The sequence below is a fragment of the Pseudomonas sp. NFACC14 genome, from assembly GCF_900106885.1.
Taxonomy (GTDB): domain Bacteria; phylum Pseudomonadota; class Gammaproteobacteria; order Pseudomonadales; family Pseudomonadaceae; genus Aquipseudomonas; species Aquipseudomonas fluorescens_AA.
In genome coordinates this window covers 225,688-283,210 of the sequence record NZ_FNOA01000005.1, presented here as the reverse complement: position 1 = coordinate 283,210, position 57,523 = coordinate 225,688, and the positions used below count along the sequence as shown (strand labels likewise).

At 61.5% G+C, this 57,523-nt stretch carries 48 protein-coding genes (1 of these 48 cut by a window edge); 27 read left to right on the top strand and 21 right to left on the bottom strand.

Annotation, left to right across the window (positions count from 1 at the left end):
* On the bottom strand, positions 1–675 hold the 5' portion of the coding sequence (locus BLU85_RS11385) for a siderophore-interacting protein (RefSeq protein WP_092205161.1). 111 nt of this gene lie to the left of the window's left edge; 675 of the gene's 786 nt are visible here — the first part of the coding sequence; the start codon lies at positions 673–675; the stop codon falls past the left edge of the window.
* On the bottom strand, positions 668–1,249 hold the full coding sequence (locus BLU85_RS11380; protein ID WP_092205160.1) for a PadR family transcriptional regulator: 582 nt from the start codon (positions 1,247–1,249) through the stop codon (positions 668–670). Before BLU85_RS11380 ends, BLU85_RS11385 begins: the two co-directional genes overlap by 8 nt.
* Positions 1,250–1,669: 420 nt before the next feature.
* Between BLU85_RS11380 and BLU85_RS11375 the strand changes: the two genes are divergently transcribed.
* Together BLU85_RS11375 and BLU85_RS11370 are read left to right on the top strand one after the other, a co-directional pair.
* Complete coding sequence (locus tag BLU85_RS11375) at positions 1,670–2,155, top strand: CS1 type fimbrial major subunit (protein ID WP_092205159.1); 486 nt, start codon at positions 1,670–1,672, stop codon at positions 2,153–2,155.
* Positions 2,156–2,281: 126 nt separating this feature from the next.
* Positions 2,282–4,816 carry a CS1-pili formation C-terminal domain-containing protein gene (locus BLU85_RS11370; protein WP_092205158.1) on the top strand — a complete coding sequence of 845 codons (2,535 nt, stop codon included), beginning with the start codon at positions 2,282–2,284 and terminating at the stop codon, positions 4,814–4,816.
* Between the two features lie 48 nt (positions 4,817–4,864).
* Here BLU85_RS11370 and BLU85_RS31380 read toward each other — a convergent pair whose 3' ends face one another.
* On the bottom strand, positions 4,865–5,110 hold the full coding sequence (locus BLU85_RS31380) for a hypothetical protein (protein ID WP_256572904.1): 246 nt from the start codon (positions 5,108–5,110) through the stop codon (positions 4,865–4,867).
* Between BLU85_RS31380 and BLU85_RS11365 the strand changes: the two genes are divergently transcribed.
* The 6 genes from BLU85_RS11365 (at position 5,025) to BLU85_RS11340 (ending at position 10,002) form a co-directional block, all read left to right on the top strand.
* A complete protein-coding gene (locus BLU85_RS11365) occupies positions 5,025–6,215 on the top strand; it encodes a hypothetical protein (RefSeq protein WP_256572903.1) in 1,191 nt (396 codons plus the stop codon). The two genes, BLU85_RS31380 and BLU85_RS11365, sit on opposite strands and share 86 nt — an antisense overlap.
* A gap of 45 nt (positions 6,216–6,260) precedes the next feature.
* Positions 6,261–7,508, top strand: coding sequence for a hypothetical protein (locus BLU85_RS31680; RefSeq protein WP_371914232.1), 1,248 nt, complete (start codon positions 6,261–6,263; stop codon positions 7,506–7,508).
* A 60-nt stretch (positions 7,509–7,568) separates the two neighbouring features.
* Positions 7,569–8,312 carry a molecular chaperone gene (locus BLU85_RS11355; RefSeq protein ID WP_170847664.1) on the top strand — a complete coding sequence of 248 codons (744 nt, stop codon included), beginning with the start codon at positions 7,569–7,571 and terminating at the stop codon, positions 8,310–8,312.
* Positions 8,313–8,357: 45 nt separating this feature from the next.
* Positions 8,358–8,840: a CS1 type fimbrial major subunit gene (locus tag BLU85_RS11350; RefSeq protein WP_092205154.1), complete on the top strand. Its 483-nt coding sequence runs from the start codon at positions 8,358–8,360 to the stop codon at positions 8,838–8,840.
* Between the two features lie 135 nt (positions 8,841–8,975).
* On the top strand, positions 8,976–9,470 hold the full coding sequence (locus BLU85_RS11345) for a CS1 type fimbrial major subunit (protein WP_092205153.1): 495 nt from the start codon (positions 8,976–8,978) through the stop codon (positions 9,468–9,470).
* Between the two features lie 37 nt (positions 9,471–9,507).
* Positions 9,508–10,002: a CS1 type fimbrial major subunit gene (locus BLU85_RS11340; RefSeq protein ID WP_092205152.1), complete on the top strand. Its 495-nt coding sequence runs from the start codon at positions 9,508–9,510 to the stop codon at positions 10,000–10,002.
* A gap of 214 nt (positions 10,003–10,216) precedes the next feature.
* Here the strand turns inward: BLU85_RS11340 and BLU85_RS11335 are convergent, their stop codons facing one another.
* On the bottom strand, positions 10,217–13,324 hold the full coding sequence (locus BLU85_RS11335) for a transglycosylase domain-containing protein (protein ID WP_092205151.1): 3,108 nt from the start codon (positions 13,322–13,324) through the stop codon (positions 10,217–10,219).
* Positions 13,325–13,557: 233 nt separating this feature from the next.
* On the opposite strand from BLU85_RS11335, the gene BLU85_RS11330 reads away from it, so the two are divergent.
* The 4 genes from BLU85_RS11330 (at position 13,558) to BLU85_RS11315 (ending at position 18,293) form a co-directional block, all read left to right on the top strand.
* Positions 13,558–14,016 carry an REP-associated tyrosine transposase gene (locus tag BLU85_RS11330; protein ID WP_092205150.1) on the top strand — a complete coding sequence of 153 codons (459 nt, stop codon included), beginning with the start codon at positions 13,558–13,560 and terminating at the stop codon, positions 14,014–14,016.
* A 594-nt stretch (positions 14,017–14,610) separates the two neighbouring features.
* Positions 14,611–16,032 (top strand): amino acid permease, encoded by a 1,422-nt coding sequence (locus BLU85_RS11325; protein WP_092205149.1) that lies wholly within the window; start codon positions 14,611–14,613, stop codon positions 16,030–16,032.
* 162 nt (positions 16,033–16,194) lie between these two features.
* Positions 16,195–16,569: a GtrA family protein gene (locus BLU85_RS11320; RefSeq protein WP_092205148.1), complete on the top strand. Its 375-nt coding sequence runs from the start codon at positions 16,195–16,197 to the stop codon at positions 16,567–16,569.
* 203 nt (positions 16,570–16,772) lie between these two features.
* On the top strand, positions 16,773–18,293 hold the full coding sequence (locus BLU85_RS11315; protein ID WP_371914233.1) for a glucosyltransferase domain-containing protein: 1,521 nt from the start codon (positions 16,773–16,775) through the stop codon (positions 18,291–18,293).
* Positions 18,294–18,365: 72 nt separating this feature from the next.
* Here the strand turns inward: BLU85_RS11315 and BLU85_RS11310 are convergent, their stop codons facing one another.
* From BLU85_RS11310 to BLU85_RS11285, 6 genes are all read right to left on the bottom strand, one after another.
* On the bottom strand, positions 18,366–19,985 hold the full coding sequence (locus BLU85_RS11310) for an FMN-binding glutamate synthase family protein (RefSeq protein WP_092205146.1): 1,620 nt from the start codon (positions 19,983–19,985) through the stop codon (positions 18,366–18,368).
* Between the two features lie 332 nt (positions 19,986–20,317).
* A complete protein-coding gene (locus BLU85_RS11305; RefSeq protein ID WP_092205145.1) occupies positions 20,318–21,724 on the bottom strand; it encodes an ATP-binding protein in 1,407 nt (468 codons plus the stop codon).
* The gene (locus BLU85_RS11300) at positions 21,721–23,523 is read right to left on the bottom strand and encodes a DAHL domain-containing protein (RefSeq protein ID WP_092205144.1); all 1,803 of its coding nucleotides are present in this window, start codon (positions 23,521–23,523) and stop codon (positions 21,721–21,723) included. The genes BLU85_RS11305 and BLU85_RS11300 overlap by 4 nt, the downstream gene beginning before the upstream one ends.
* Positions 23,520–24,479 (bottom strand): cytochrome-c peroxidase, encoded by a 960-nt coding sequence (locus tag BLU85_RS11295; protein ID WP_092205143.1) that lies wholly within the window; start codon positions 24,477–24,479, stop codon positions 23,520–23,522. The genes BLU85_RS11300 and BLU85_RS11295 overlap by 4 nt, the downstream gene beginning before the upstream one ends.
* Before the next feature lie 40 nt (positions 24,480–24,519).
* Complete coding sequence (locus BLU85_RS11290; RefSeq protein WP_092205142.1) at positions 24,520–26,394, bottom strand: two-component system response regulator; 1,875 nt, start codon at positions 26,392–26,394, stop codon at positions 24,520–24,522.
* Positions 26,391–28,682: a GGDEF/EAL domain-containing response regulator gene (locus tag BLU85_RS11285; RefSeq protein WP_092205141.1), complete on the bottom strand. Its 2,292-nt coding sequence runs from the start codon at positions 28,680–28,682 to the stop codon at positions 26,391–26,393. Before BLU85_RS11285 ends, BLU85_RS11290 begins: the two co-directional genes overlap by 4 nt.
* A gap of 226 nt (positions 28,683–28,908) precedes the next feature.
* Here BLU85_RS11285 and BLU85_RS11280 point away from each other — a divergent pair, with 226 nt between their 5' ends.
* From BLU85_RS11280 to BLU85_RS11265, 4 genes are all read left to right on the top strand, one after another.
* Positions 28,909–30,276 carry a response regulator c-di-GMP phosphodiesterase, NosR family gene (locus BLU85_RS11280; protein WP_092205140.1) on the top strand — a complete coding sequence of 456 codons (1,368 nt, stop codon included), beginning with the start codon at positions 28,909–28,911 and terminating at the stop codon, positions 30,274–30,276.
* A gap of 217 nt (positions 30,277–30,493) precedes the next feature.
* Positions 30,494–30,910 carry an NUDIX hydrolase gene (locus BLU85_RS11275; protein WP_092205139.1) on the top strand — a complete coding sequence of 139 codons (417 nt, stop codon included), beginning with the start codon at positions 30,494–30,496 and terminating at the stop codon, positions 30,908–30,910.
* A 24-nt stretch (positions 30,911–30,934) separates the two neighbouring features.
* Entirely contained in the window at positions 30,935–31,573 is a 639-nt protein-coding gene (locus tag BLU85_RS11270; protein ID WP_092205138.1) for a LysE family translocator, read from the top strand.
* The gene (locus BLU85_RS11265; protein WP_092205137.1) at positions 31,570–32,067 is read left to right on the top strand and encodes a GNAT family N-acetyltransferase; all 498 of its coding nucleotides are present in this window, start codon (positions 31,570–31,572) and stop codon (positions 32,065–32,067) included. Before BLU85_RS11270 ends, BLU85_RS11265 begins: the two co-directional genes overlap by 4 nt.
* A gap of 129 nt (positions 32,068–32,196) precedes the next feature.
* Here BLU85_RS11265 and metR read toward each other — a convergent pair whose 3' ends face one another.
* Positions 32,197–33,114 carry a transcriptional regulator MetR gene (metR, locus tag BLU85_RS11260; RefSeq protein ID WP_092205136.1) on the bottom strand — a complete coding sequence of 306 codons (918 nt, stop codon included), beginning with the start codon at positions 33,112–33,114 and terminating at the stop codon, positions 32,197–32,199.
* Between the two features lie 109 nt (positions 33,115–33,223).
* On the opposite strand from metR, the gene metE reads away from it, so the two are divergent.
* Positions 33,224–35,536 (top strand): 5-methyltetrahydropteroyltriglutamate--homocysteine S-methyltransferase, encoded by a 2,313-nt coding sequence (gene metE / locus BLU85_RS11255; protein WP_092205135.1) that lies wholly within the window; start codon positions 33,224–33,226, stop codon positions 35,534–35,536.
* Between the two features lie 295 nt (positions 35,537–35,831).
* On the top strand, positions 35,832–36,851 hold the full coding sequence (locus BLU85_RS11250; RefSeq protein ID WP_092205134.1) for an alpha/beta fold hydrolase: 1,020 nt from the start codon (positions 35,832–35,834) through the stop codon (positions 36,849–36,851).
* 168 nt (positions 36,852–37,019) lie between these two features.
* Here BLU85_RS11250 and BLU85_RS11245 read toward each other — a convergent pair whose 3' ends face one another.
* The gene (locus BLU85_RS11245) at positions 37,020–37,901 is read right to left on the bottom strand and encodes a LysR substrate-binding domain-containing protein (protein WP_092205163.1); all 882 of its coding nucleotides are present in this window, start codon (positions 37,899–37,901) and stop codon (positions 37,020–37,022) included.
* A 158-nt stretch (positions 37,902–38,059) separates the two neighbouring features.
* Here BLU85_RS11245 and BLU85_RS11240 point away from each other — a divergent pair, with 158 nt between their 5' ends.
* Complete coding sequence (locus BLU85_RS11240; RefSeq protein ID WP_092205133.1) at positions 38,060–39,691, top strand: 5-guanidino-2-oxopentanoate decarboxylase; 1,632 nt, start codon at positions 38,060–38,062, stop codon at positions 39,689–39,691.
* A 141-nt stretch (positions 39,692–39,832) separates the two neighbouring features.
* On the opposite strand, the gene BLU85_RS11235 is transcribed toward BLU85_RS11240, so the two are convergent.
* The gene (locus BLU85_RS11235; protein WP_092205132.1) at positions 39,833–40,762 is read right to left on the bottom strand and encodes an AraC family transcriptional regulator; all 930 of its coding nucleotides are present in this window, start codon (positions 40,760–40,762) and stop codon (positions 39,833–39,835) included.
* 327 nt (positions 40,763–41,089) lie between these two features.
* On the opposite strand from BLU85_RS11235, the gene BLU85_RS11230 reads away from it, so the two are divergent.
* Positions 41,090–41,443, top strand: coding sequence for a putative quinol monooxygenase (locus BLU85_RS11230; RefSeq protein WP_092205131.1), 354 nt, complete (start codon positions 41,090–41,092; stop codon positions 41,441–41,443).
* Positions 41,444–41,485: 42 nt separating this feature from the next.
* A complete protein-coding gene (locus BLU85_RS11225; protein ID WP_092205130.1) occupies positions 41,486–41,719 on the top strand; it encodes a hypothetical protein in 234 nt (77 codons plus the stop codon).
* A gap of 173 nt (positions 41,720–41,892) precedes the next feature.
* On the opposite strand, the gene BLU85_RS11220 is transcribed toward BLU85_RS11225, so the two are convergent.
* Positions 41,893–42,513, bottom strand: a complete 621-nt coding sequence (locus tag BLU85_RS11220; RefSeq protein WP_092205129.1) for a flavin reductase family protein — start codon at positions 42,511–42,513, stop codon at positions 41,893–41,895.
* Positions 42,514–42,681: 168 nt separating this feature from the next.
* Positions 42,682–42,957, bottom strand: a complete 276-nt coding sequence (locus BLU85_RS11215) for a hypothetical protein (RefSeq protein WP_092205128.1) — start codon at positions 42,955–42,957, stop codon at positions 42,682–42,684.
* A gap of 332 nt (positions 42,958–43,289) precedes the next feature.
* On the opposite strand from BLU85_RS11215, the gene BLU85_RS11210 reads away from it, so the two are divergent.
* Complete coding sequence (locus tag BLU85_RS11210; protein WP_092205127.1) at positions 43,290–44,045, top strand: COG4705 family protein; 756 nt, start codon at positions 43,290–43,292, stop codon at positions 44,043–44,045.
* A 122-nt stretch (positions 44,046–44,167) separates the two neighbouring features.
* Here the strand turns inward: BLU85_RS11210 and BLU85_RS11205 are convergent, their stop codons facing one another.
* From BLU85_RS11205 to BLU85_RS11190, 4 genes are all read right to left on the bottom strand, one after another.
* Positions 44,168–45,487 carry an MFS transporter gene (locus BLU85_RS11205; protein WP_060740863.1) on the bottom strand — a complete coding sequence of 440 codons (1,320 nt, stop codon included), beginning with the start codon at positions 45,485–45,487 and terminating at the stop codon, positions 44,168–44,170.
* A gap of 354 nt (positions 45,488–45,841) precedes the next feature.
* On the bottom strand, positions 45,842–47,167 hold the full coding sequence (locus BLU85_RS11200) for a sigma-54-dependent transcriptional regulator (protein WP_092201411.1): 1,326 nt from the start codon (positions 47,165–47,167) through the stop codon (positions 45,842–45,844).
* On the bottom strand, positions 47,160–48,926 hold the full coding sequence (locus tag BLU85_RS11195) for a sensor histidine kinase (RefSeq protein ID WP_092201675.1): 1,767 nt from the start codon (positions 48,924–48,926) through the stop codon (positions 47,160–47,162). Before BLU85_RS11195 ends, BLU85_RS11200 begins: the two co-directional genes overlap by 8 nt.
* A 195-nt stretch (positions 48,927–49,121) precedes the next feature.
* Positions 49,122–50,645 carry a fumarate hydratase gene (locus BLU85_RS11190; RefSeq protein ID WP_060740866.1) on the bottom strand — a complete coding sequence of 508 codons (1,524 nt, stop codon included), beginning with the start codon at positions 50,643–50,645 and terminating at the stop codon, positions 49,122–49,124.
* 482 nt (positions 50,646–51,127) lie between these two features.
* Between BLU85_RS11190 and BLU85_RS11185 the strand changes: the two genes are divergently transcribed.
* From BLU85_RS11185 to BLU85_RS11175, 3 genes are read left to right on the top strand one after another with little or no spacing between them, the layout of a single operon-like run.
* Positions 51,128–52,234, top strand: coding sequence for a GGDEF domain-containing protein (locus BLU85_RS11185; RefSeq protein WP_060743142.1), 1,107 nt, complete (start codon positions 51,128–51,130; stop codon positions 52,232–52,234).
* Positions 52,227–53,162 (top strand): iron-sulfur-binding ferredoxin reductase, encoded by a 936-nt coding sequence (locus BLU85_RS11180; protein ID WP_092201413.1) that lies wholly within the window; start codon positions 52,227–52,229, stop codon positions 53,160–53,162. Before BLU85_RS11185 ends, BLU85_RS11180 begins: the two co-directional genes overlap by 8 nt.
* A 28-nt stretch (positions 53,163–53,190) precedes the next feature.
* On the top strand, positions 53,191–53,940 hold the full coding sequence (locus BLU85_RS11175) for an enoyl-CoA hydratase-related protein (protein ID WP_092201415.1): 750 nt from the start codon (positions 53,191–53,193) through the stop codon (positions 53,938–53,940).
* Positions 53,941–54,131: 191 nt separating this feature from the next.
* On the opposite strand, the gene pyk is transcribed toward BLU85_RS11175, so the two are convergent.
* Positions 54,132–55,583 (bottom strand): pyruvate kinase, encoded by a 1,452-nt coding sequence (gene pyk / locus BLU85_RS11170; protein WP_092166364.1) that lies wholly within the window; start codon positions 55,581–55,583, stop codon positions 54,132–54,134.
* A 313-nt stretch (positions 55,584–55,896) separates the two neighbouring features.
* Here pyk and BLU85_RS11165 point away from each other — a divergent pair, with 313 nt between their 5' ends.
* A complete protein-coding gene (locus tag BLU85_RS11165) occupies positions 55,897–56,268 on the top strand; it encodes a tetratricopeptide repeat protein (RefSeq protein ID WP_092201417.1) in 372 nt (123 codons plus the stop codon).
* 285 nt (positions 56,269–56,553) lie between these two features.
* A complete protein-coding gene (locus tag BLU85_RS11160; protein WP_092201419.1) occupies positions 56,554–56,913 on the top strand; it encodes a PilZ domain-containing protein in 360 nt (119 codons plus the stop codon).
* Positions 56,914–57,071: 158 nt separating this feature from the next.
* Here BLU85_RS11160 and BLU85_RS11155 read toward each other — a convergent pair whose 3' ends face one another.
* On the bottom strand, positions 57,072–57,440 hold the full coding sequence (locus BLU85_RS11155) for a DUF6124 family protein (RefSeq protein WP_092201421.1): 369 nt from the start codon (positions 57,438–57,440) through the stop codon (positions 57,072–57,074).
* Positions 57,441–57,523 lie beyond the last annotated feature (83 nt).

The following is a 57,523-nucleotide window of genomic DNA, read 5'->3' as shown; positions in this document are numbered from 1 at the left end:
CTCGGTCGCGACCCAGGCGTACAGCTTGCCGTCGGGCATTTCCAACTGTCGCACGGTTCGCAGCAGGTTGTCCTGGCGGCCTTCGCGCAATACCCAGATCACATGGACCTGCGCCGGGCTCTGGAGGATCTGTTGTTCGGCGCCGTTTTCCACTTCCACCACCACCAGGGCCCGTCGGTCCGGCGCCAGGCCTTCGAGGCGGCGGGCGATGGCGGGCAGGGCGGTTTCGTCGCCGACCAGCAGGTAACTGTCGAAGATGTCCGGCACGATCATCGAGCCCCGGGGCCCGGCGATGTTCAGGTATTGCCCGGGGGCGGCCTGGGCCGCCCAGGTCGAGGCCGGGCCGTCGCCGTGGAGCACGAAATCGATGTCCAGCTCCAAGGTGTCCAGGTCATAGCGGCGTGGCGTGTAGTCGCGCATCTCGGGCATCGGGCCCTGGGCCTTGCCCGCGCTGGGGTTGAAGTTATCCAGGGCGGCCTGTTCCTCGGCGTTCTGCGGGAACAGCAATTTCACGTGGTCATCCGTGCCCAGGCTGGTGAACCCGGCCAGTTCCGGCCCGCCGACGGTAATGCGGCGCATGCGTGGGGTCAGGTCCACCACCCGCAACACTTGCAGGCGGCGACGCTTGATCTCGTGGCTGACGCGGTGAATGGTGTTTGGATCGTGTTCAGTCATTGCTTGACTCCGAAACAGAGGGACGGGCAGGGCCGTCGACGATGGCTTTGACGGTGTCGTTGAGCAGGCCGCGCACCCGCAGGATTTCTTCCGGGCTCCAACGGCCCTGGTGCATCTGTAGCGCATCGCGCAGGTGACCCACCGCCTCGTGGATCTCGGCAGGCCGATCCTGGTCACGCAGGGTACGCTTGCTGGTTTCGATGCGCATCCGCACGCCGTCCAGCGCTTCGGCCTGGTCTCGAAGGAATAGACGTCCGGCATCGGTCGCGCTGTAACACTTTTTTCCACCCTCGGCGTCGCCGCTGATCATCTTACCCATTTCAAGGTGGGTCAGGGTCGGGTAGATCACGCCGGGGCTGGGGCTGTAGGCACCGTCGAACATGGACTCGATCTGCCGGATCAGCTCGTAGCCGTGGCAAGGTTTCTCGGCAATCAGGGCCAGCAACAGCAATTTCAAGTCGCCGGGGGCGAAAACCCGTGGGCCGCGACTGCCGCGCTCGCGACCGGGCGGGCGTCGTTCGAAGCCATCCTGACGACCCTGTTCATGAGTGGAAGGGGGATAAAGGACTGTCATGTGTTTGCTCTCTGTTCCGCATAAATAGAACCGAGATATATCTTTGACTTCAGATATATCTTCGCTTATATAGATATATCTTGAAATGAAGATATATCTTCGTTGGGTCCTACAAGAAGTGAAGTGTGACCTTACCTGAATCCCTTAAGTTTGCGGGACGAAACCGGGTGGGTATCAGGAAGTATTAACCGTAACTAGTGGGAGTGTGGGAATGCTCTTACATTAAAAGTTACGTTTTATCGAAAATGGCGTATTTTTCCCCGCGTTGTATGTTCGCTTTACTACAAGCCTATGCGAACTTTCCTGCTTATTTTTAATTAAAGAGCGACGATCATGCACCGGCGTTGAAGGGGCACGCCAAGCTGTATTGGCCTGCAACTTCAGCCCTTCCCTCTTTATTGCTATGAACAGGTGTTAACAATGCTCATGAAAATCGTAACCGCAGCTTCCCTGACCGCCGCGGCCCTGAGTTCTTCGCTGGCGTTCGCTCTCGATGATGCGCGTTCCTCCATCCACATCACGGCGAACATTCCGACCCAGCAGTTCCACGTGCAGCCACGTGACGCGAACTGGGGTAAGGATGAAACCATGACCTACAACACCGTCAGCGGGACCCTGACGTCGCTGCGCCAGACCTACGACGTGAAGAACACCGAAGGTTCGGTCAACGCCTACATCGAAGGCGGCCCGGCTTCGCTGTACAACGGCAGCGATGCCATCGCCCTGACCACCGCCTTCAACGGCGTCACCCTGACCGCCATGTCCCAGGAAGTGGTGGACGACGCGACCTCCACCCCGGGCACCCAGGCTGAGATGACCATCACCCCGGCCAAGCCTCTGGCTACCCAGAACGGCGTATACACCGCTGACATGACCGTGATCTTCGACGCCGTGCCGCGCCCGTAATGCCCTCTGCCGCCCGGTGAGTTCCACCTCGTCCCCGGGCAGCGCGACAGGCCTGCCGGCGCTCCCCAGCCGGCAGGTCTGTACCTGGAATGCCTTGATAGCTCGCTGATAATGAGAGTCCCGTTGATGTTTTCGATGACACCCATCGCAGGTGCGCTCGCGCTATTGTTGTGCGCCAATGCATTGGCCGCGCCAACTGCACCCGGTACGACCCCTACGAGCCTGCTGTCCCAGGCCAAGGGGTTGCCGGCGGAGTTTGAAGCCCACTTCTTCGATGTGCCGCTCGCGGTTCGTATTGAACTCAATCAACAGTATCTCGGCGAGGCCATGGTGGTCTTGACGCGAGATGATCGTATTACCCTGCTCGAGTTCACCGACACCCAAGAGAGTTCGATCAAGGCTGTCGAACGCGAGCAATGGGAACAACGCCTCAAGCAGGGCATCGCACTCGGCGCCTGCGAAACCAATTGCTCGGCGGGGTTGCTGGCCGTACATTACAGCCTCGAGAATTCCTTGGTGTCGATCCTGACCCAAGACGTCGAGCGCTCGACCGAGCCTCGGCGTTTTTACGACCAGCCCAAAGAGGGCAGCCTCGGTCTTATCTTCAATAACCAACTCAATCTCAACGGTGGCCAGGAACAGGACACCGGGGGGCGCTATGGCCTCAACGCCAGTTCCAGCGTGGGCAACTGGAGCCAGTCCCTGGACCTCCAGCTCTCGCGTCTTGGTGGGCCGGATGACAAGACTTACCACGCCATCCACGAGCTCTATACCCAACGAGAGTTGGAAGGACAATTTTTCCGCCTGGGTTATTTCACGCCCAGCTCCGATGGCCTGAACCGTCAGATCCGTTCGTTCGGCGCCAACCCGGACACTGCGCTGGGGGTGATGTTCGGCAGTTCCGACAGCCTGGTCGTCGATAATCCCAAGCCCAGCGTCTATCCCATTTATGTCACCGCCAGCCGCCAGGCGTCGGTGGAGATTTATCGCAGTGGCCTGCTGATCAACACCCAGGCCGTCAGCGCCGGCTTGCAGAGCCTGGACACCCGGCCATTGCCCGGTGGTATCTACGAAGTGGAGGTCCGGCTGATCGAGGATGGACAAACCACCGCCACCAGCCAGGAACTGGTCTACAAACCCAGCAATTGGAGCAGCACGGAAGATCGCTGGCGCTACAACCTGTTCGCCGGCCGGGAAACCCGGTTGTGGAGCAACTGGGACGACCAGCCCTCGGGTTTCACCACGGCGGGCCTGGGCGTCAATTACCTGCTGCACCCGCGGGTGATCCTGGGGGGCTCCATGCGCCAGGTGCAGGATAAACTGCAAGTGGGCACTTCGGTGGACTGGACGCTGGCCAGCCATACCTCCTTGTACGCCAATGTCTACCAGACCGAACAGTACGGCACTGGCATGGATTTGCAGGGCATGTACAGTTACGGCAATGGCAGTGTCGTGGCCAGCCACAACCGCAGTTGGCTGGACACTCGCAACACCTACGAGACCCTGCCGGACGGCACCCGTATCCGCCAGCGCAACGTGTACGTCGGCCATACCAGCAACTCGTCGCTGTCGGTCAATCATCGCTTGAGCAACAAGACGTCCATCAACGGGCGGCTGGCCTACAGCGAAGGCAATGTCCAGGGCACGGGCCTGGACCTGGGCTGGACCCAGCGCGGCAAGCTGCGTGGCAGCGATGCCAACTGGCGGTTGTCGGTGTTCGACCGCCCTGGCTCTTCGAGCACCAACGACCGGCGTAATCGCGGCGTGGACCTGAGCCTCAGCGTGGCCTTGGGCGGCCCGGGCGAATACTGGTCGGGCAGCATCGGCACCCGCACCTCCCGCGAGGGCGACCGGGACAACAATGCCTCGCTGACCTATCGTCGCGACCTCGAGGACCACGTGTTGCAAAGCGTCTCCGCCACGGCGCTGGCCGATACCTATGGCGTGGGCCTGTCCGGCCTCGCCAGTTTCAGTACCGACTCGCTCTACGGCGATGGTTTCATCCAGCGCTCGTCCTACAACGACAACCTCACCGGGGGCCTGAACCTCAGCAGCACGGTCGCCGTGGGCGGCCGCAAAGCCGCCCTCACCGGCGTGCCGCAAGGTCGCGGCGCAGGGATGATCGTCGACGTGGAGACTGACCTTAACAACATCGTCCTGCGCGCCGACGACCTGACTGGCGGCAGCACCACGTTGCACCCGGGCCGTAACTTCGTGCCGATCACCGCCTACAAAAACAGCATGGTGACCTTCGACTTCGAGGGCGTCCATCCGCCGGCGGCGAGCATCGAGCCGGCACGCACCCGTTATCACTTGAACAAGGGCGGCGTGGACTACCGCAAGGTCAGCGTGATGAAAACCGTGACCGTGCTCGGCCGCCTGCTGGACGAACAGGGCCAGCCACTCAAGGGCCATCACGTGATCAACCACGCCAGCCGCGGCGTCAGCGAGGCGGACGGGTTCTTCTCCATGGAGATGAATGCCGCGTCCCCGACCCTGGAAGTGCGCTACGGCAACGAGTTGTTCTGTCGCTTCCGCCTCGACCCGGAAACCGCCAGCGAGGAAGGCGATGTATTGATGATCGGCGACCTGCGCTGCACCCCGGACAGTTTGGCTGACAGCTCGCTGGCTGCGACTGACCCGGCGAAGCAGCGCTCATGACATGAGCTGTGAGAGCAAGGCTTGCCCGCGATTAACGATAACACCAACTCACCAGGAGAGCGGGGTGCCTGCATCGCGGGCAAGCCTTGCTCCCACGGTGAAGTTTTTCCCCAACTTGCAGGGATTTGCATTGATGTATGAGGTTGTATAGATGAAACCCTTATCGGTAGCCGTGCGCAGCGTGGTTTCGCTGTTGTTGTTTGCCTGCGTGCCTGCTGCCAATGCCGTGAGCCGGGATATCAGCGCGGTGTTCAGGCCTGACGCTTCGAAACCCCAAGAAAATACTTTTCGCAATACCACTCCGGTCAGTGGCTATTGTGCGACTTATCCGCATGAGTGCGAGCTGGCCAAGATGTTCAGCATTCGGTTACCCCTAACCTCCAATTCGATCGGTCCTATTCAGGCCGATCATGGAGGCGCTCGCCAGGGGGCGATGTTCAAAGTCCCCGCAAACTGGCGTCCAGCGCAAATCACTCACACCGCAACGGGCGAAACGGAAGTCGTTGAAGTGCGCTTTTCCGGTATCGGCTCCAGATATCGAATTCCTGCGGGCGTCGTGAACGTGGTAGGTGGCGGCGTGGGTATCCTTACCGCCCACCAACGCTTATGGAGAGGTTCTTCCTGGGTAAATGCCCCTGCTCCTTGTCGATACAGCGGCGTTGGGGCCTACACCGCTACCGATTACGAGTTTTTCTGGAAGGCTCCGGTAGAAGAGGTGTGTGCCAAGACGGCTCTTTATTCGATCCCTGCCATGAGCTACACCCATGTGGACTTTGCCTACGAACTGCGCACGCCTAACCCTTTGAAAATGTCGTCCGGCCAATACACGGGGACGTTGACCTACACCGTTGGGCCGGGCCAGGACGTCGATCTGGGCGACGTCATGATCCCTAATGATTCGGTGCTCACCCTCAACTTCAAACTCGACGTCGAACACACCCTCAAGGTCGAAGTCCCCCCCGGTGGCAACCGCGTGGAACTGGTCCCCCAGGACGGTTGGCAAGCCTGGCTCAACAGCGGGCGCAAGCCGGCGCGGCTGTTCCGCGACCAGCGTTTCCATATCTCCGCCTCTTCCCGTTTCAAGATGGGGCTCGAATGCCAGCACATCAGCGGCAATACCTGCGCGATCACCGAGACCGGCACCGGCCATGCCGTGCCGGTGGACGTCAGCGTGACCCTGCCGGATGGCTTGACGGACGCCAGCGGGCAACCGGTCAACCGTCGCCGGCTGTTGCGCGACGGCAGTGGCACCGAGTTGTTCCAGCCCGGCTTATACGTCGACCGCAGGCCGGGAATGCTGCACTTCGAGGTCGTCCGTAGCAGCGTCGAAGAGATGCTGGACGGCGGCGCCACGCGCTATAGCGGCGACGTCACGGTGATCTGGGATTCGGAAGTTTAAGGGCATGGATTGTCCAGCCTGAGGCGAAAGGACGGTGAGGTATCGATGAAACATTTACCGATGGCAGTGCGTAGTGTGATTTCAGTGGCGTTGTTGGCGTGCGCCTCGACGGCCAGTGCCGCGAACAAAGATATCACCGCAGTCTACAGACCGGATCCTTCGAAGCCCAATGACAACACCTTCCTTAACACTACGCCACCCTCGGGCTATTGCCAGCTTTATGCAGCGCTCTGTGAAAGGGAGAAAATCTACAGTGTGCAATTCCTGCTCAAGGCCCACTCGAACGCACCCATCCAACCGGGACACAGCGACTCGCGACAGGGTGCGATGTTCCATATGCCTGCCACTTGGCGTCCGGCGCTGGTGACGCATACGGGGACCGGTGAAACGGAAATCGTCCAAGTACGCATAGCCGGCATAGGGTCGTACTACCAGCTCCCCGTCAGCGTAATCGACCTGGTCGGCGGCGGCGTGGATATGGGAACCGCCCATTCGAAACTTTGGGGCGGTTCTCCTTGGAGGTATGCCCCTTCGCCCTGTCAATCCTCGGGGCACTCGGGTCTGAATACCCTCGTCTACATATTCTTCTGGAAGACTCCGGTCGAAGGGGTGTGTGCCAAAAGGGCCAGTTACCTGATTCCCAGCATGACTTACCACGGCTTGGACTTTGCCTATGAACTGCGCACACCCAATCCATTGAGAATGTCGTCCGGTCAATACATCGGTTCTGTGTCCTATGGCGTTGGCCCGGGGCAGGACCTGGACATGGGCGACGTCATGATCCCCGATGACTCGGTGCTCACACTCAATTTCAAACTGGATGTGGAGCATGCCCTCAAGGTGGAAGTGCCCCCCGGCGGCAACCGCGTGGAACTGGTGCCCCAGGAGGGCTGGCAAGCCTGGTTGAGCAACGGTAGCAAGCCGACGCGGCTATTTCGCGACCAGCGTTTCCATATCTCCGCGTCCTCGCGTTTCAAGATGGCAATCGAATGCCAAACCATCAGCGGCAACACCTGCGCGATCTCCGACACCGTCACCGGCCACGCCGTGCCGGTGAACGTCAGCGTGACCCTGCCCGAGGGTTTGACGGATGCCGCCGGGCAACCGGTCTCCCGTCGCCCGTTGTTGCGTGACGGCACTGGCACCGAGTTGTTCCAGCCCACCTTCTACGTCGACCGCCGGCCCGGGATGCTGCACTTCGAAGTGGCCCAAGGCAGCGTCGAAGAGATGCTCGACAGTGGCGCCAAGGCCTACTCCGGCAACGTCACCGTGGTCTGGGATTCGGAAGTTTAAACGGCCTGTCGGCCAGGATTTTTTAGTGAGTTGCGTGAAATGCATGAGGTTGGAAAAGCGATGAAACATCTATTGGCATGGGTTGGACTCTATCTGTTTTGCGGCGTGGCCCAGGCCGGTCCGCAAATCGGCGTCGGGGTGGTCTACGACTACTTGGACGGCAACAAGACGACCTATATGAAGCGGATCTTCAACGGCGGCACGTCCACGGCGTTCGTCAAGGTCAACATCCTGGAGATTATCTATAACGAGGACGGCAGCTACCAGGAAGTGCCGCTGCAGAACCAGGCCAGTGCCCAGGCCAAGGACGGGTTGATGGCCAGCCCGGCGCGGCTGATCGTGCCGGCCAACGGGGTGCAGGGCACGCGCTTGCTGTTCATGGGCAACCGCGACAAGGAACGGTACTTCCGCGTGCGCTTCGTACCGGTGGTGCCGGAGGCCGAAGATGAGTTCGCCATCAGCAAGGAGGAGCGCGAGGAATACAAGAAGGAGCGCATCGGGGCGGGGGTCAAGGTATTGGCGGGCTACGGCACGGTGTTCTTCGTACGGCCCAAGGACACCCGCTTCGAGACCGTGATCGATGACAGCGCCAATCGCTACCAGATACGCAATAACGGCAACAGCGTGCTGGTGATCGATGAGTTCAAGGACTGCGAAGCGAAGAAAGAGAACGACTGCCGGCCCACCACCAAGCACCACATCATGGCCGGCCGGACGTTTTCGTTCGACAAGGAGGCGGGGCGCGAATATCGCTTCACGTTGATCGAAGGCAGCGAGCAGAAAAACGTCGAGATCAAAGGTTGACGGTCGCCGTCGCCGAACCGTCGTTGACGCCACAGGTAATCAAATATGTTCAAGACACTGGTACGCCCCCTCGCACTGAGCGCCCTTATGTTGCCCTGGGTCCAGGCCTGGGGCGCGGTCGAACGGGAAACCTTCGAGGTCTACGTGACCATCCCCACCGCCGACTTTCATGTGGTGCCCCTCGACCCGCAACTGGTCCAGCGCGAACAGCGCCTGCCCTTCAGCACCATCACCGGCGAGCTCAGCCCGTTGCGGGCCACCTACGAGGTGAAGAACAGCAACGGCGCCATCGGTGCCCGCCTGGGGGAAGAGGCGTATCTGTCCAACGGACGTGAGCGCATCGATCTGCGGGTGACCTTCAATGGCGTCGCACTGACCCTGGATTCCGCCCAGGTGGTCACGGCCACCGAAGCCCGGCCCGGACGCCAGGTGCCGCTGGAAATCGCCGCCATCAGGCCCGATGACGATTACAAGCCGGGGGACTACTACGGCACGGTGCACATGGTGTTCGACGCTACCGCGCCGTAGGGCGATCGATGCATGACGAGACTCAGGAAACGCCACAAAAGATCATTGAATCAATACAGACCTTGTGGCGAGGGCACCAGCAGTGCTGGTGCCGACGCCGCTTCTTTAGAAGTAATGCTGAAATAAGGTAGCAATATGTTCACGAAATTTGTATCCGCCATGGCCTTGGGGGCTGCGATCTTGAGCCCTGCGCTGGCATTTGGAGCGGATGATGCGCGTTCATCCATTCATATCGGGGCCAACATCCCGACACAGCAGTTCTACGTACAACCCCAGGATCCTGAGTTCGGCAAGCACGAGGTCATGCATTACAACCCGCTCACCAATGACTTGGGAGCTTTGCGTCAGATCTTCAATGTGAAGAATTCCGACGGCTCGATTCACGCCTACATCGAGGAAGGCCGGGCATTCCTGTCCAACGGCAACACCATGATTCCGTTGCGAGTCAAGTTCAACGGCGTTCGTCTGGACAACATACCCCGAGAGGTTGTGGATGACCTTTCCTCAACACCTGGCACGCAGGTCGAGATGACCATTCGCGTCGATGCCATGCCGGTGCAACACAGGCCAGGCTATTACACCGGTGATTTCACCGTGATCTACGACGCGGTGCCGAGGATCTCCGCTTAAACCACCCTGCTCCTTCACTGCTAAAAAGGTATTTAGCATGTTCAATAAAAATGTAACTGCAATTGCTCTGGGCGCTGTCGCCATGAGCGCCTCACTGGCGTACGCGGCCGATGATGCGCGCTCATCGATCCATATCTCTGCAAATATTCCGACCCAGCAGTTCCACGTGCAGCCACGCAATCCGGATTTTGGTAAGGACGAATACATGTATTACGACCCGGTCAAAAATGATCTGAGTGTCCTGCGCGAGACTTTCGACGTGAAAAACACCGACGGTTCGGTCCATGCCTATCTCCCGGCAGGTCAGGCTTCGCTGTCGAACGGCCGTGACGAGATTGCCCTGCTCGTCAGGTTCAACAATGTCACTTTGTTGTCTACGCCGCTGGAGGTAGTGGATGACGCAACGTCAACCCCGGGGACGCAGGCCGAGATGGTCATCAGGGCGGCGACCACGCCGCTTCCTACCCAGACAGGCCTATACAACGCCGACTTCACCGTGATCTTCGACGCGGTGCCTCGGGTCAATCCCTGACCTGAGGGCAATCCCAGATCTGAGGGCCACCCCTGATCTGAGGGCCACCCCTGATCTTTGTGGCGAGGGGATTTATCCCCGTTGGGCTGCGCAGCAGCCCTGAAAGCCGATACCACGGTGGATCAGGTTAATGGCGTGCTTTTTTAGGGGCTGCCGCGCAGCCCAGCGGGGATAAATCCCCTCGCCACAGGTACCTCCCCCAACTTGCCGTGACTCATTGCCCCGCCACCAGCGGCTTGCACTGGGTATGGCTTCCCGGTTGCAAGTAGGGCGAGAGAAACGGCGCCATGCCCTTGAGTACTTGTACTGGCAAGGCCGAGGTGAACTTGAAGTTCTGCGCCGACGCGCCCGGTACATAGGCGGTGAGGGTGCCGAAATGGCTGTCGCCGATGTAGAACACGAAGGTGGCGGTGCGGTTGATGGATTTGGAACTGAGGATCCGCCCACCGGCGCCGATGGCTTCGATGCGGTTGTCGCCGGTGCCGGTCTTGCCGCCCATGGCCAGCGGCGTGCCGTCGGCCAGCTTGAAACTGCCGGCCACGCGTTTCGCGGTGCCGGCATCCACCACCTGGGACAGCGCCCCGCGCAAGGCCTGGGCCACTTCCACGGGCATCACGCGCTTGCCATTGTCCGGGTTGCTCACCAGCCGTGTCTCGTAAGGCGTGTCGACGGCAAAGTCGAGGCTGTCCACCCGCAGCGCCGGTTGGCGGATGCCATCGTTGAGGATGGTGCCCACCAGTTCGGCCAGCGCAGCCGGGCGGTCACCGGAACTGCCGATGGCGGTGGCCAGCGATGGCACCAGGTGGTCGAACGGATAGCCCACTTGCTGCCAGCGCTGGTGGATATCCAGGAAGGCTTCGATTTCCAGCATGGTGCGGATGCGACTGTCGCGGGCGCTCTTGTGCCGGCTCTTGAACAGCCAGCTATAGACTTCCTGGCGCTCGAATTGGCTGGCCTTGACGATCTGGCTGAACTTGGCGTCGGGGTTGTTCAGCAGGTAACCCATCAACCACAGGTCCAGCGGGTGAACCTTGGCGATGAAGCCCTGGTCCGGCAGGTCATAGGCACCGGGGCCATAGCTTTGGTAGAGCCGTTCGAGGCGTTCGTCGGTGAGTTTTTCAGCGCTCTTGGCTGACTTCAAATGGGCGCGCACGAAGCGGTTGAAGCTCTCCTGGCTGTCGTTGGGAAAGAAATAGCGGTGCACGGCGGCCAGGCGGATGGCGGTAGGGCGCATGCCGTCGAGGAACGTTTCCAGGCGCTGGCCGGTGTCCTTTTTCTGGTATTTCTTCCAGAACCTGAGCAGGAACGAGGTGCCTTCGCGGTCGGCGAATTGGGCCAGGTATTCCTGGCGGCGCGGGTCCTTGTCGTCCTTGAGCAGTTCGGAACTGTTGTTGGGCCCGGCATAGGTGGCGTAGCGCACCAGGTCGCGCATCAGGCGGATGAACGGCAGGTTGATCGACTCCCGCAGGGCGTCGCGCAACGTCGGGTTGCGACCGTTGTCCTCGTTGCGGAAGTTGTGGAAGGTGTGCAGCCCGCCGCCGGTAAAAAAGGCTTCGCCCGGGCTGGCCGAGTAGGTCCGGTCCAGCGCGGCTTCGAGCATGTTCGACAGGCTGCGGTCGGTGTTCTGGATCAGGTAATCGACGGCCCAGCGCGAGAGGCGGTCCTGCTCGGCGACTTCGGTTTTCTTCAACGCCGCCGGGGTCTGCTGGGCATAACGGTCGTGCAGTTCGGCGATGATTTGCAGGTAGGTGGTGAGCACCCGCAACTTGGCGGTGGAGCCCAGTTCCAGCTTGCTGCCTTCGTTGATGTCGAAAGGCTGGTCGGTGCTGTCGGTCTGCACCCGCACACGCGAGCCATCGGGGGTCAGTTCCAGCAGGGTGAAGCTGTAGCGCACCTGGGTGGTGCTGGTGGGGGTCAGCAGGCGTTCTCCCATCAGGCCGATCTCGGTCGCGAAGGCCGGGTCGGCCAAGCGCTTGAGGTAGTCGGTGGCCTGGGCCTGCAAATCGCTTTGCAAGGTGCTGGTGGCGGACAGGTCAAGGCGATCGAGGTCGTACAGCGGACGGTTGAGCAGGGCGGCGAGGCGACTGCGGGCGGCGCTGATGCCTTTGTTGGTTTCGTTGGGCTGCACGGTCGGGTCCTGGACCCAGTCGCGATAGCTGACCTTGCTCGCCAGGGCCGCCTCCGACAACGCCGCGTCGATCACGCCGTTCTGTGCCAGCAGGCGGATGTGGCTATCGGTCAGGCGCGCCAGTTCATCGTGACCCTTGGACAGGTAATGGGACGGTCGGCGCTGGGCGATCATCAACGACAGCATTTCCCGCAGGGCCAGGCCTTTTTCCGCCAGGCTCTGGGGATCGGTCGCGGTGCTAGCCAAGCGTTCATTGGCCCGATTGAAGTCGGCGCCATACCAGACCCGCAAGCCTTCGGCCATGCCATGGACTTCACCATGCCCCGGCACGGCGGAAAGCGGGACGCTGTTGAGGTAGTCGCGGATGATCCGCTGCCGCGCCTCGAGGGTTTGCGGGCCGCCCTGGTAAGCGCGCACGCTGGCGGAAATCATCTGGCGGATTTTCTCCGCGCCGGACACGGTCAGGCCCTCAGGCGAGTGACGGTATTTCTCCAGTTGTGTGGCCAAGGTGCTGCCCCCGGCGGATTGCCCCGGCAGGCTCAACAGCTTGGCGACTTGCGACCAGGCCGCCATGGCGAAGCGCGGCCAGTCCACGGCCGGGTTGGCCAAGGGTTGCTTGGGGTCGAGCAGAAAACGGTTCTCGATGAACAACAGGCTCTGCACCACCACAGGCGGGATCGCGTCGAAGTTCGCATACAGCTGCTGCGGGTACTTGAACTGATAGACCGGTGCGGCGCGGCAGTCGGTGATGGTCAATCCAGCCTGGATCTTTTCCGCGTAGGGCACGAACAGGCCTTTTTCGACGTAGTCCATCAACGCCGGCGAAAACCGCGCCTGGGCCTGGATCACATAGTCACGCTTGAGCAGGCGCGGCAGGAACTCCCCCAGCGCGCTGTAGCCCAGGCGCCGGTCGAACGGGCCTGCGCCAGGGTAGACGATGGCATCGCTGGGTCCCGGCTGTACCGAGTAACTCAGGGACGCGGCGTACTGGCTGAGCTCCCGGGCCTGAAACCGCGACGTGCGCATTTCCTTGGTCACTGCGAGGCCGACCACCACCACGATAATCAGCAACAACAACCAGAATGCCCGCCAGCCATGTCGTGCGCGGCGTTTTTTTTGAGGTAAAGGCGCTTCTTCCATACGTTCAGTCGGGACCACAGGTTCATTTGAATCGGTTTGCCACAAAGCGCCCATAGTCGACTGATCCATTAAGCAGATTGATCGGACTTGCTTGAAGCTTAGACGGTGGTTGGCGTGGGGGGAGGGGAAATTGTGGGTACCGGTCTGTCATGACTTCCACTAGTCACAGATAAATCCCCACATCACAAGTACTACACAAGCTTCGGAGTATTCGCTCGACCTTCTCAGCGTCGATCAAACAACAGCATGGCTACGCTGCATCCAAACCCTCTCAAAGGAAGCAAGGAATGCATCCACGCCCCAATTCACATCGCTTGCGTCGAGGACGTTATTCGGAGCAAGGACGCGCCTATCTGGTGACGGCCGTTACTCATCAGCGCCGTCCTGTTTTTGCCAACTGGAAGGTTGGAAGATTGTTGGTTGCAGAATTCAAATGCGCCCATGATTCTGGCTTGGTGAACTCTTTAGCCTGGGTGGTAATGCCGGATCATTTTCACTGGTTGCTGCAACTCCACGATGGCCATCTGAGTCGTGTCATCGGTGCCACCAAAGCTCGATGCACCCATCGCGTCAATAGCATGACCGAAACCTCTGGTCCGCTTTGGCAAAGCGGCTTTCATGACCGCGCGATTCGTGACAATGAAGAGCTGCGGCCCTCCGCCGACTACATCATTGACAATCCGTTGCGGGCTGGGCTGGTGAAATGTATTGGCGATTACCCTCTCTGGGACACTGCATGGATTTGAAGTGACTCATGTTGCCTGTCTGGACCGGGGAACATGGATTCCCTGTGCTGAGGAGATGTAGCTGCGGTGGGATTCTGTGGCGAGGGGATTTATCCCCGCTGGGCTGCGAAGCAGCCCCAATACAGGCAACTCGATTGTTCAGAAATACCCGGGCTGCGGTTGAGGGGCTGCTGCGCAGCCCAACGGGGATAAATCCCCTCGCCACAAATAAATCCACTGCCACAGATAATCCCCATCATAACGGGCAGTGGTGTCCGGAAAACCTCGCGCTAGAGCCATCGCCCCCATGCCAAAACATGACGCTGCACCATCACTGTGCAATACTCGGCGACGTTTCCGAGTGCCCTGAATCCCAGACAACACCTCTCCAAAAGCCGATTCTGGCGCAGGCTTATCCCTGAATTTTCCTGGTTTTACAGTGAATCTCTCTATCCCTGGCTTTTTATACTGCACGACCCGCTGATCCTGAGGTTGTCGTTCCACAGGACGGTCTGCCCACAAGACAGACCCGGTTTCGGCAAGGCGGCAGGCTTACCGGCCTGCGGCTTTGGACACTCGGTGGCTAATCCAATAACAAGACGAGGTTGTATCCCTATGCCTGTCGGCAATCATCTGCCCCATGGCGAGACCGCTCAGGGCGGTCCGCTCAAACGTGAACTCGGCGAGCGGCATATCCGCCTGATGGCGCTTGGCGCCTGCATCGGTGTCGGGCTGTTCCTCGGTTCGGCCAAGGCCATCGAAATGGCCGGCCCGGCGATCATGCTGTCCTACATCATTGGCGGCCTGGCGATCCTGGTGATCATGCGCGCCCTCGGTGAAATGGCCGTGCACAACCCGGTGGCCGGTTCGTTCAGCCGCTATGCCCAGGATTACCTCGGCCCACTGGCAGGTTTCCTGACCGGTTGGAACTACTGGTTCCTGTGGCTGGTGACCTGTGTGGCGGAGATCACCGCCGTGGCGGTGTACATGGGCATCTGGTTCCCCGACGTGCCCCGCTGGATCTGGGCCCTGGCGGCACTGGTCAGCATGGGCGCGATCAACCTGATCGCGGTCAAGGCCTTCGGCGAATTCGAATTCTGGTTCGCCCTGATCAAGATCGTCACCATCATCGCCATGGTCATCGGTGGCATCGGCATCATCGCCTTTGGCTTCGGCAATGACGGTGTGGCCCTGGGCATTTCCAACCTCTGGGCCCACGGCGGCTTCATGCCCAACGGCGTGTCCGGCGTGTTGATGTCCCTGCAGATGGTGATGTTCGCGTACCTGGGCGTGGAGATGATCGGCCTGACCGCCGGTGAAGCGAAGAACCCACAGAAAACCATCCCCAACGCCATCGGTTCGGTGTTCTGGCGGATCCTGCTGTTCTACGTCGGCGCGCTGTTCGTGATCCTGTCGATCTACCCGTGGAACGAGATCGGCACCCAGGGCAGCCCGTTCGTGATGACCTTCGAGCGTCTGGGCATCAAGACCGCCGCCGGCATCATCAACTTCGTGGTGATCACCGCCGCACTGTCGTCCTGCAACGGCGGCATCTTCAGCACCGGGCGAATGCTCTACAGCCTGGCGCAGAACGGCCAGGCCCCGGCCGGTTTCGCCAAGACCTCGACCAACGGCGTGCCGCGTCGCGCATTGCTGCTGTCCATCGCCGCGTTGCTGCTGGGCGTGTTGCTCAATTACCTGGTGCCGGAGAAGGTCTTCGTCTGGGTGACCTCCATCGCCACCTTCGGCGCGATCTGGACCTGGGTGATGATCCTGCTGGCCCAGCTCAAATTCCGCCGAGGCCTGAGCGCTTCCGAGCGTGCGGCCCTCAAGTACCGCATGTGGCTGTACCCGGTCAGTTCCTACCTGGCCCTGGCGTTCCTGGTGCTGGTGGTGGGCCTGATGGCGTACTTCCCGGATACCCGCGTGGCGCTATATGTAGGCCCGGCGTTCCTGGTGTTGCTGACAGTGTTGTTTTACACCTTCAAGTTGCAACCGACCGGTGACGTGCAGGGGACGGTGCGTTCGGTTTCGTAAGTTGACGGCGATGTAGAAGAGAGCCTCGGTCGGATGATCGGGGCTTTTTTGTGCGTCACAGCCAGATGAACTACAGGACACCTGTTAGTTCTTACAGTAGACCGAGTATCGACAGAACCCTAGATTGAATAGCCTTAAGTACCGTCCCGGTCGGGGGCATCCATGAAAACGTTATGGAAAGGCTTTTTCAGTTACGCCCTGATTGGGCTGGCCAATACGCTGATCCATTGGCAAGTGTTTTTCGTGCTCAGGGTGGCGTTCGGCCTCAATCAAGCGTTGAGTAACTTCACTGCCTTTTGCGTGGCAGCCTCGTTCTCTTTTTATGTCAATGCGCTCTACACATTCGAGGCCAAGACCTCAGTGTTGGGCTATGTTCTTTTCTTATGTGTCATGGGGACCCTCAGTTTCATTGTGGGTTACTTGGGTGATCGCTGGCATGTCCATGGCCTGCTGACTGTCGCGGTATTTTCGCTGTTGAGCCTGGTGATCGGTTTCCTGTTGTCCCGATTTGTGGTGTTTCGTGGACATCGCGAATGAGCGTTTGGTTGATCGTTCAGCTTTGGCGGCTGTGGTAGTCCTTGCGCTCGTCCGCGACTCTGTTTCCAGGCGGGATGCAATGGGTCGGCATTGGAGTATTGGGTGAGTACGTCGGACGGATATCTGAAGACCAGGCACCGACCCTGGCATGTCATCAAGGAAATGATCCGGAAAAGCAGGCTGAAATCCCGGGATGAATCATGATGAGCGACTTTTTCTATCGCGAGCTCAATCGTCGTCAGGTCGCGCTGTTTTTTTCAACGGCGATCTTGCTTTACGTCCTGCCGTTGATCCTCGCTGATTTTCGCTATATCGACGATAACTGGCGGGCACTGGAAGCTGGAATGGCCTGGACCAACCAAGGGCGCTGGTTTTCTGATCTGTTGTATCAAGCGCTGTCCCTCACCCGCGCCGCGCCAGACATTTTTCCGCTGCCATTGTTGCTCGCCGCATTGGCCATGTCCCTGGCTTTGACTCGCCTGACTTTTCATTACTTCCCTCAGCCGACACTGGTCTGTTGTTTGGTCCCGTTGCCCCTCTGGTACAACCCCTTCCTGTTGCAGAACCTGTCGTATCAATACGACGGCCCCGCGATGGCACTGAGTCTGGTCGCGGTCATTTACGCAATGACCTTTCAGGGGACTTCGCGAATACGTCAGTGGTGGGTGCCAGCCGGTTTGTTGGTGCTGGCATTCGGGCTCTACCAGATCAGCTTCAATGTGTTCCTGGGCCTGTGTTGCCTGGAATTGCTCACAGCGGCATACAAACGGGAACCGTACCTGCAATGGCTGGAAAAGCTGGGTTGGAAGTTGGCTCAGCTTGGTTTGGCCGTTCTGATTTACTTTGCCACCGCCGTGTTGCTCATGGGGCCGGAGCGGACTGCATTGTTGAATTGGAAAGCCGATCCGTTGCTGCAAATCGGCATCAACATAGAACGAGTGGCCGAGAAAGTTGCGCTGCTGTTTCACGGTGGCTACGCCTGGTTGCTAGCCGCGCTGGTTGTGTTGGCGCTGATCGGCGCCATACGATTGGGCAGCAGGTTGCTGGAGCGTGAGGAGCAGGGTTGGAAAACTTTCGTGTTGTTTCTGGGATGTTCGATGACGCTGCCTTTGTTGATCCTGCTGGTGCCTGGTATCACGCTGGTTTTTCGTGATTTCAACGAAGGCGCGCGTACCTTGATGGGCTTCGGTGTGCTTCTGATGTTCTGCTTTTATCTTGCGTATCTGGCTCTTTCTCCAATCCATCCGCGTTTGCCGTTATTGCTCCTCCTTCCGCTTCTGGCGACGCTTTCATTGTCCTTCGCTTATGGTCGGGTGCTGACTCTGCAAAAAACCTTCGCCGACGGTGCGCTTTACAGTTTGGGGTATGACATCACTTCACACCGGGAACTGTACGAAGCCAAGCGGATTTATCTATCGATCACCTATTCCGACTACTGGTTGGTAAGCGCTTGCGGTTCGTTCCGAGAGCTTCCGGTGCTGTCTTATTTGCTAAATATCGACTACTTCATGCTCTCGGAACGCTTACCGTTAATGGGCATCACCAACGTGGCAAAGGAACGTGAGCGGCGCAATGCGACACAGGTGGGTTATTTAGTTTATGCGCCCATCGTGGACAACCAGTATTACCGGATTTATCTGCTGGGCGACTATGGTTTCATCGTTATGAAAGAGCCTACGCAAATCAGCCGCCGTGTTGCCGACTGTAGCGACTTGACTCGGTAGTCAGGGAGTGTCCTGTTCCTTCCGGTGCAAGGAAAGTTGCGCAGCGTCGAAACGGTTCGTTGCGCGATCGGTTCACGCCGCCGCCACTTCCATCGGCTCAAAGCTGTCCGCCCGCGCCATCTGCCACATCCGCGAATAAAACGCCCCATTGACCTCGCCGGTCAGCAATTCCCCCGGCTTCAGAAACACGTGCAACTCAGAGAACAACTTGACCTCGGTGGCCGACATGCGCCGCACCAGGTGCTTGGGCTGCAATTGCGACGGGTGTTCGAGCCCAGCGGCGGCGAGCATTTCGGCCAGGGCCTTGAGGGTGTTGCGGTGGAAGTTGTAGACCCGCTGGGCCTTGTCCGGGACGACCAGGGCGCGCTGGCGCAAGGTGTCCTGGGTGGCGACGCCGGTGGGGCATTTGTTGGTGTGGCAGCTTTGGGACTGGATGCAGCCGATGGCGAACATGAAGCCGCGCGCGGCGTTGGCCCAGTCGGCGCCGATGGCCAGGACGCTGGCGATGTCGAAGGCGCTGACAATCTTGCCACTGGCGCCGAGCTTGATCTTGTTCCGCAGGTTCAGGCCCACCAGGGTGTTGTGCACGAACAACAGGCCCTCGCGCAGCGGCACGCCGATGTGATCGGTGAACTCCACTGGCGCCGCGCCCGTGCCGCCTTCCTTGCCGTCCACCACGATGAAGTCAGGCAGGATCCCGGTTTCCAGCATCGCCTTGGCGATGCCCATGAATTCCCAGGGATGGCCCAGGCAGAATTTGAAGCCCACCGGTTTGCCGCCGGACAGCTCACGCAGTTGCTGGACGAACTGCATCAGTTCGATGGGGGTGGAAAACGCGCTGTGACGTGATGGGGACACGCAATCCTCGCCCATGAGGATGCCACGGGTCTCGGCGATTTCCCGGGTGACCTTGTGCTTGGGCAGGATCCCGCCGTGGCCGGGTTTGGCGCCCTGGCTCATCTTGATTTCGATCATCCGCACCTGCGGGTTCTGTGCCTGGGCGGCGAAGCGCTCGGGGTCGAAGCGCCCGTCGCTGGTGCGACAGCCAAAATAGCCGCTGCCCAGTTCCCAGGTCAGGTCGCCACCGTGTTCGCGGTGGTAGGGGCTGATACTGCCTTCGCCGGTGTCATGGGCGAAGTTGCCCAGCTTCGCGCCTTGGTTCAACGCCCGGATGGCGTTGGCGCTCAGGGAGCCGAAGCTCATGGCCGAGATGTTGAACACCGATGCGGAGTACGGCTGGGTGCACTGTGGGCCACCGACCGTCACGCGAAAACCGCTGGGGTCGCTCAGCGGGGCCGGGCGCATGGAATGGCCGATGAATTCGAAGCCGGTCTGGTACACGTCGATCAAGGTGCCGAACGGCTTGTCGGCGCTTTCGTTCTTGGCCCGGGAGTACACCAGCGAGCGTTGGGCCCGGGAGAAGGGCAGGGCATCGCTGTCGGATTCGAGCAGGTACTGGCGGATCTCCGGGCGGATGCCTTCGACCAGATAACGGATATTGCCCAGGATCGGGTAGTTGCGCCGTACGGCATGACGGCTTTGCAGCAGGTCGAACACTCCCAACAGGCTCAACAGGCCGGTCACCAGCGCAATGGGCCAGAGCCAGTCGTGTTGCAGGAATGGCAGGCTGGCGAGGGTGAAGATGACACAGCCAGCAAAGAAGGCGTAACGACTCAGCAGAGACAGGCTCATACGGTTTCCTTGGGAGTGGGCGATTGGCGAGACATTAGCTTGGAATTCAGTCTATGGCGAGGGAGCTTGCTCCCGCTGGGCTGCGAAGCGGCCCCAGCTGGATCACTGTGACGGGCAGGCAGATTGCATCAGCCGGTTTTACGACGGCTGCGCCGCCGAGCGGGAGCAAGCTCCCTCGCCACAGGGCTGTGTGTTGGCTGGAAAAACGAGCGCCAGGAAAACCTGTGGGAGCGAGCTTGCTCGCGATGGCGATCGCCCGCTCGACACCTGCATTGACTGACCTACCGCTATCGCGAGCAAGCTCGCTCCCACCGTTGACCCGCCGGGGTGGCTCAGCTTGCCTGCTTCATCTGCCGCAACGGTAATTCCACGCGGAAGGTGGTGCCCACGCCGACTTCGCTGCGTACGGTGATCTCGCCGTTGTGTTTTTTCACGATGCCGTAGGACAACGACAGCCCGAGCCCCGTGCCCTGGCCGATGGGTTTGGTGGTGAAGAACGGGTCGAAGATTTTCTGCAGGGTCTCGGGGGGAATGCCCGAGCCGTTGTCCGCCACTTCGATCCAGACGGTTTCTTCACCGACCCCGTTGCGCAGGGTGATGGTGCCGCGTTCGGGGCCTATGGCCTGGGCGGCGTTGACGATCAGGTTCATGATCACCTGGTTGATCTGCGACGGCAGGCATTCCACCTCCGGCAAGGGTGTGTATTCCTTGACCACGTCGGCCTTGTACTTGATTTCATTGGCGACGATGTTCAACGTCGAATCCATGCCCTGCTGCAAATTGGCCATCTGCCATTCCTGGCTGGAATCAACGCGGGAGAAGTCCTTCAGGTCCTTGACGATCTGCCCGACCCGGCCGATGCCATCCTTGGATTCCTTGATCAGCAGGGGGATGTCCTCGACCAGGAAATCCAGCTCCACCTGTTCGCGCAGCTTTCTCAAGTTCACCACCAGCTCCGGCGAGGCGATGGCCTCCTCGGCGCTGCCGTAAGCCGTGAGCATTTCCTGGAGTTTGCCGAAGTAGCCGTCCAGCGCCCCCAGGTTGGAAGAAATGAAGCCGATCGGGTTGTTGATCTCGTGGGCCACCCCGGCCGCCAACTGGCCCAGCGAGGCGAGCTTTTCCGATTGCACCAACTGGGTTTCCAGCATCTTGCGCTCGTCGATCTCCATCTGCAGCAGCTCGCTGGCCTGCTTGAAAGCCTGGGTGCGTTGTTCTACCAGGTCTTCGAGCTTGTTCATTTTCAATTGCGCGCGCGAGGTCATTTCCCATTTGGTGGTCAGGGTGTTGGCCATCTGCTGGACTTCGATGTTGTCGAACGGCTTCTTCAGGATGAGCAAGCGGTCGTGGCCGTTCAGGCGGTCGAGCAATTCATCCCAGGAATAATCCGAATAGGCGGTGCAAACCACCACTTGCAACTGCGGGTCGCGCTTCCAGAGTTCTTCGATGGTCTTGGCGCCGTCCCAGCCTTCGGGCATGCGCATGTCGACAAAGGCCAGGGCATAGGGACGCTCCTTGGCCATTGCCCCCAGCAATTTGTTCAGGCCTTCCTGCCCACCGTAGGCCGAGTCGAGTTCGAACACGGTCGCGGCAGGTTTCGGCGCTTCGCCAAACAGCGCGCTTTCCATGTCCTGCAAATCCGTGTTGCTGTCATCCTCCGGGGTGAGGATCTTGCGGAAATCTTCATGAATGGCGGGTGTATCGTCGATCAACAGGATGCGGCGGTTACTGAGGCTGTTCATGGTTCACCTTCTGCAAGTTTCAGGGGCACCTGCAATTGGAATGTCGCCCCTTTGCCTGGCCCCTCACTGTGGGCGGTGAGGTGGCCGTTCATTTCGATGGCCGCCAATGCGCAGCTGTGCAGGCCAAAGCCGTGGCCTTCCTTACGTGTGGTAAAACCATGGGCGAAGATCCGCGTCATGTTTTCCTCCGGGATGCCTTCGCCTTCGTCCTTGACGCTGATTTGCAGGGTCTGGCCATCGACCACCGCGGCCTTGAGGGTCAGGTTCCGCGCATCGTTGGACACCCCGGCCATGGCGTACTTGGCATTGCTGATCAGGTTGATCAGGATCAGCAGCAAGCGATGCTTGTCGCCCATGATCCGCGGCACGTCGCCGTATTCCTTGATCACCGTAACATGATGGCGGGTCAGGGCGCCGGCGTTCATGCGCAAAGCGTCTTCGAGCAGTTCGCTGACCACCAGGGGCTCGAGCAGGCTGCTGGCCCCGGCATAGGATTGCTGGGTGGAGACGATGTCCTTGATGTGGTCCACGCTCTTGCTCAACTGGGCCAGTTCATCGGTCAGGCTCTGCTGCTCCAACGCGATGGCTTCGACCAGTTGGTTGAGGTAGCCGGGCAGCAGCTTGCCCTTGGCGTCTTCGGTGAGGAAGTGTCCGAGGTCATCGGCGTGTTCGTTGATCAGTTGCATCGCCTTGCCCAGGCCCAGGGCCTTGCTGCTGCGCAGTTTGCGGCTGACCAGGTCGGCGGAGATGTTCACGCTGTTGAGGACGTTGCCGACGTTGTGCAACACGTTGGTGGCGATTTCCGCCATGCCGGCCTGGCGGGCGGTGTCCATCAATTCGCTCTGGGTGTCCTTGAGCTGGCGGGTACGCTCCTCGACCCGTAGTTCCAGTTCATCGTTGGCGGTTTGCAGGGCGTTGTTGACCCGATTGATCTCGGCGAAGCTGCGTATCAACCGGATCGCCAGCCAGATCAGGATCAGCACCAGGAACGTGGCGAACACCAGCAGGTAAATGTGGTTGCGCTCGTATTTGGCGGCGGCTTTTTCCTGGTCTTTCTCGAGCAGGTTGGTGATGGTGTCCAGGCGATCGGACAAGGGGATCGCTTCGATGCCCAGCAATAATTCATTGACCTTTGGCTGTTCGCGCAGGATCACCCCGATGTGTCTGCGCAGGACTTCGATGGAGTTGAGCAACCCCTCGGGCAGGCGCTCCTTGTTGACATCCAACTGGTTCAAGCCCAACAGGACCTCGGCTGCGATTTCCGGGGAACTGAGCTGGGCGAACTCCATGCTGCTGAGCAACAGGTCGTAAGTGTCGATGGCAACGTTCTGCAACTCCAGTTTGTAGGTGTCGGGCAGCCGGGCGAACTGGCCCTGGATGTCATCCTCCCCTGTGGGCAGGAAGGCCAGGGAGTTGCGCAACACCGCGTTATGGGATTTGAACTGTTCCACCAGACGGGTCTTTTCCTTGACCAGCTTGAGGTATTCGTCGCGCTGGGCCTCCCAGAGCGACGGCCCGTGGCGCCCCGGTTCCGATTCGATGGCGTCCAGACGCTGCCACAGGCGTGCCATTTCGTGCAGGGGGGAGACCAGCGGGTCGTAGTTGTGAGTCAGGGCGATCCGCGACTTGAGGACTTCGTTGTCCCAGATGGCGTCCTGTTGCTTGAGCAGGCGGATCAGGTCCCTGGATTCAATGTACGAGGCGGCCTGCCGGGCCCCCGAATTGATGTACATGAACAGCAGGATCGAAGCCAGCAACAGGCCGATGAACGCAAGACCGAGGCGACGGAGCGTGGTCATAGGGGCTTGCCCTCCGATTCACCGGTCAGGCTCTTGAGGAACTCGACGATCAGTGTCGTATCGTTCTTGAGGGGCTCACGACCCAGTTGGTACTTGAACATCACCTCCACCGCGTGTTCCAGAGTCGTCGCCGACCCGTCATGGAAATACGGCGCGGTGACGGCCACGTTGCGCAGGCTGGGCACTTTGAACACCTGGCGGTCCGCTTCATCGCCGGTGATGTTGAAGCGCCCTTCGTCGGCCCGGGTCGGGTTGCCCCGATCATTGATATAGTCGCCCATGATCCCGAATTTCTGGAACATGTTGCCGCCGATGTTCACGCCCTGGTGGCAAGCGATGCAGCCGTACTCCTTGAAACGCTGGTAACCGAACTTTTCCCGGGGCGTGAGGGCGTCGGTATTGCCCAGCAGGTACTGGTCGAAACGCGAATTGGGCGTTTGCAAGGTGCGTTCGTAGTCGGCCAGGGCGCTCTGGATATTGGGCTCGGTCACGCCGTCGGGGTAGGCGTCCTTGAAGTCCTTGGCGTAGCCGGGGTCATCGGCGATACGCTTGACCACCGACTCCCAGGTGCTGCCCATTTCCACCGGGCTGATCACGACCTGATGGACCTGTTCTTCCAGCGTATCGACGCGGCCATCCCAGAACTGGTGGAAGTTCAGGCCGGCGTTGAACACGGTAGGTGTATTGACCTCCACCGGCTTGCCGTCGAAGCCCAGGGAAAACGGCTTGTCGTCGGCGCCGCCCTTGTCCAGGCGATGGCAACTGGCGCAGGACAGGGTGTTGTTGACCGACAGCCGTGGGTCATTGAACAGCCGCAGTCCCAGCTGGACGCGCTTGGGGTCCAGGGCCGGCACCGGTGGCAGGGGCTTGAGGGGTTCATCCAGGGGGGCGGCGTGAGCGGTTACGCTTGCTCCCACGAGCAGGCCGAGAGCCAGAATCAGTCCATGTGACGCCATGGGATGTTTTCCTTGAAACTTTGGTTGAGGACTCAGCTGTTCACGAAAACGGGCTCTGGCGTTTTTCCCACTCGGTCATCCAATCGGCAAAGGCCTGCGGTTCGACGGCCTTGCTAAAGTAGTAACCCTGGGCTTCCTCGCATTGGTGCTGCTTGAGAAACTCAAGCTGCTCGAGGGTTTCCACCCCTTCGGCGATGATGTGCAGGTTCAGGCTCTTGCCCAGGCTGATGATGGTGCTCACCAGCTTGGCGTCATTGCTGTCGATGCTCAGGTCACCGACGAACGACTGGTCGATCTTCAGCACATCCACCGGAAATTTCTGCAAATAGCTCAGGCTCGAATAGCCGGTGCCGAAATCGTCGATGGCCAGGCGTATCCCCTGTTGCTTGATGGCCTTGAGGATGGCGACCGTGGTATCGATGTTCTGCATCAGTACGCTTTCGGTGATCTCCAGTTCTAACTGTGTCGGGTCCAGGCCGGTTTCCTTGAGGGTGCGGGCGATGCCTTCGACGAAGCCGCGCTGGCGAAAATCGATAGCCGAGATGTTCACCGACAGGCACAGCGGCCGCATGCCCTGGGCTTGCCAACGGCAGGCCTGCTGGCAGGCTTCCTGGAGTACCCATTGGCTCAGCGGAACGATCAAGCCACTGTCCTCGGCCACCGGAATGAAGTCCCCCGGGTAGACCAGGCCATGTTCCGGCCTGTTCCAGCGCACCAATGCCTCGACACCGACCACCTTGCCGCTCTTGAGGTCGAGCTTGGGTTGGTAATGCAGCACGAATTCCTTGCGTTGCAGGGCCAGGCGCAGGCCCGATTCGATGGTCTGTTGCTGCCGTGCCCGGCGGTTCATGTCCTCGGTGAAGAAACGGTAGTCGTTGGGGCCGGTTTCCTTGACGTTGCGCATCGCCGTCTCGGCTTTCTTGATCAGCGCCACGGCGTCGAAACCGTCGCTCGGGTACACGCTGATGCCCAGGCTCGCGGTGACGCTCAGGTCATGGCCGTCGATGGGTTGCGGGGTGCTGATGGCCGCCAGCAGTTTTTCGGCCACGCCTTTGGTTTGCTGCGCCTCGGCGATGTCCCCCACGATCACCACGAATTCATCGGAACCGTAGCGGAACACCGAATCGGACTCACGCACCACGGTCGCCAGCGCCCGGGCCACGCGCTTGAGCATTTCGTCGCCCACCGGATGGCCCAGCGCGTTGTTGATGCGCTTGAAGCGGTCCAGGCCGATGAACATCACCGCCAGTTGCCGGTCGTGCCGACGGCACTGGGCCATGGCCTGGGTCAGACGGTCGCCGAGCAACATGCTGTTGGGCAGCTCGGTGAGCACGTCGTATTGCAGCAGGTGGGATACCTTGAGCAATTCCTGGACGCGCTCTTCGATCGTGCGTTCCAGGCTGCGCATTTTTCTCGCCGCGTCCTGGGCCAGCTGCCATTTCCAGGTCATGGCGCTGGCCATCTGGCGGATTTCCAAGGTGTCGAACGGTTTCTTGAGAATCAGCAATTGATCATCGAACTCGATCCGTTCGGACATGGTTTCCCAGGAGTAATCCGAGAAGGCCGTGCACAGGGCGATTTGCAGGCGCGGGTCGGCTTTCCACAGTTGTTCGATGGTTTGCAGGCCATCCCAGCCCGGTGGCATGCGCATGTCGGCGAACACCAGCGCATAGGGCTGGCCTTCGGCCTGGGCGCGCTTGACCAGTTCCAGCGCCTCCTCGCCCTGGTAGGCCGAGTCGATCTGGAATTGCAGCCGGTTGACCTGTGGGGTGCCGAACAGCAGGCTTTCGGTGTCGTCCAGCGAGTCATCGCCGCCGCCGCTGGGGCTGAGGATCTTGCGAAAGTCCTGGTGGATCGCCGGCGTGTCGTCCACCACCAGGATCCGCCGGTTGGCAGGTACCGACATGGGGTTCATGGATTGCTCTCCGATAGCTGGCTCGCTGGTCGGGTCCAGTGGTCTGTCGCGGGAATGATGGTGCCGGCCTTGAGCAGTTTGGCGGCCTGGCCGCTGTCGACCACGGTGCTGAAGTAATGCCCCTGGGCCTGCATCGCGCCGCCGCTGGACATCAGTGTGGTGCGTTGCTCCTGGGTCTCGACACCCTCGGCAATGATCCCGATGCCCACGTCCCGGGCGAAGTTGATGATCGCCCGCAACGTCGTGGCGTTCTCGGGGTCGGCGTTGGCGCTGTCGAGAAAGCGCTGGGCGAGCTTGAGGTGATTGACCCGGTAGGTCTTGAGGTAATCGAACGAGGAATATTCGGTGCCGAAGTCATCGATGGCGATCTGCACGCCCAGTTCGCAGAGGCGCGGCAGCACGTCGTTGTGGGTCCACTTGGTCTGGGCCAGGGTGGCTTCGGTGACGTCGAAGCGCAGGTCCCAGGGGGCCAGTTCCCAGCGCGCGGTGGTGCGCAGCACGTCGTAGATCAGTTCCGGGCCGGTCTTGAGTTGGGTCAGGGACAGGTCGATGGCGATCACCGGCGGCGCCATGCCCTGGTCGCGCCATTGGCGCATCTGTTGGCAGGCCTGGTCCAGCACCCAGTGCCCAAGGGCAATGATGATTCCGGTCTTTTCGGCCGCTGGCATGAAGGCCTCCGGTTCCAGCCAGCCCCGTTGGGGGTGGTTCCAGCGCACCTGCACGCCCATGCCGAGGATCTTGCCGGTGCCGAGGTCGACTTCGGGCAGGTAATGCAGGTGCAGTTCCTGGTTTTCGATGGCTTGGCGCAGATCGTTGGCCAGGGCGACCCGGTCGGTGACTTCCTGGTTAATTTCCTCGTTGTGGAAGTGATACTGGTTGCGTCCCTTTTCCTTGGAGCGGTACAGGGCCATGTCGGATTGCGCCATCAGGCTGTCGGCACTCAGGCTTTGCGGGGTGTACAGGGCGATGCCGATGCTCACCGAGATCCGTACGTCGTTGCCGTCCAGGGAGTACGGCGCGACCAGCGCATCACGGATCTTGCCCGCCAGTGCGGCGCAGTGGGTCGCTTCATGGACGTCCAGTTGCAGCAGGGCGAATTCGTCGCCGCCCAGGCGTGCCACCACATCGTTTTCCCGGGTACAGGACTTGATGCGGGCGGCGACTTCCTGCAACAGCAGGTCGCCGATGGGATGGCCCAAGGTGTCGTTGATGCGTTTGAAGTGATCCAGGTCCAGGTAGAACATGGCGAACGGTGCCGCTCCCCGACGAGCGGCGGCGAAGGCCTGGTGCAGGCGCTCGATCATGGTGGCGCGGTTGGCCAACCCGGTCAGGCCGTCGGTGCGGGCGAGCAGGGCGATCTTCTCTTCGGCCAGCTTGCGCTCGGTGATGTCCAGGATGATGCCTTCCACTTCCAGCAACAGGCCCTGGTCGTTGCGCACCGGAATGTAGCGGTTCTCCACCCAGCGGAACGTGTCGTCGCCAGTGCGCATGCGAAACTCGATGGAGGCCCCGGCAGTGTCACGGTCGAGGACGCGGACCATGGCCTCCTGGACTTTGTCCTGGTCGTCGGGGTGGATCAGGGTTTGCGCCCAGTCCGGCGCGTTGATCAGTTGCGCCGCGGAATGACCGAACTTGGTGATGTTATGGGAGATGTACATCAACGCGAACGGCGGCTCGCCCCGCAGGCGATAGAGAATGGTCGGGCTGTTCTGCACGATGATGTTGGCGTCGGCCAACTCGCGGGTGCGTTCCTCGACCGCCCGTTCGAGCATGTCCATTTTCAGCGCCGCGTCCTCGGTCATCTGCCATTTGACGGTCAGGGCGCTGGCCATCTGGCGGATCTCGATGGCGTCGAAGGGTTTTTTCAGGATGAGCAGGCGGTCGCCCAGTTCGAGGCGCTCGGAAATGTCTTCCCAGGAGTAATCCGAGTACGCGGTGCACAGGGCCACTTGCAGCTTGGGGTCGGCGCGCCATAGCCGTTCGATGGTTTCAAGGCCGTCCCAGCCCGGCGGCATGCGCATGTCGATGAACGCCATGGCGAAGGGCTGCCCTTGGGCCAGCGCTTTCTCGACCTTGTTCAAGGCCTCCATGCCCTGGAACGCCGAATCGAGGACGAAACTCATGGCGGCGACTGCCACCGGCGCCCCGAACAGAGCCTCTTCGGCACTGCTCAGGTTGTCTTCGGCGGTCATCTGGGGGCTGAGGATCTTGCGAAAATCCTCATGGATGGTCGGGGTGTCGTCGACGATCAGGATCCGCCGATTGGTCTTATCCAAAGGCAGATTCATGGCCGTGCACCACTTTGATGCTGACTATAGAACCCTGGGAACATCTGATATCCCTTTCGCTGGCATGAGTATTCGGCCTATACATGGCCCTTCATGGGGTAGAGCATAGTCGTCTCATCGCGATGCGCTCGGCCACTGATGGCAAATGTGTCTAAATCTTCGCAATCTACTAGCCTGTATTTGGGGCTAAGGTAGAACGGTTGCCGTGAACAGGAGGGGGTTTCAAATGGAAGATCAATCGCCGGACGTTCCGGTAAAGAAGCCGGTGGTGCTGCTGGTCGATGACGAAGAGTCGATTCTCAATAGCCTGCGTCGGCTATTGCGCAGCCAGCCGTACGAGATCCTGCTGGCCGACAGTGGCGCCAAGGCCCTGGAGATTCTCAAGGAGCGGCCGGTCGACCTGGTGATGACCGACGCGCGCATGCCGAACATGGATGGCGCCACGCTGTTGGCCGAGATCCGCAAGCTGTACCCATCGACGTTGCGCATCCTGCTCACCGGTTATGCCGATGTGGACATGATGACCAAGGCCATCAACGAGGGGCAGCTCTATCGCTACCTCAGCAAGCCCTGGAACGATGAGGAACTGGTACAGGCCTTGCGCCAGGCCCTGGCCCACCAGCATTCCGAAAGCGAACGCCAGCGTCTCGAAGCGCTGAACCGCGAGCAGAACCAGCAACTCAAGACCCTGAACGCCACCCTGGAAAAACGCGTGGCGTCGCGCACCTCCGAGCTGCAGCAGACCGCCGACATGCTCGACCTGGCCTATGACGAACTCAAGCGCAGTTATGTGACCAGCACCGAGGTGTTTTCGCTGATCGCCAACCTGCGCCTGCCCAAGGCCAAGCAGACCAACCGGCAGATCATCGAGTTGATCAGGGTCTACAGCCGACTGCATTTCCTCGATGAGTCCACCGACCGCGACCTGACCATGGCCGCTGCGCTCTACAACATCGGCAAGCTGAGCTGGACCGACAATATGATGGTCACGCCCGCCGACTTGCTGCACCACAATGAGCTCGATCTCTATCGGGCCTATCCGAAGCAGAGCGAATCGCTGCTGATGACCCTGGATCCGATGAAGGACGCGGCCCGGATCATCCGCCATCACCAGGAGCGCTGGGACGGCAGCGGCTTCCCAGAGCACCTCAAGGGCGAGGCCATTCCCTTCGGCTCGCGACTGTTGAAACTGGCGGTGGATTTCATCGAGCTGCAGCGCGGGTTGATCCTCGAACGACAGATGAACAGCGACGAAGCGCTGGTCTACATCCGCAAATACGCCGGCAAGCTGTACGACCCGGACATGGTCGAGGATTTCATCAAGGCCTGCGGCGAGTACCTGGACGACGTGACCCTGTCCGACCCGACGGTCAAGGTCATGAACACCCGCGAACTGGTGGCCGGCATGATCCTGGCGCGCAACCTCAACGCCGACAACGGCATGCTGCTGCTCAACGCCGGCAAGGTCCTGAGCGGCCCGCTGGTGGAGAAGCTCATCGCCTTCGAGTCGATGGAAGGGGCCCGGTACAGCGTGTTCGTCAAGATCCCCGAAGAGCTCGCCGACCCTTCGGCGCCGAGGCCGATTTTGGGGTGATGCGGTTCTGAAGATGCCACTGTTCGAACTGTGGGAGCGAGCTTGCTCGCGATAGCGGAGTGTCAGTGACTGCAGTGTCGACTGACCGGACGCTATCGCGAGCAAGCTCGTTCCCACAGGGGGAATGTGTTGAATTTCAGCCCAGCGCCAGGCTTTGCTCCCTGCCACTGTGTCTGTAATCTCCTCGGCATTTTTCTGCCCAAGGCGTCGACTCATCATGACCACCTCCCTCATCCGCATCGCCGCCGCCCTCTTGATCGGGCCCGACGGGCGAACCCTGTTGGTGCGCAAGCGCGGTACCCGGGCCTTCATGCAGCCGGGGGGCAAGATCGAGGCCCATGAACAACCGGTGCAGGCGCTGGCCCGGGAGCTGGAAGAAGAGCTCGGGTTGCGGATCGATCCGGCCCAGGCCTGCCACCTGGGTGTGTTCAGCGCGCCGGCGGCCAACGAACCGGGGTTTATCGTGCAGGCCGAGGTGTTTTTGCTGAACATCGACGCCCCGGTTTCGCCAGCGGCCGAAATCGAAGAGGTGTGCTGGATCGACCCGGACGGCGACAGCGATCTTGTGCTCGCACCGTTGACAGGCGAGGTGATCCTGCCGTTTTATCGAGCGACATACCTCGCCGCTTGCTGATTCACGCCTCAAGGACTGACGCCCATGATCCCATTGCCGGACCTGTTGATTTTCGCCGCCGCCGCGTTACTGATGGTACTGACACCCGGCCCGAACATGATCTACCTGATTTCCCGTTCGATCTGCCAGGGCCGCAAGGCCGGCGTCACGTCGCTGTTGGGCGTGGTGGCGGGGTTCTTCGTGCACATGTTCGCCGCCGCCGCGGGGCTGACGGCGGTGTTCCTGGCGGTGCCCATGGCCTATGAAGTGTTGAAATGGGCCGGCGCGCTGTACCTGTTGTGGCTGGCCTGGCAGGCGGTGAAGCCGGGTGCGCGTTCGCCCTTCGAGGCCCGACAGTTGCCGGCGGACTCGACACGCAAGCTGATCACCATGGGTTTTCTCACCAGTGCGCTGAACCCCAAGATCGCGGTGTTCTATCTGTCGGTGTTCCCGCAGTTCATCAGCCCGGAACACGGCTCGCTGTTCACCCAAAGCATCCTCCTCGGGCTGACCCAGATCAGCGTCAGTTTCAGCGTCAACCTGCTGATCGCCCTGTTCGCCGCCGGCATTGCCTCGTGGTTTGTCCACAACCCGCGCTGGCTGGCGGTGCAGCGCTACTTCATGGGGTTTGTCCTCGGTGCTCTGGCGCTGCGCCTGATGCTTGAGCAACGGCGTTCGGCGTGAACATTCGACGCCTGCGGGCCGGCGATGCCCTGGTGTATCGCGAGCTGATGCTCCAGGCGTACGCCTTGCACCCCCAGGCCTTCACCTCCAGCGTCGGCGAGCGGGCGAAGTTGCCCATCAACTGGTGGGAGTCACGCCTGGGCAGCCGGCTCGATGTGCTGTTGGGGGCGTTTGTCGAGCAAGAACTGGTCGGCATCGTTGGCCTGGCCCTGGAGCCCAGGGAAAAAGCCCGGCACAAGGCACTGCTGTTCGGCATGTACGTCGCCGACGCACATCGCCATCGGGGTCTCGGCTACCAACTGGTGCAGGCGGCCCTCGACGAAGCCCGGCGCCACACCTTCCTGCGCCTGGTGCAACTGACCGTCACCGCGGGCAACGACCCGGCGCTCAAGCTCTACCAGCGCTGCGGCTTCGTCCTGTACGGTCTCGAACCGATGGCGATCCGTGTGGGCGACGAGTACCTCGACAAAATCCACATGTGGTTCGAGCTCTAATCTCACCGCAGACTCCTGTAGGAGCTGGCGAAGCCTGCGATCTTTTGAGCTTGATCTGTTGGGCGTTCGCTCGTGACTCAATGGCCAGGGGAAAGATCGCAACCTCGCTTCGCTCGACAGCTCCTACAGTCAGCGAACGGCACTGACACCGTCGAGCGTGGAAAACGACGTGTCCTTGGCCGTCAGCAAAAAATCGCGCATGTATGGCGCGTCGAGCATGTCGGTGCGCACTGCCGCGTACAGCGTGGCGAACAGGCCTTTCTCCCCCAGCCGCTTGGCCTTCACGTAGCCCCGCGAGCTGTATTCATGCAACGCCCAGTGCGGCATGCCGCAGACGCCACGACCGCTGGCCACCAGTTGCATCATCATCACCGTCAGCTCGGACGTGCGCACCTGGGCCGGTTCGATATCGGCCGGTTCCAGGAAACGGGTGAAGATGTCCAGCCGGTCGCGCTCCACCGGGTAGGTGATCAGGGTTTCGCTGATCAGGTCCTCGGGCACGATGTAGGGCTTGCTCGCCAACCGATGTTGGTTGGCGACGGCGAGCATCGCTTCGTAGGTGAACAGCGGCACGTACGTGATGCCGGCCAGTTCCAGCGGGTCGGAGGTCACCACCAAGTCGAGATCGCCCCGGGCCAGGGCCGGCAAGGGGGCGAAGGCGAAACCCGAGGCCAGGTCCAGCTCGACTTCCGGCCAGGCATCGCGGAACTGGTCGATGGTCGGCATCAGCCACTGGAAGCAGCTGTGGCACTCGATGGCCATGTGCAGGCGCCCGGCGGTGCCGCCCGCCAGGCGGGCGATGTCCCGTTCAGCACTGCGCAGTAACGGCAGGGCGGCATCGGCCAGTTGCAACAGGCGCAGGCCGGCGCTGGTGAAACGTACGGGCTTGGTCTTGCGGACGAACAACTGCATGCCCAGGCGCTCTTCCAGTTCCTTGAACTGGTGGGAGAGGGCGGACTGGGTCAAGTGCAGGCGTTCGGCGGCTTCGACCAGGCTGTCGGCTTCACGCAGGGCGTGCAGGGTCTTGAGGTGACGGAGTTCAAGCACCGGAGTGGCTCCATGAGTAAAACTTGTGATCAACACGAAAAGGTTGAGTTTGTCTCATGCAGGTCGAGCTGTCGACAATGGCGCCATCTTTTACAGGAGGACGCACACCATGGCCCTGGCCCATACCCTCGGTTTTCCCCGCATCGGCGCCGACCGCGAATTGAAGAAAGCCCTCGAAGCCTACTGGAAAGGCGACCTGGCCCCGGCTGCGTTGCAAGCCGTGGGTCGTGAACTGCGGGCCCGGCACTGGCAACTGCAGAAAGACGCCGGCATCGACCTGCTGCCCGTCGGCGACTTTGCCTGGTACGACCAGGTGCTCAGCCACACCTTGACCCTGGGCGCCGTCCCGCAACGTTTCCACGGTACCTTGGATGCCCAGGGCCGGCCGACCCTCGACACCCTTTTCGCCATGGCCCGTGGCGCCACGGCCAGCTGCTGCGGTGCCGAGCACGGCCAGGCGCAATACGCCCAGGAACTGACCAAGTGGTTCGACACCAACTACCACTACCTGGTCCCGGAGTTTTCCGTCGACCAGACCTTCGCCCTGAGCTGGGAACAGTTGTTCGACGAAGTGGACGAGGCCCATGCCTTGGGCCACCGGGTCAAACCGGTGATCATCGGCCCGTTGACCTACTTGTGGCTGGGCAAGGCCAAGGGCGAGGCCTTCGACAAGCTCGACCTGCTGGAGCGCCTGTTGCCGGTCTACGGTGAAATCCTCAACCGCCTCAAGGCCCAGGGCGTGGAATGGGTGCAGATCGACGAGCCGATCCTCACCCTGGACCTGCCCCTGGCCTGGAGGAGCGCCTTCGAGCGGGCTTACCACATCCTCCAGTACTCGCCGTTGAAAAAGCTCGTGGCCACCTACTTCAGCGGCCTGCAAGACAACCTCGGCCTGGCGGTGAGCCTGCCGGTGGACGGCTTGCACATCGACGCGGTACGTGACCCGGAACAACTGGGCCAGGTGCTGGACCGCCTGCCGACCTACAAGATTCTCTCGGTGGGCCTGGTCAACGGTCGCAACGTCTGGCGTTGCGAGCTGGAACAGGCGCTGGCGCAATTGCAACCGGCCCAGGAGCGCTTTGGCGACAACCTTTGGGTCAGTACCTCGTGCTCCTTGTTGCACAGCCCGGTGGACCTGGAGCGTGAAGACCGGCTCGATCCCGAACTCAAGAGCTGGCTCGCCTTCGCCGTGCAGAAGTGCGGTGAAGTCGCGGTGTTGCGCGATGCGCTGAACGATCCACAGGCCCCCGCCGTGCAGCAGGCCTTGAGCGACAGCCGCGAGGTGCAGGCCCGCCGCGCCGGCTCGGCGCGCATTCACAAAGCCGAGGTCCAGGCGCGCCTGGCGGCGATCGGGCCACAGGACAGCCAGCGGCATTCACCGTTTGCCCAGCGCATCGAACGCCAGCGCGCACGCCTGGCGCTGCCGGCCTTTCCTACCACTACCATCGGCTCTTTCCCGCAGACCCCGGCCATACGCCTGGCCCGTCAGGCCTACAAGCAGGGCAAGTTGTCGGCCAACGACTATCAGGACGCCATGCACACCGAGATCCGCCATGCCGTGCAGATCCAGGAACGCCTGGGCCTGGACGTGTTGGTGCACGGTGAAGCCGAGCGCAACGACATGGTGGAATACTTTGCCGAGCAACTGGACGGCTACGCCTTCACCCGTTTCGGCTGGGTACAGAGTTACGGTTCGCGTTGCGTGAAGCCGGCGATCATCTACGGCGACATCAGCCGCCCGAAAGCCATGACCGTCGACTGGATCCGTTACGCGCAAAGCCTGACCGACAAGGTCATGAAGGGCATGCTCACCGGTCCCGTGACCATGCTGATGTGGTCGTTCCCCCGCGAAGACGTGTCGCGCCAGGTCCAGGCCCGACAACTGGCCCTGGCCCTGCGCGACGAGGTGCTGGACCTGGAAAAGGCCGGGATCAGAATCGTGCAGATCGACGAGGCGGCGTTCCGCGAAGGGCTGCCACTGCGTCGCGGACAATGGCAGCACTACCTGGACTGGGCCGTGGAGGCGTTCCGCTTGTGCGCATCGGGCGTGGGTGATGACACCCAGATCCATACCCACATGTGCTACAGCGAGTTCAATGACGTGATCAAGGCCATCGCCGACCTGGACGCCGATGTCATCACCATCGAGACCTCCCGTTCGGACATGGAGTTGCTGGAAGCGTTCGAAGCGTTCGACTACCCGAACGACATCGGCCCGGGCGTCTACGACATCCACTCGCCACGGGTGCCGGACACGGCCGAGATGGTTGCGCTGATGAACAAGGCGGTGAAACGCATCGCCGCCGAGCGGCTGTGGATCAACCCCGACTGTGGGCTGAAGACCCGGGGCTGGCCCGAGACGGAAGCGGCACTGGTGAACATGGTGGCGGCGGCGCGGCAGTTGCGCAGCCAGTTGGCCTGAGGCCCGGCTGTTGCGGGCGAGCAGCCTGTCCCTGGCAAGGGGAGCTTTTTTGTGGCGAGGCAGCTTGCTCCCGCTGGGCTGCACCCTGTAGGAGCTGTCGAGTGCAACGAGGCTGCGATCTTTCCTCAGACACTTGTCAAGCGTGCAAAAAAACAGCGGATCAAGGTCAAAAGATCGCAGCCTTCGGCAGCTCCTACGCAATCTTCATCAAACTGTCACGCAACTGTGGCAGCGCGCTTGAACAAACTTCATCAGACTCGCGCTCTACTGGGGTTCTGCGTTTCGGTGTTTCTTCATGCGTGTACTTATTTTCCTGGCCGCGTTGTTTTTCGGCCTGCCGTCGATGGCGGCGTCTCGTTGCGATGTCAATGTTGCGACCCAACGGGTCGATCTGGATCAGGTCAGCCTGGCCTACCAGAGCATTGGCCGTGCCTCGGATCCTGCATTGCTGTTGGTGATGGGCCTGGGTGGGCAGTTGATCCATTGGCCGGACGAAGTGGTGGTCGCCCTGTGCGAGCAGGGTTTCCGGGTGATTCGCTACGATAACCGCGATGTCGGCCTGAGCACCTGGCGCCAGGCGCCCGGCAGCGCCAACCTGACCTTTGAAGCCCTGCGCTACAAACTCGGCTTGCCCGTGGCCGCGCCCTATACCCTCACCGACATGGCCGACGACGGGCTCGGGCTGATGGACGCGTTGCATGTGCAAAACTTCCATGTACTGGGCGCGAGCATGGGCGGGATGATCGCCCAGCACATGGCGGCCATGGCGCCTGAGCGGGTTGAAAGCCTGACCCTGATCATGACCAGTTCCAGTGCCGCCGGCTTGCCCGCGCCCAGTGAAAGACTGGTGCAACTGTTGTCCCGGCGCGGAGCTCCGAATCGCGAAATGGCCCTTGAACAGCAGGCCGATCTGCTGGCCGCGTTGGGCAGCCCGATGGTGGTGGATGACCGTCAGGCCTTGCTGCATCAGGCTGCACTGGCCTATGACCGGGCCTTCAACCCCGAAGGCGTGAAACGCCAGATCATGGCGATCATGGCCGAGCCGAGCCGGGTAGCACTGCTCAATCAACTGCGGGTGCCGACCCTGGTCGTCCACGGCACCGCCGACCCGTTGCTGCCGGTGATGCACGGCGTGCACCTGGCGGCGCACATCCAAGGCAGCCAACTGAAACTGATCCCGGGCCTGGCCCATCGCTTCCAGGACGCGTTCAAGGCGCCGTTGCTGGCGGCGGTGTTGCCGTACCTGCAGCAGCACCGCGAAGACACGTCCCATTGGGCGCAGATCGAACCGGCGCAGGCGCCGAATCTGCTCTAGCGGATGCCTGGGTTTTTTGTGGCGAGGGGATTTATCCCCGCTGGACTGCGCAGCAGGCCCAAACTATCGAACATGATCAGCCTGACACACCGAGGCGCTAGGCTTTGGGGGCGCTGCGCGACCCAACGGGGATAAATCCCCTCGCCACAAGGGTTTAGCACATGGCTTCTATCGCACCTGGGCCTGCGCCACCAACCAGTCCATCAACTCCAGCAACGGCCCCGAAACCTGGGGCTTGCGCGGGTGCACCAGGTGATAACCCAGCCCGGTCTTGACCTTCAGTTCGAACGGCACCACCAGCCGGCCGGCGCTCAGGTCGTCGCCGATCAGCGACCAGTCGCCAATCGCCACGCCCGTGCCCTGGGAGGCCATGGACATCGCCAGGTCCAGGGTTTCGAAATGCTGGCCCTTGCTGACCTGGTTCAAGTGCACACCGGCCGCCGCCAGCCAGGCGTTCCAGTCGCGCTCGTCAAGGGCCGGGTGCAACAGCAAGTGGTGCTGCAGGTCGGCGGGTTCATGCAGCGGTATCGGTCCTTCCAGGATCGGGCGGGAGCAGACGGGCGTCAGCTGTTCATCGAACAGGTGCAGGCACGCCAGCGAGGCATCCGGTGGTGGGCCATAGACCACCGCGGCGTCGAAGGCTTCGCGCTGGAAATCCACGCCGTGCCTGACCGTGGTGGTCAGTTCCACCGGCACGTCCGGTCGTTCCTTTTGCCATTGCAACAGGCGCGGCAGCAGCCAGCGCATCACACAGGTCGGGGCCTTTAGCTGTAGGGTCTGGCGCTTTTCGCCGATCTGCTGGACCGCTTCGCCGATCAGGCCGAACACCTGCTGCACCCGTGGCAGCCACGCCTGGCCCTCGGCGGTCAGGCTCAGGCCGCGTGCCTGGCGCTGGAACAACGCATAACCCAAATGGTCTTCCAGCCCGGCGATCTGCCGGCTCACCGCGCCCTGGGTGATGTGCAGCTGTTCGGCGGCCCGGGTGAAGTTGCAGCATTGGGCCGTGATCAGAAATGTGTGCAGCGCCGGTAACGGGGGGAGTCGTTTCATTTCGATCCAAGCCATGACGTGAGGACATGGCTAGTATGACTTTTTATCCATTGTTGTCGCCATGCCCCGCCCGTTCCAATAACGCCATCTCCAAGACAAAAGGGGCCCGCTCCCTAGTGCTGCGCGGCCTTTTACCCGACCAGAAAAAGGCAATGGCAATGGCGACGTGCGGAGAAGTATTGGTCAAGTTACTCGAAGGTTATGGCGTGGAGCAGGTGTTCGGCATTCCCGGCGTGCACACCGTCGAGTTGTACCGCGGGCTGGCCCGTTCCAGTATCCGCCATGTGACGCCGCGTCATGAACAGGGCGCAGGTTTCATGGCCGACGGTTACGCCCGGGTCAGCGGCAAGCCCGGCGTGTGTTTCATCATCACCGGCCCCGGCATGACCAACATCACCACCGCCATGGGCCAGGCCTACGCCGATTCGATCCCGATGCTGGTGATCTCCAGCGTGCAGTCGCGCAGCCAGTTGGGCGGCGGGCGTGGCAAGCTGCATGAACTGCCGAACCAGTCTGCATTGGTAGGCGGTGTCGCGGCGTTTTCCCACACGCTGATGTCCGCCGCCGAATTGCCCGGCGTGCTGGCCCGGGCGTTCGCGGTGTTCCAGGCCGGGCGCCCGCGGCCGGTGCACATTGAAATCCCGCTGGACGTTCTGGTCGAAGACGCCGATGCCTTGCTCGCCAGCGTGCCGGTGAACATCAGCCGCGCCGGTGCCGCACCGGGTGCGGTAAAACAAATGGCCGGCCTGCTGGCGACGGCGCGACGGCCTTTGATCCTGGCCGGTGGCGGGGCCATTGGCGCAGGGGCTGAATTGACCGAACTGGCCGAACGTCTCGGCGCGCCAGTGGCGTTGACCATCAATGCCAAAGGCCTGCTGCCTGCGCGCCATCCGTTGCTGATCGGCTCCACCCAGAGCCTGGTGGCCACCCGTGCGTTGGTGGCCGAGGCGGATGTGGTGTTGGCTATCGGTACCGAACTGGCCGAAACCGATTACGACATTACCTTTGCCGGCGGCTTCGAGATTCCCGGCGCGCTGCTGCGCATCGACATCGACCCGGACCAGACCGTGCGCAACTACCCGCCGCACCTGGCGCTGGTAGCCGACGCCGGTGTCGCCGCCCGGGCCTTGCTCGACGAATTGGGCCCGCGACCCTTGGCCGAACGCCAAGCCGATTGGGGACCGGCGCGTGCCGCCCGCTTGCGCGCGGAGCTTCAAGGCAGTTGGGACGCCGCGACCCGCGCCCAGACGGTGTTTCTCGACACGGTCTTGCAGACGCTACCGGAGGCGGTGTTCGTCGGTGACTCCACGCAACCGGTGTACACCGGCAACCTGACCTTCAACCCGGAGCAGCCGCGCCGCTGGTTCAATGCCTCCACCGGCTACGGCACCCTTGGCTATGCGTTGCCGGCGGCCATTGGCGCCTGGCTCGGCGGCAAGGACCTGGGTCACGGCCGCCCCGCGGTGGTGTGCCTGATCGGTGACGGCGGGTTGCAGTTCACCCTGCCGGAACTGGCCAGCGCCGTGGAGGCGAGCACACCGGTGATCGTGCTGCTGTGGAATAACCAGGGCTACGAAGAGATCAAGAAATACATGCTCAACCGCGGCATCGAACCGGTGGGGGTGGACATCTACACCCCGGATTTCATCGGTGTCGCCAAGGCCTTGGGCTGCTTTGCCCAAGCCATCGACGATGTGCCGTCGCTGCGTGCCGCGTTGCTGGCCGCCCGTGAGCGGCAGGGGCCGACGTTGATTGAGATTGACCAGGGTGTCTGGACATCGAAGTGTTGAGGTGTTTCTACTGGCCTCATCGCGAGCAAGCTCGCTCCCACAGGGGATCTTCATTGAACACAGATTCTCTGTTCGCAACAGACCCCGTGTGGGAGCGAGCTTGCTCGCGATGAGGCCGGCCCAGCCGACACAAAACCCAGGTCAAACGGTCATCCGCAACCGCGCCAGGTCCCGCAACGGCGGCGCGCCGAACAATCGGCTGTACTCGCGGCTGAACTGCGAAGGGCTTTCATAACCCACCCGATACCCCGCCGCCGAAGCTTCCAGCCCTTCGGCCAGCATCAGCCGGCGGGCTTCCTGCAAGCGCAGTTGCTTCTGGTATTGCAGGGGGCTCATGGCCGTCATGGCCTTGAAACGGTGATGCAGGGTCGAGACGCTGAGGTTCACTTCCCGGGCCAGGTCATCGATGCGCAGCGGCTGTTCGAAATGGCCGTTGAGCCATTTGATCGCCTGGCTGATGCGATGGCTCTGACTGTTGGCGATGGCGATTTCATACAGCCGGTAGCCCTGTGGACTGCGCAGCAGGCGATAGAGGATTTCCCGGCGCACCAGGGGCGCGAGCATGGCGATGTCTTTCGGCGTGTCCAGCAGCCGTGCCAGGCGCAGCACAGCGTCGAGCATCGGCGTATCCAGGCGTTCGACATACAGCCCGCGCCCGGCGGGGCGGGTCGGCACGCCCAAGGGGCCGGCATCGGCGATCAACGCAGTGATTTCCGCCGGGTCGATGTCCAGGCGCAGGGCCAGGATCGGCTGCTCGGGCGAAACGTCGGCGACGCAACCGCTGAGCGGCATCGAGACCGAGACCACCAGGTAATGGAGCGGATCGTAGTTGAAGAGCTCGTCCGCCAGGCTCACCTGTTTGCTGCCCTGGGCCATGATGCACAGCGCCGGTTGCGCCAGCACCGGGGCGAATTTGTGCGGCTGGCTGTGCCGCGACAGGTTCAGCGAGCCGATGGCCGTGGCGTAGGTGCCGTCTTCGCTGGTGTTGCGGTCGATGATCGATGCCAGTTCGGCGCGCTGTTGTTCCAGGTAGGTGTCCAGCGGGACGTGGGCGTGATCGAGTGGCGACATGCCGTGATCCTCAGGCGATAGAGAGCGATGAACGAAGCTTATGTTTGTGCAAGGCACAGCGGTAGCAACATCCTGTTGAAAGCTTGCCTGATCCTGCACGGCGCAATGGGCCATGACGGGTCAATGCGGGTGAAACTTGCTTGAAACCTTTTGTTTCAACTTCGCAGTCGGCAGCGGGTTCGATGGCGGCTCTTGTGCAACCGATGCGCAGGATTGTGCAACGGGTCGGCAGGAATCGACTAACGAAGCTCGCGTCGTGGCGCTTAACCTTTGATCCTGTCGCAGCCTGTCCCCGGCTGCACAATGGATTACCTGGGAGGGTTGAGCATGACTACACAGATCCCCGTCAGCCACATGGCTTTTGTCCGGGCCCGCCGTGGTTGCTCCAAGCAACTGGGTGCACGCCTGAGTACGCTGATCGCGCCCTCGCGCCAGGCGCCCGGTTGCCTGCACTTCGCCTTGCAGCAATCGCAATGCGACGCTGATTTGTGGCTGGTGTCCGGGCTCTGGGTCAATCAGCCGTCGATGGACGCCTACTTCAACTCACCGGCCATGGCGATTTTCGCCGAGCTGGTGCAGGACCTGGTGGTGAGCCGCCTGGATTTCCACACCTTCAGGGAAGTCTCCGCCGCCCAGGCGACCGAAGGGTGCCGGGCACAGGTACACAAACTGGCCGGTTGAAGGTTTAATGACCGTCATTTTCCACCGCCAGGATGCACAAACATGGCACGTAAAGCCTTTGAAACCTTTGAAGCTGTTTCCGCCGTTGTTCCCAGGGAGGGCGGTGGTTACCACGCCGCCATTGCCACCAAAGCCATCGGCGGCTCAGGTGCGCCGCGTTTCAACAAGGTGCTTGAAGACCAGAGCTTCAAGACCGCGACCGAAGCCGATGAAGCCGCTGCCGTGCAGCTCACCCATCTCCAGGGTGTCGACGACGAGGGCGGGCTGGTCTGGTAAACCCGTGTCACCTGTTGGGATGACCTACACCTGTGGCGAGGGGATTTATCCCCGCTGGGGCGCGAAGCGGCCCTAAAACAGTCCAGGCAACTCAGTGTCAGGAAGGTATTGGGGGCTGCTCCGCAGCCCAGCGGGGATAAATCCCCTCGCCACAGAGTGTGATGGGCGAGCTTCTATTTGGGGCGATGCATCTTGAACAACGCCTCAGGCCCCAGCTGGAAATAATCCGCCGGCCCACCCCCGCGCAAGATCGGCTCGGCGGCGGCGGTGTCGTACACTCCATCCTTCAACAGCCACTGGGCGATATGCACGGCGACCACTTCGCCGAGGATCAGCCAGCTTGGCACCAGCCCTTTGTCCGCCCGCTGCAATTGAATGATCTGTGTGACCTTGCATTCAAAGGACACCGGGCTTTCGGCGACGCGCGGCACCTGGATCACCCGTGACGGGGCGGCCGTCAGGCCCGCCAGTTCGAACTCATTGACCTCTGGGCCGACCATCGCGCAGCTCTGGTTCATCTGCTCGGCGAGCGGTCGGGTGGCCAGGTTCCAGGCGAACTCACCGGTCTGTTCGATGTTGTTCAGGCTGTCTTTGCGCCCGACGCTGGAGAACCCAATGATCGGTGGAATGTAATTGAAGGCGTTGAAGAAACTGTAGGGCGCCAGGTTCAAGCGGCCTTCGCCATCCTGGGACGAAATCCAGCCGATGGGGCGCGGGCCGACGATGGCGTTGAATGGATCGTGTGGCAGGCCGTGACCGTTGGCGGGTTCGTAGTAATGGATGTCATCGGGCATGGCGGGCGTTTCCTGGAAAGGCATTCATAGGCGGCCAATAGTGCAAGGCTGGGCCTTTTATTTCCAGATTGGGTGATGCAAAAAAAGATCGGAGCTTCCGCAGCGCCTACAGGACCGTGTTCAATCCGTAGGCGCTGCCGAAGGCTGCGATCTTTTGACGTTCAATCATCAACCAATTGCTTCGGCAGTGCCGGTCTTGTCGAAACCATCGGCGGCGATGGCGTCGGCGGTGCCGGTCTTGTCGAAACCATCGGCGGCGATGGCGTCGGCGGTGCCAGTCTTGTCGAAGCCGTCGGCGGCGTAATGACCGGCAGGGCTGCGTTCGATGGCTGCGCTGGCGTTGGCACCGAAGGAGGCGGCACCGGTCTTGTCGAAACCGTCAGCGGCGAAGGTGTTGGCGGCCAACACGGACAGGGTCAGGGCGAGGATCAGTTGGGTTTTCATGGTGGTCACTCCGGATTCGTGGGCGATGTGTGTCTTGCATGGGTTGAATGCTACGCCAACTAAGTTGATTAAAAAGCGCAAAATAATGCTAAAAACAATCGATTAACTAGATATTAAGGGCGGCGTATTCAATCGCTTCCATCGTCGGAGCGAACGTCGCGCAGGTCATCGATTCAGTGAACCCAGGGTGTGGCAAGTGCATTAACGGGCGATTAATCCCAGTTCAATGACAGATTTTTCATAGATTACGGACCTGCTTTTCACCGCCGCGATGTCAACTTGCCCCCACGGCTGGACCCCAAGAGTCAGCTGCCACACTCCGGAGCCCTGCGATGAATAAACTGCCTCAAATCACCTTGGCCTTCTGGGTCATGAAAATCTGCGCGACGACCCTTGGCGAAACCGCGGGAGATCTGCTGTCGATGACCCTCGATGTCGGTTACGCGATCAGTTCGCTCATGTTGATCAGTGTGTTTGTCCTGACCCTGATCACGCAGTTGATGGCCAAGACTTACAAGCCAGTGCTGTACTGGATCGTGATCCTGTCCACCAGCACTGCGGGCACCACGATGTCAGATTTCATGGATCGCACCCTGGAGTTGGGTTACGCCACCGGGTCGATGATCCTGATTGCGATTCTGCTGGCGATCTTCGCCGCCTGGCGCCTGAGTGGTGATTCGCTCAATGTCACCAAGGTGCAGACCTTTCGCGGCGAGATGTTCTATTGGATGGCGATTCTGTTTTCCAACACGTTGGGCACTGCCCTCGGCGATTACCTGGCCGACGATTCGGGCTTGGGCTTCGCTGGCGGCGCACTGTTGATCAGCTCGACCATTGCCGTGGTCGTGGCGCTCAAGTACTTCACCCGTATTTCGTCGGTGGCGTTGTTCTGGATCGCGTTCGTGCTGACCCGTCCCCTGGGGGCGACCCTGGGCGACTTGATGACCAAGCCTCATGAAAAAGGCGGCCTTGATTTCGGCACCATCGGTTCATCGGCGGTGTTGGCGGGGATATTGATCGTGATGATCGCTGGCGCGACCTATGCGCAGAAGCGTTATGGCAAGCAGGGCACTGCTGAGTTGACTTGAGACCGAGTTGTCTCCAATCGCGAGCAAGCTCGCTCCCACAGGGATTTACGCTAATCCTGTGGGCGCGAGCTTGCTCGCGATGGGGCCATCACCGTCACCGTTGCGGTGGCGGTTGAACCCTGTCAGTCGGTCACGATCCGCGAATGCTTGCGGGTGTCTTTCATGGTGATGTACACCAGCAGCGACACGGCGATGCAGGCCGTCACGTACCAGTAGTAGCCGGTTTCCATGCCGATGCTCTTGAACCACAGGGCGATGTATTCAGCGGTGCCGCCGAAGATCGACACGGTCAGTGCGTAGGGCAGGCCGACGCCCAGGGCGCGGATTTCGGTGGGGAACAGCTCGGCCTTCACCACGGCGTTGATCGAGGTGTAGCCGCTGACGATGATCAGCGCGGCCATGATCAGGAAGAACGCACCCCACCAGGTCTGGATGGTGTGCAGGGTGGTGAGGATCGGCACGGTGAACAGGGTGCCAAGGATACCGAAGGCGATCAGGATCGGCCGGCGACCGATCTTGTCCGACAGCCCGCCGATCACCGGTTGCAGGCACATGAACAGGAACAGTGTGGCGGCGGAAATGGTGGTGGAATCGGAGATGCTCATGCCGACGGTGTTCACCAGGTATTTCTGCATGTAGGTGGTGTAGGTGTAGAACGCCAGGGTGCCGCCCATGGTCAGGCCGACCACGGTCATCAGTTCCTTGGGGTGGCGCAGCAAGGTGCGCATCGCGCTTTCCTTGGACTTCTCTTTCTTGGTGAACGACTCGGTTTCTTCCATGCCGCGCCGCAGGTACAGCGCCACGACCGCACACAGTGCGCCGATGGCGAACGGGATGCGCCAGCCCCAGGCGTACAACTGTTCGGTGGTGAGGAACTGTTGCAGCACGATCAATACACCCAAGGCGATGAGCTGGCCGGAAATCAGGGTCACGTACTGGAAGCTGGAGAAGAAGCCGCGACGTTCCTTGGTCGCCATCTCGCTCAGGTAGGTTGCCGAGGTGCCGTACTCGCCACCCACCGACAGGCCTTGGAGCAGGCGAGCGAACACCAGCAGGATCGGCGCGCCGACGCCGATGGTTTCGTAGCTCGGGCTCAAGGCGATGATCAGCGAGCCGAAGCACATCAGGTACACCGAGGCCATCAATGCACGTTTGCGCCCGGCGCGGTCAGCGTACAGGCCCATCAACCAGCCGCCGATCGGGCGCATCAGGAAGCCCACGGCGAAGATCGCGGCGGTGTTGAGCAATTGGGCGGTGGTGTCGCCCTTGGGGAAGAAGACTTTGGCGAAGTACAACGAGAACGCGGCGTAGACGTACCAGTCATACCACTCGACCATGTTGCCGACCGAGCCGCTGAAGATCGATTTGATCCGGCTGGCGGTGGTTCTTTCACGGGCGGGCACGGCAGCCGACCCAATGGGCAGGGCGTTGGAGTTATCCATTGAAGGATCCTTCATTTAATTGTTTTTGTGGAGCGCGCGGGAACGCAGCCTGACAGGGCTATAGCAGGAGCTGTGCCAGGCGCTGGAGGGCCGGTCTAGAGGGGTTTGCGGTGTCGAGTGAGCGGAAATCCGCTTGTTTTCGATTGGTGGTGAGCGGAAATCCGCTTGTTTTCGATTGGTGGTGAGCGGAAATCCGCTTGTTTTCGATTGGTGGTGAGCGGAAATCCGCTTATTCGGGGGTGTTGGCTCTGACCTCATCGCGAGCAAGCTCGCTCCCACATTTTTGTCTGTGTACGCATAACCCTGTGGGAGCGAGCTTGCTCGCGATGGCGCCAGTGCAGGCGCCACAGAAACCTACAAAAACATCTCCCGGCTCAACCCATGCCGCTGCATCTTTTCATTGAAGGTGCGGCGTGGCAGTTGCAATTCTTCGAGCACGGCTTTCACATCACCTTTGTGCCGAGTCAGGGCGGCGCGCAGGCATTGGGCTTCGAAGGCTTCCTGCTGGGCCGCGAGGGACTGGCCCGGCTCCGTCTCCAGGGCGGGCAGTTGATCCAGCCCCAACACCTGGCGTTCGGCGACGTTGGCCAGTTCCCGCACATTGCCCGGCCAGTCGTGGCTGAGCAGATGGCTCAACTGCGGGCCGCTCAGGGGCGCGGCGGGGCGGCCCAGGCGTTCGGCGGCGTTGTGGGTGAAGTGTTCGAACAGCAGGGGAATGTCCTCGCGCCGTTCTCGCAGCGGCGGCAGGCGTAGCTCGGCGATGTTCAAGCGATAGGCCAGGTCTTCGCGAAAACGCCCGGCCCGGGCTTCGTCCAGCAGGTCGGGCTTGGTGGCGGCGATGATGCGCAGGTCCACGGCGATGCTCTGGTTGGAGCCCAGGCGTTCGAGCTTCTGTTCCTGCAATACCCGCAGCAGCTTGACCTGCTGGGCCAGGGGCATGCTTTCGATTTCATCGAGAAACAGCGTGCCGCCGTCGGCATATTCAAGCTTGCCGATGCGTTTGCCCTGGGCGCCGGTGAAGGCGCCGCTTTCGTGACCGAACAACTCCGCCTCGAACAGCGCTTCGGGAATGGCCGCGCAGTTCAACGCGACAAAGGGTTTGTTCGCCCTCGGGCCGAAATCGTGCAGGCAGCGAGCGACCAACTCCTTGCCGCTGCCGGTTTCGCCGCGGATCAATACGTTGACCGGCAGTGCCGCCAGGTCCAGCACTTGGCGCCGCAGGTTTTGCAGCGCACGGGAAACCCCCAGCAGCGTGCCATCGAGGCGGGCGCGGGCGTCGGCCTGCTCATGCAGGCGGCGGTTTTCCAGGACCAGGGTGCGCTTGTCCAGGGCCCGGCGCAGGCTGCCGAGCAGGGCTTCGGGGCTGAAGGGTTTTTCCAGGAAATCGTAGGCACCGTCGCGCATGGCCTCCACGGCCATGGGCACGTCACCGTGGCCGGTCAACAGAATCACCGGCAGGTCCGGGTCGCGGCGACGTACTTCGGCCAGTAGCTCCAGGCCGCTGAGGCCGGGCATGCGCACGTCGCTGAGGATCACCCCGGGAAAATGTTCCGGCAACCGGGCCAGGCATTCGTCGGCGCGACTGAACAGCTGCACCTGGAACCCCGACAGGCTCAACCATTGCTCGACGGCATTGCGGATGCTGCTTTCGTCATCCACGACCATGACTGAATCAAGCATGCAGTTGCGCCTCCTGATCGATGGGCAAGGTCACGCAGAATACCGCGCCGTTCTCGTGGTTGTCCGCGCTCAGACGCCCGCCGGACTCATGGATGATTGCAAACGAAACCGCCAGCCCCAGGCCCAGGCCGTCGCCCACGGGCTTGGTGGTGAAAAACGGATCGAACACCTGGGCCAGGTGTTCCTCGGCGATGCCGGTGCCGCTGTCGCTGACGGTCAGGCGCCACAATTGATCATCGGCCTCCAGGCGCACTTCCAGGCGCTTGAGAGGTTGGCCGGCCATGGCGTCGAGCGCGTTGCGCAACAGGTTGATCAACACCTGCTCGAGGCGGATCGCATCGCCGCGCACCCACGCTGGACGGGTCAAGTGCAACAGGGTGCTGACCTGCTCGTCCCGCAGGCGCGTGTCCAGCAGTTGCAGCGCCTGGTCCACCACTGCCGCCAGGTCCAGGCGTTCGCGCAGGCCACTGGGGCTTTTGCGGGCGAACGTCTTCAAGTGGCCGGTGAGGGCGGCCATGCGGGTCAGCATGTCGTCCACCGGCTTGAGGGCCTTGTAGGCGTCATCGACCCGACCGTGATCCAGCAGCAAGCGCAGGGTTGCCAATTGCATGCGCTGGGCGGTCAAGGGCTGGTTGATTTCATGGGCCAGGGCCGCCGACATCTGCCCCAGCGCCGCCAGCTTGGCCGATTGCACCAGCCCGTCCTGGGCGGTGCGCAGGTCCCGGGTCCGCTCCTCCACCAGCCGTTCCAGCTCTTCGCGGCTGCGCTGGCGCAACTTTGCCAGGCGCCAGCGCTGGTTGAGAAACAGCAACAGGAACACCAGCGCCAGCCACAACCCGGCGGCGGCAAGCCCGGCGTTGCGCAGGTCCTCGAAGGCGATCTGCGGACGGCGCAGCAAGTGCAGGGTCCAGCCTTCGGCGCTCAACGGCAAGGATTCCCACAGGTAATCCTCCGAGCCACCGGGGGCCTCGACCCGGGCCAGGCGGCTGTTGTCGTCGAAGCGGCGCAGCGGTTCATGGGCCAGGGCTTGCAACGGTTGTTTGTCGTATTGGCGGGTGGCCTTGAGTTCGGCGCGGTCGCTGTCGGTCAGCGGCTGCAAGTGGCGATAACGCCAGCCCGGGCGATTGGCGATGAAGATGATGCCCCGGGCATCGCTGACCAGCAGGGTGTCGCTGCCCTGGCGCCATTCGCGCTCCAGCTCCGGAAACTCCAGCTTCACCACCATCGCGCCAAGGAACTCGCCGTTGTCGCCGGTCACGGCGCTGGAGAGAAAGTACCCCGGGATGCCGCTGGTCACGCCCACCGCATAAAACCGCCCGGTGCCCTGGGTGCGGGTCTGGATGAAGTAGGGGCGAAAGCCATAGTTGTGCCCGACATAGCTGCTGGGCAGGCGCCAGTTACTGGCCGCGACGGCCAGGCCGCTGTGGTCGAGCAGTTCCAGTGTGGATGACTGGGCGGCGCCATTGATCTGTTCGAGCTTGCGATTCAACGCATCCTGCTGCGCCGCGCTGACCGGCCCCTTGAGGGCCGAGCGCAACTCCGGATCCAGCGCCAGCACGGCGGGCAGGGCGCGGTAGCGTTCGATCAGGGTGTGCAACGAATTGGCGTACAGCGCCAACTGCTGGCTGGCACGGCTGGCATCTTCCTTCAAGGCCTCGCGTTCGGCGTGGCGCACGGCGAGGGTGGCGGCAACCGCCGCGCCGGCGAGGATCAGCAAGGTGTACAACGACAGGCGCAAGGTACGGGTGGTCGGCAGCATGCTGGCGTAAACCAGTGGAAAGTCGGGCGGGCACGATAGCATGGCGGTTGCTCTGTGGGAGCGAGCAAGCTCGCTCCCACAGGGATAGGCGGTGAATTGAGGTGTGGTGTTCACCTGGCTCCGACAGGGTTCGACATAAAAAAGGCCGGTGGACTTGTCGCCCCACCGGCCTTCTTCACAACGCCAACATGCGTGTTACTGCACTTCGACCGCCAGGCTGTCGCTGATCTTCTTCTGCCAGATGGCAGGGCCGGTGATGTGCACCGACTCGCCTTGGCTATCGACCGCAACGGTCACCGGCATGTCCTTGACCTCGAACTCGTAGATCGCTTCCATGCCCAGTTCGGCGAACGCCAGGACCTTGGATTTGCGGATCGCCTGGGCCACCAGGTAAGCGGCGCCGCCGACGGCCATCAGGTAGACGGCCTTGTTGTCCTTGATCGCTTCGATAGCGGTCGGGCCGCGCTCGGATTTGCCGATCATGCCCAACAAGCCTGTCTGCTCGAGGATCTGGCGGGTGAACTTGTCCATCCGCGTGGCGGTGGTCGGGCCGGCTGGGCCGACGACTTCATCGCCGACCGGGTCGACCGGGCCGACGTAATAGATGAAGCGGCCCTTGAGGTCCACTGGCAAGGTTTCACCCTTGTTCAGCATCTCGACCATGCGCTTGTGCGCCGCGTCGCGGCCGGTGAGCATCTTGCCGTTGAGCAGCACGGTTTCGCCCGGCTTCCAGCTTTGCACGTCTTCTGGCGTCAGGGTGTCGAGGTTGACGCGACGAGCCGACGGGCCGGCTTCCCAGACGATTTCCGGGTAGGCGTCCAACGGGGGCGCTTCCAGCGACGCCGGGCCCGTGCCATCCAGCACGAAGTGGGCGTGACGGGTGGCGGCGCAGTTGGGGATCATGCACACCGGCAGGGAGGCGGCGTGGGTCGGGTAGTCCATGATCTTCACGTCGAGCACGGTGGTCAGGCCACCCAGGCCCTGGGCGCCAATGCCCAGTTGGTTGACCTTCTCGAACAGCTCCAGGCGCATCTCTTCGATACGGTTCTGCGGGCCGCGGGCCTTGAGCTCGTGGATGTCGATGGATTCCATCAAGACTTCCTTGGCCATGACCGCGGCTTTCTCGGCGGTGCCGCCGATGCCGATGCCGAGCATGCCCGGTGGGCACCAGCCGGCACCCATGGTCGGAACGGTTTTGAGCACCCAGTCGACGATGGAGTCGGACGGGTTGAGCATGGCCATCTTCGACTTGTTCTCGGAGCCGCCGCCCTTGGCCGCCACGTCCACTTCCACGGTGTTGCCCGGGACGATGGAGTAGTGGATGACCGCCGGGGTGTTGTCCTTGGTGTTTTTACGCGCGCCGGCCGGGTCGGCCAGGATGGAAGCGCGCAGGACGTTTTCCGGCAGGTTGTAGGCGCGACGCACGCCCTCGTTGATCATGTCGTCCAGGCTCATGGTCGCGCCATCCCAACGCACGTCCATGCCCACGCGCACGAACACGGTCACGATGCCGGTGTCCTGGCAGATCGGCCGATGGCCGGTGGCGCACATGCGCGAGTTGATCAGGATCTGCGCCATGGAGTCACGGGCCGCCGGCGATTCTTCGCGCAGGTAGGCCTCGTGCATCGCCTGGATGAAATCCACGGGGTGGTAGTAGGAAATGAACTGCAGGGCGTCGGCAACGCTCTGTATCAGGTCATCTTGCTTGATCACGGTCATGAGTCGCGCTCCTCTCTGAAGACGGGAACATTCAATAAGGTGCCGTCCGTTTGGGTGCATCGGTCGACGGACGACACCTCTTTAAGGCACGCCGGGCATGCTGGCGCGACGCTAAAAAGGCGCGGCAGTATATCGCAGGCCGGCACCCTGTGGGAGCGAGCGGCCTGTATGGAGTGGGATTTATCTGTGGCGAGGGGATTTATCCCCGCTGGCTGCGAAGCAGCCCCAAAAGACAGATGGGCATTAACCTGACCCACCGCAGTGGCAGCTTTCAGGTCTGCTTCGCAGCCCAGCGGGGATAAATCCCCTCGCCACAGGGGGCATCTGCCAGCACTCAACAATGCGTCAATTGGGCCATTGCTTTGACGCCATTTTTCTGCTCCAGAATTGAATGGTCATTTGCCCTACACGCCACTAAAGTGGCGTCTGGCCTGTAGCGTAGGACGCCTCCTGTCAGTTCCTTTCCCATGGTGAGTCAACGATTGACCCATAACGCCATTCAACGTCTTTTGCTGAAACGCTTCGCTTTGGCGGCCGCGACATACGCGCTGGCACTGGTTTTGTTGTGGCTGGCATTTTTCAGTGGGCATTACCTGGACTCGTTGCGCGGTGTCATCATCGGCAGCGTGTTGGTGGTGCTGTGCCAGGCCGGGCTGTTCGCGCTGTTTATCACCGACCGCAACCTGCGCTTCGCCGACCCCAGCCTCACCGAAGTGCAGGTGTTGATCGGCCTGGGCTGGCAGACCTGGATGATGGCGCACCTGGACCAGGCCCGGGGCGTGTTCCTGGTGTTTTATGTGCTGATCCTGCTGTTCGGGTTGTTCCATCTGTCGCGCCGGGCCTTTGTGCGCTGCGCGTCGCTGGTGTTCATCAGCTTCACCGCGATTACCCTCTGGGACGGTTACTTCTTCAGGCTTCCCGATCCCACCCTGGCCGGGTTGCAGGTGGCCGTGCTGTTTCTCGTGCTGGTGTGGCTGGTGTTTTACGCCCGCTACGTCCAGACCTCACGCCAGCGCATGCGCCAGCGGCGGTTTGCCTTGCAGGCGCACCAGGACACCTTGCGTGGCATGATGCGCCAGCTCGAAGACCTGGTGGCCACCGATGAACTGACCGGGCTGTTCAATCGCCGGCACTTCCTGCGCCTGGCCTCCCGCGAACTCAACACCCTCCGGCCTGGCGTCGCCCATGGCCTGGCCCTGATCGACCTCGACCATTTCAAGCGCATCAACGACCTGCATGGCCATGCCGCGGGCGACCAGGTGCTGCAGGCGTTTGCCGCGGTCGCCACGGCGTGCCTGCGCGAGGGCGATGTACTGGCCCGTTACGGCGGCGAGGAATTCGTCATGCTGCTGCCCGCTTGCGACCCCCATCGCCTGACGGCCTGTTGCGAGCGGCTGCGGCTGGCGTTCACCGAAGTCGAGCTGATCGGCCTGCAGGTCGGCGCCCTCAGCCTGTCGGCGGGCATGACCATGCTGGAAATGGGCGATGACCTGGACAACGCGTTGCAGCGTGCCGACCAGGCCCTGTACCGTGCCAAGCGAGACGGCCGCAATCGTTGCGCCGCCGCTTGGGAGAATGTCGATGCCTGAACTGACAGTCGCTGGCCGGCAATGGACGGTGGCGGCGGGCAGTAACCTGCTGGACGCCTTGAACGGCGCCGGCGTGGCGGTGCCCTACAGTTGCCGCGCCGGCAGCTGCCACGCCTGCCTGGTGCAGTGCGTGGGGGGCGATGTGCGCGACAGCCGCCCCGACGCCTTGAGCCCGACGCAGCGCGACCAGGGTTGGCGGCTGGCCTGCCAATGCCAGGTGGTCGAGGATGTGCGGATCCACACCTTCGACCCGCAACGCGACGGCCAGGCCGCCCAGGTGATGGCGGTGGATTGGCTGGGCGGTGAGGTGCTGCGTCTGCGCCTCACCCCCGAGCGGCCGCTGCGGTATCGGGCCGGGCAGCATCTGGTACTGTGGGCCGGCGAGGTGGCCCGGCCGTATTCCCTGGCGAGCCTGCCCGAAGAAGACCGTTTCCTGGAGTTCCACCTCGATTGTCGCGAGCCCGGGCTGTTCATCGACGCGGCCCGGCAGATGAAGGCCGGCGACCCGATCCGCCTGGGCGAACTGCGTGGCGGTGCCTTGCACTACGACGCCGACTGGCACGACAGGCCGCTGTGGTTGCTCGCCGCTGGCACGGGCCTGGCGCCGTTGTTCGGTCTCCTGCGCGAAGCCTTGCGCCAGCATCACCAAGGCGCGATTCGCCTTATTCACGTGGCCCATGATACGACCGGGCATTATCTGGCCAAACCCCTGGCGGCGTTGGCGGCCAAGCATGAAAATCTCTCGGTGGAGTTGCTGGCCGCGGCCGAGGCGCCGTCCGCCTTGGCGCAACTGCGGCTTGTTTCCCGGCAAACCCAGGCCTTACTCTGCGGCCATCCCGACCGGGTCGAGGCCTTTGCCAAGCGTTTGTACCTGGCTGGCTTGCCGCGCAATCAACTGCTGGCCGACGTCTTCCTGCCCCGTGGTTGAGCGCTGATTTCCAGACGCGAGACCGATCATGACCGAAACCCTGTTGCTCGACCGTCAACGCGGCCTGCTGACCGTGCGCTTGAACCGCCCGGACAAGAAAAACGCCCTGACCCGGGCCATGTACCATCAATTGGCCCAAGCCCTGGCGATGGCGGACAGTGACCCCCAGATCCGCGCGGTGCTGCTCAGCGGTTCCAGCGATTGCTTCACCGCCGGCAACGACATCGTCGATTTCCTCGAGCAGCCACCGAACGACCTCGACAACCCGGTATTCCAGTTCATGCTCAGCCTGCTCGATTGCCGCAAACCGGTGATCGCCGCCGTGGCCGGGCCGGCGGTGGGCATCGGCACCACGTTGTTGCTGCATTGCGACCTGGTCTACGTCAGCCGGGACGCGCGGCTGCGCATGCCGTTCGTCAACCTGGGGCTGTGCCCGGAATTCGGTTCCAGCCTGATCCTGCCGCGGCTGCTGGGCCAGGCCAGGGCTGCGCAATTGTTGCTGTTGGGTGAAGGCTTCAGTGGCGAACAAGCGGTGGCGTGGGGCATTGCCACCGAGGCGCTGGACAGCGGTGAAGCGGCACTGGCCAAGGCGCGGGAGGTGGCGCTGGGTTTCGAGTCGCTGCCGCCTGACGCGGTGCGCATCAGCAAGCAACTGATGAGGGCGCCGGACCGGGAACTGTTGCGCAAGGTGATTGAAGAAGAAGGCAAGCTGTTCACCCAACGCCTGCGCTCGCCCGAGGCGGTTGCGGCGTTGTCGGGTTTTATCAACAGGCATTGAATTCTGGAGCGCCTGGCCTGGCCCCATCGCGAGCAAGCTCGCTCCCACAGTAGGTCTGCGGTGTCCATGAAACCCTGTGGGAGCGAGCTTGCTCGCGATGGCGGCAGACCAGACAGCACAGACTTCAAGGTAAAAACCAAAAAGCCCCACCATTCACATGGCAGGGCTTTTGTTTTTCAGCGCTCGGTCACTCAGACCATCGGGTCGCCAACATGCAGGATTTTCATCCCGTTGGTGCCGCCGATGGTGTGGTAGCTGTCGCCCTTGGTCAGGATGACCCAGTCACCGGTCTGCACGACGCCGCGCTTGACCAGTTCATCCACCGCCGCCTGGCTGACTTCGCCCGGTTGCAGGGCGGCCGGGTCGAACGGCACGGTGTAGACGCCACGGAACATGGCGGCGCGGGCCTGGGTTTCGCGGTGCGGGGAGAACGCGTAGATCGGCACCGAGGAACGGATGCGCGACATGATCAGCGGCGTGTAGCCACTTTCGGTCAGGGCGATGATCGCCTTCACGCCCGGGAAGTGGTTGGCGGTGTACATCGTCGCCAGGGCGATGCTTTCGTCGCATCGCTCGAAGGTCTTGCCGATGCGGTGGCTGGAGGTCTTGCTGGTCGGGTGCTTTTCAGCGCCGATGCAGATACGCGCCATGGCTTGCACCGCTTCGAGCGGGTAGAGGCCGGCGGCGCTTTCGGCCGAGAGCATCACGGCGTCGGTGTAGTCGAGCACGGCGTTGGCTACGTCGGACACTTCGGCGCGGGTCGGCATCGGGTTCTGGATCATCGACTCCATCATCTGGGTCGCGACGATCACGGCCTTGTTGTGGCGGCGTGCGTGCAGAATGATTTTCTTCTGGATGCCCACCAGCTCGGCGTCGCCGATTTCCACACCCAGGTCGCCACGGGCCACCATCACGGCGTCGGACGCCTTGATCAGGCCATCGAGGGTTTCGTCGTCGGCCACGGCTTCGGCGCGTTCGATCTTGGCCACCAGCCAGGCAGTACCGCCGGCTTCGTCGCGCAGTTGACGGGCATATTCCATATCGGCGGCGTCACGGGGGAAGGACACGGCCAGGTAGTCGACTTCCATTTCCGCGGCCAGCTTGATGTCGGCCTTGTCTTTTTCGGTCAGGGCCGGCGCCGTCAGGCCACCGCCGCGACGGTTGATGCCTTTGTGGTCCGACAGCGGGCCGCCGATGGTCACGACGCAGTTCAGTTCGGTGGCGGAGGCGGTCTCGACGCGCATCACCACGCGACCGTCGTCGAGCAGCAGTTCGTCGCCCACGCCGCAGTCCTTGACCAGGTCCGGGTAGTCGATGCCCACCACCTGCTGGTTGCCTTCGGTCAGCGGATGGCTGGTGGAGAAGGTGAATTTGTCACCGATCTTCAGCTCGATGCGCTTGTTGGCGAATTTGGCGATACGGATCTTCGGGCCTTGCAGGTCACCCAGCAGGGCAACGAAGCGGCCGTGCTTGGCGGCGAGGTCGCGCACCAGCTTGGCACGTGCCTTGTGTTCTTCGGGCGTGCCGTGGGAGAAATTCAGACGGGCAACGTCCAGGCCAGCCAGAATCAGCTGTTCGAGAACTTCCGGCGAATTACTGGCCGGGCCAAGGGTAGCGACGATTTTGGTGCGACGGACGGACATGCAAGACTCCTCAAGTTCAAGCGCCAGCGAAGGCTACTATGCTCTTTGGGTGTAGTCATTGTTCATATGCACTACTTTTTCGTTTGTTTTTCGAAATGAACATTCTTGAAAATTTTTGCGCGTTACTCCATTGCAATGCAAACCATTGCGTAGGAGCTGCCGAGTGCAACGAGGCTGCGATCTTTCCCCAGACAATTGAATCTTGAGCGAAAACTCAGCACATCGGGTCAAGGTCAAAAGATCGCAGCCTTCGGCAGCTCCTACAGATTTTCCCAGCCAGGTCGATACAGGGCTCAAGACAGGAGAACCTCCCATGCGATTCGTGCTTTTTGTTGCCCTGGCCCTGAGCGTCACGGGCTGCACCCGTTGGTCGATGAACCACCACATGAACCTGGCCTACAAGGCCTATGACCGTGGCAATTGCGAGCAGGTCATGCTCGAGTTGTCCCAGGTCGACCGCGCCAGCCGTGCCCGCCGCTACATGCAGCCGGAAGTCTCGATGCTGCGCGGCCAGTGCCTGGAGCGGCAGAAGCTGTTTGTCGATGCGGCACAGACCTACCAGTTCATCATCACCCAATACCCTAACAGTGAATACGCGTTCCGCGCTCGCGCCCGTCTGGAAACCCTGCAGAGCCTGGGCCACTACCCGACCCGCAGCGCCTCGGCCATCCGTCCAGCTTCTTGACCCTCCCCCCCGTGGCCAGGGGCAATCCTGGCCACTCTGCCTCTGCCCATCGTGTTTATGAAAATTGATACATGGGGCTGGTTGTCACCCCACCTTGGGCTATATTTGTACAAGTCGTAGTTAGAGCTAGATCTCTACTTTTAGAAGCACCTGAGACCGGCAGAAGTAGGCCCAAGGCGATTGATAGCGTCTGGCACCGGGATCGGGGAGAGCGGGCTCGCTTGGGTTCGTTCCGAAGTGATCGGTAGGCCCGGTATGGTGGCCGCTAAGAAAGCGATACAAGACATGTACAAGGAACGCCGAATCGAACGGCATCAGTTGCCGTATTTCCTCAAAGTGTTTAACGGTATCAACGACAGGCCTATCGGTTTTTTGGGCAATGTTTCCGAAAATGGGCTGATGCTGATCAGCCATCTTCCGCTGATGATCGGTGCGGATTTTGACTTGCACCTGAAAATTCCCGCTGATGAGGGACCACAGCAAAACGTCAAGTTGAAAGCCAGGTGCCTGTGGTGCCAGGAAGACGTGACGCCAATGCATTTCGACGCCGGCTTCAGCCTGACGTGGGCGCCGCCGGAGTACGGGCAACTGATCAATGCGCTGCGGCAATATTTCAGTTTCTATCCGTTGCCGGAATCGGCTTGATGCCTTCGATTGTAGGAGCTGCCGAGTGTAACGAGGCTGCGATCTTTTGATCTTGATCTGCTGGTCTTTCGTTTGAGACTCAATTGTCTGGGGAAAGATCGCAGCCTCGTTGCACTCGACAGCTCCTACACGCTTACGCAGCGATTACGGGGTGCCTGTCAGCGCTGAACCTTCGCTTCGTTATCCAGCATCCGCTCCAGCAACAACACGCCCATCTCGCCCATCTGGTGAATCGCCAGGGCCAGGTTGCGCGGGGCGCCTTCCAGGTCTTCAGATAAATCCAGGATCAGCGTGCTCACCGAGCAGAAGGTTTCGTAGGTGTGGGCGAGCATGCCTTCGGGGTCGGCGTCGGGGGCGACGATGAAGTAGTCCAGGTGTTTGGCGGTTTTCTGGTCGGGCTGGCCGTTGTTGGGCTTGAGGTAGTAGTCCAGGGCTCTTTGGGCGGCTTCGTCGAGTTTTTCGGGATCGAAGGTTTCGTGGGGGGACTGCGAGCCGGTATGGGGTGGATTGGGGGTTGGCTTGATCATATTCGTTTTTCCATGATTGGTGCTGCTACCCGGTTCGCGACTAAACGAGGGGGTGGCGGCTGGACGCAGGTTAGTCGACCGGT

Excerpts from the sequence above, each read along its gene's own strand:
- BLU85_RS11380 (WP_092205160.1), bottom strand. The coding sequence starts at position 1,249 with ATGACAGTCCTTTATCCCCCTTCCACTCATGAACAGGGTCGTCAGGAT.
- BLU85_RS11375 (WP_092205159.1), top strand. The coding sequence starts at position 1,670 with ATGCTCATGAAAATCGTAACCGCAGCTTCCCTGACCGCCGCGGCCCTG.
- BLU85_RS11370 (WP_092205158.1), top strand. The coding sequence starts at position 2,282 with ATGTTTTCGATGACACCCATCGCAGGTGCGCTCGCGCTATTGTTGTGC.
- BLU85_RS31680 (WP_371914232.1), top strand. The coding sequence starts at position 6,261 with ATGAAACATTTACCGATGGCAGTGCGTAGTGTGATTTCAGTGGCGTTG.
- BLU85_RS11355 (WP_170847664.1), top strand. The coding sequence starts at position 7,569 with ATGAAACATCTATTGGCATGGGTTGGACTCTATCTGTTTTGCGGCGTG.
- BLU85_RS11350 (WP_092205154.1), top strand. The coding sequence starts at position 8,358 with ATGTTCAAGACACTGGTACGCCCCCTCGCACTGAGCGCCCTTATGTTG.
- BLU85_RS11345 (WP_092205153.1), top strand. The coding sequence starts at position 8,976 with ATGTTCACGAAATTTGTATCCGCCATGGCCTTGGGGGCTGCGATCTTG.
- BLU85_RS11340 (WP_092205152.1), top strand. The coding sequence starts at position 9,508 with ATGTTCAATAAAAATGTAACTGCAATTGCTCTGGGCGCTGTCGCCATG.
- BLU85_RS11335 (WP_092205151.1), bottom strand. The coding sequence starts at position 13,324 with ATGGGCGCTTTGTGGCAAACCGATTCAAATGAACCTGTGGTCCCGACT.
- BLU85_RS11330 (WP_092205150.1), top strand. The coding sequence starts at position 13,558 with ATGCATCCACGCCCCAATTCACATCGCTTGCGTCGAGGACGTTATTCG.
- BLU85_RS11325 (WP_092205149.1), top strand. The coding sequence starts at position 14,611 with ATGCCTGTCGGCAATCATCTGCCCCATGGCGAGACCGCTCAGGGCGGT.
- BLU85_RS11320 (WP_092205148.1), top strand. The coding sequence starts at position 16,195 with ATGAAAACGTTATGGAAAGGCTTTTTCAGTTACGCCCTGATTGGGCTG.
- BLU85_RS11315 (WP_371914233.1), top strand. The coding sequence starts at position 16,773 with ATGAGCGACTTTTTCTATCGCGAGCTCAATCGTCGTCAGGTCGCGCTG.
- BLU85_RS11310 (WP_092205146.1), bottom strand. The coding sequence starts at position 19,985 with ATGAGCCTGTCTCTGCTGAGTCGTTACGCCTTCTTTGCTGGCTGTGTC.
- BLU85_RS11305 (WP_092205145.1), bottom strand. The coding sequence starts at position 21,724 with ATGAACAGCCTCAGTAACCGCCGCATCCTGTTGATCGACGATACACCC.
- BLU85_RS11300 (WP_092205144.1), bottom strand. The coding sequence starts at position 23,523 with ATGACCACGCTCCGTCGCCTCGGTCTTGCGTTCATCGGCCTGTTGCTG.
- BLU85_RS11295 (WP_092205143.1), bottom strand. The coding sequence starts at position 24,479 with ATGGCGTCACATGGACTGATTCTGGCTCTCGGCCTGCTCGTGGGAGCA.
- BLU85_RS11290 (WP_092205142.1), bottom strand. The coding sequence starts at position 26,394 with ATGAACCCCATGTCGGTACCTGCCAACCGGCGGATCCTGGTGGTGGAC.
- BLU85_RS11285 (WP_092205141.1), bottom strand. The coding sequence starts at position 28,682 with ATGAATCTGCCTTTGGATAAGACCAATCGGCGGATCCTGATCGTCGAC.
- BLU85_RS11280 (WP_092205140.1), top strand. The coding sequence starts at position 28,909 with ATGGAAGATCAATCGCCGGACGTTCCGGTAAAGAAGCCGGTGGTGCTG.
- BLU85_RS11275 (WP_092205139.1), top strand. The coding sequence starts at position 30,494 with ATGACCACCTCCCTCATCCGCATCGCCGCCGCCCTCTTGATCGGGCCC.
- BLU85_RS11270 (WP_092205138.1), top strand. The coding sequence starts at position 30,935 with ATGATCCCATTGCCGGACCTGTTGATTTTCGCCGCCGCCGCGTTACTG.
- metE (WP_092205135.1), top strand. The coding sequence starts at position 33,224 with ATGGCCCTGGCCCATACCCTCGGTTTTCCCCGCATCGGCGCCGACCGC.
- BLU85_RS11250 (WP_092205134.1), top strand. The coding sequence starts at position 35,832 with ATGCGTGTACTTATTTTCCTGGCCGCGTTGTTTTTCGGCCTGCCGTCG.
- BLU85_RS11245 (WP_092205163.1), bottom strand. The coding sequence starts at position 37,901 with ATGAAACGACTCCCCCCGTTACCGGCGCTGCACACATTTCTGATCACG.
- BLU85_RS11240 (WP_092205133.1), top strand. The coding sequence starts at position 38,060 with ATGGCGACGTGCGGAGAAGTATTGGTCAAGTTACTCGAAGGTTATGGC.
- BLU85_RS11235 (WP_092205132.1), bottom strand. The coding sequence starts at position 40,762 with ATGTCGCCACTCGATCACGCCCACGTCCCGCTGGACACCTACCTGGAA.
- BLU85_RS11230 (WP_092205131.1), top strand. The coding sequence starts at position 41,090 with ATGACTACACAGATCCCCGTCAGCCACATGGCTTTTGTCCGGGCCCGC.
- BLU85_RS11225 (WP_092205130.1), top strand. The coding sequence starts at position 41,486 with ATGGCACGTAAAGCCTTTGAAACCTTTGAAGCTGTTTCCGCCGTTGTT.
- BLU85_RS11220 (WP_092205129.1), bottom strand. The coding sequence starts at position 42,513 with ATGCCCGATGACATCCATTACTACGAACCCGCCAACGGTCACGGCCTG.
- BLU85_RS11215 (WP_092205128.1), bottom strand. The coding sequence starts at position 42,957 with ATGAAAACCCAACTGATCCTCGCCCTGACCCTGTCCGTGTTGGCCGCC.
- BLU85_RS11210 (WP_092205127.1), top strand. The coding sequence starts at position 43,290 with ATGAATAAACTGCCTCAAATCACCTTGGCCTTCTGGGTCATGAAAATC.
- BLU85_RS11205 (WP_060740863.1), bottom strand. The coding sequence starts at position 45,487 with ATGGATAACTCCAACGCCCTGCCCATTGGGTCGGCTGCCGTGCCCGCC.
- BLU85_RS11200 (WP_092201411.1), bottom strand. The coding sequence starts at position 47,167 with ATGCTTGATTCAGTCATGGTCGTGGATGACGAAAGCAGCATCCGCAAT.
- BLU85_RS11195 (WP_092201675.1), bottom strand. The coding sequence starts at position 48,926 with ATGCTGCCGACCACCCGTACCTTGCGCCTGTCGTTGTACACCTTGCTG.
- BLU85_RS11190 (WP_060740866.1), bottom strand. The coding sequence starts at position 50,645 with ATGACCGTGATCAAGCAAGATGACCTGATACAGAGCGTTGCCGACGCC.
- BLU85_RS11180 (WP_092201413.1), top strand. The coding sequence starts at position 52,227 with ATGCCTGAACTGACAGTCGCTGGCCGGCAATGGACGGTGGCGGCGGGC.
- BLU85_RS11175 (WP_092201415.1), top strand. The coding sequence starts at position 53,191 with ATGACCGAAACCCTGTTGCTCGACCGTCAACGCGGCCTGCTGACCGTG.
- pyk (WP_092166364.1), bottom strand. The coding sequence starts at position 55,583 with ATGTCCGTCCGTCGCACCAAAATCGTCGCTACCCTTGGCCCGGCCAGT.
- BLU85_RS11165 (WP_092201417.1), top strand. The coding sequence starts at position 55,897 with ATGCGATTCGTGCTTTTTGTTGCCCTGGCCCTGAGCGTCACGGGCTGC.
- BLU85_RS11160 (WP_092201419.1), top strand. The coding sequence starts at position 56,554 with ATGTACAAGGAACGCCGAATCGAACGGCATCAGTTGCCGTATTTCCTC.
- BLU85_RS11155 (WP_092201421.1), bottom strand. The coding sequence starts at position 57,440 with ATGATCAAGCCAACCCCCAATCCACCCCATACCGGCTCGCAGTCCCCC.